Consider the following 55,399-nt stretch of genomic DNA (forward strand, 5'->3'; position numbering starts at 1 on the left):
GTGACCCGCTGCCCGGACGCGATGGTGTAACCGGCGAGACAGACGCGTAATGCCAGATCGGCATCCTCGCGGTAGGCCCGCGGGAATCGCTCGTCGAAACCGCCGACCGCGAGCAGCGCGGACCGGCGATAGGCCATATCCGCGGTGATCCACCGGGCGGTGGCCAGCCCGGCGGTGCCGCGTTCGTCGTCGGTCGGACGGCGGTGTGCCGGTAGCGGGACCTCGATGCGGGCGGTGCACGCGGCGGTATCGGGGGGCAGGTCGAGCAGGTCCGCGGCCAGTCGGTCCGGCCAGTCGGAAGCGACCAGGACGTCGTCGTCGAGGAAGGCGATCCAGGATCCCGTGGCGTGCCGCCAACCGGCGTTGCGGGCGGCCGCCGGTCCGCGGCCCCCCGAGCGGATGACGCGGACCGGCGCGCTGCCGCCCGGCAGCGGGAGTTCGCCGCCACGACCCGGTCGGTCGTCCACCACGATGATCTCCCGGGGCCGCGGCCCGGTCGCGGCCTCCAGCGCCGCCAGCAGCAGCCGGAGGCTGTCCCGGCCGGTGGTCGGTACGACGATGCTGTAGTCGAGGCGGTTCATCGGCGACGCACCAGGAACGGACCGAGGGCCAGCACATCGATCGGGGCGGAACCGAAACATTCCAGTGCGTCGCGCGGTGCGTCCACCATCGGCCGGCCCGCGGTGTTCAGGCTGGTGTTGACGACCACCGGCACGCCGGTGCGGCGGTCGAATTCGGTGAGCATGCGCGCGGTGAGGGGATCGTCCGCGGGGTCGACGGTCTGCACCCGCGCCGTGCCGTCCACATGGGTCACCGCCGGGATCCGGTCCTGCCAGTCGGGCGCCACATCGTGGACGAACAGCATGTACGGGCTGGGTAGCGGTCCACGGCCGAAGATCTCGGCCGCCCGGTCCGCCCGCACCATCGGCGCGACCGGCCGGAACTGCTCCCGGCCCTTCACATCGTTGAGGCGTTCCAGATTGGCCGCCCGGCCGGGATGCGCGAGCAGCGACCGGTGTCCGAGGGCGCGCGGACCGTATTCGGCCCGCCCCTGGAACCAGGCGACCACCTGGTCGGCCGCCAGTGCCGCCGCGACCTCGGCCGCCACATCCGCCGGCCTGGTGTATCGGAGGTCCGCCGTCCGCAGGACGGCTTCCAGTTCCGCATCGGTCCACTCGCGGCCCAGGTCGGCGCGCGACATCGGCGCGGCGCGCTCCCCGAACTCGGCCGCCAACTGCAATGCGGCCCCCAGCGCGGTGCCCGCGTCACCGGAGGCCGGCTGCACCCAGATCCGTTCGAACGGTCCTTCGGCGTACAACCGGGTGTTGGCGACGCAGTTGAGCGCGATACCGCCGGCCAGGGTGAGGTTGTGCTGCCCGGTCTGCTCGTGCAGCCATCCGGTCAGCTCCAGCAGCACCTCCTCGAGGCGTCGCTGCGCACTCGCGGTGAGATCGGCGTGGTCGGGGCCGAGCCGGCCACCGGTCACCGCCGGGGCGTACCGCGCCCAGTCCACCGGTTCGGTCCGGAATCCGCCGTCGCCGGTGGTGTACAGCAGTTCCCGGAACTCGTCGAGGAAGCGCGGCGTGCCGTAGGACGCCAGTGCCATCACCTTGTACTCGTCGCTCGAACGGGCGAAACCCAGGTGTTCGGTGAGGTCCTCGTACATCAGGCCGAGCGAATGCGGCAGGCGCTGGGCGGCGAGTTCGACGAATTTGCCGTCCCGGTACTCCCCGGCGAGATAAGAACTGCTCTCCCCGCGTCCGTCGGCCACCAGCACCGCGGTATCGCCGAGCGGCGCCGCGAGCGCCGCCGAGGCGGCATGGGCGATATGGTGCCGGACGAAGCGCACGATCGACGGGTCGAGGCCGGGGAGCGCGGCACGCAGGAACGCCGGTGCGCGGCGCGCGTAGTCGGTACGCAACTCCTCGCTCGACGGGTCGAGACCGCCGAGCGAATGGTCCACCAGCGCGGGGTCGTAGGAGTACCCCACCGCGTCGAGCTGATCGGGTCGCAGGCCCGCGCGTTCGAGGCACCAGGCCGCGGCCTGCTCCGGCATCTCCCAGGCCGCGAACGGCACCGGTCGCTTACCGTGCTTGCGGCGGGTGAACCGCTCCTCCTCCGCGGCGGCGACTATCTCACCGTCCACGAGGAGCGCGGCGGCGGGATCGTGGAATATCGCGTTGACACCGAGAATGCGCACCGGGCCGCCTTTCCACTGGGGATACGGGCTCGTACCGCGAGATCGTCTACGCGCTACCCGTGGAATGCACCGCCAAACCGGTCTGCCGTTTCGTTACCGGACGCGGTGTCGCGTCCGCCGCAGCCGTCCGTCCCGCGAACCAGTCGATCGTGCGGCGCAGTCCCTCGGCCAGATCGATCAGGGGCTGCCAGCCGAGGGCGTGGCGGGCCAGGGCGATATCCGGGCAGCGGCGCCGGGGGTCGTCGATCGCGCCGTCGATGAATTCAAGAGCGGAGTCGCTACCGGTCGCCGCGCGGATCTCCGCGGCCAGCGACCGCACCGAGAGTTCGCGGGGATTACCGATATTGACCGGTCCGGAATGATCGGTGCGTGCCAGCGCCAGCAGTCCGCGCACGGTGTCGTCGACGTAACACAGCGACCGGGTCTGCTCGCCCGTGCCGGCCACGGTCAACGGGACGCCGGCCAGCGCCTGGGCGATGAACGTGGGCACCATCCGTCCGTCGTCGGCCCGCATCCGCGGCCCGTAGGTGTTGAAGATCCGGGCGATTCCCGTATTCACGCCGTGTTCCCGGTGGTACGCCATGGTCAATGCCTCGGCATAGCGCTTCGCTTCGTCGTAGACGCTGCGCGGCCCCACCGGATTGACATGGCCCCAATACCCCTCGGGCTGGGGATGGACCCCCGGGTCGCCGTACACCTCGCTGGTGGACGCGAGCACGAACCGGGCGCCGCAATGCTCGGCCAGCTCGAGGGCGTGTGCGGTACCGAGGGAACCGGCTCGTAACGTTTCGATCGGAAGCCGCAGATAGTCCGGCGGCGAGGCGGCCGACGCGAGATGGAAGACGATATCGAACCAGCCGAGCCCGGTGAACGATTCGGTCACATCGTGCTGCATGACGGCGAACCCGGGCCGGTCCACCAGCCCGGCGATATTCTCCGGTGCCGAGGTGGCGAAGTTGTCGAGGGCGACCACGGACGCACCCGCGTCGAGCAGCTGTTCGCACAGGTGCGAGCCGACGAAGCCGGCGCCGCCGGTCACCAGCACCCGCCGGGGGCGCCCGGCCCGGCGGCCGTGCGGTGTGGGCACCGGATCCGGGGTCGACGCCGTCATCGGGCCTCCTCCCGGCCGGTTTCACCGCGTACCGCCGCGGCGGCCACCCGGCGGTAGGCCCGCAGGGTTTCCGCGGTGATCCGCTCCCACGAATAGCGCGCGCGGACCCGGTCGCGCCCGGCGCGCCCGAAATTCGCCCGGGTCTGCGGCGCGTCCAGCAGGCCTTCGATCGCGTCGGCCAGTTCACCGGGTTCGCGGGGTGTCACCAATCTGCCGGTGACACCGTCGACCACGGTGTCGGTGAGGCCGCCCACCGCGGCGGCCACCACGGGCACACCGCAGGCCATGGCTTCCAGCGGGGTGATGCCGAAGGGTTCGTACCAGGGCGTGCACACGGCCACATCCGCCGACCGCAGCAGCGGCGCCATCTCCGTTCTCGGTACCTGACCCAGCAGGTGCACGCGGTCGGCCACGCCGAGTTCGCCGGCCAGGGCCGAGAGTCGTTGCGCTTCGGGATCATCGGCGAGTTTGCCGTCATCGGGTCCGCCGACCAGGATCAGTTCGGTATCGCGCAGCCGCGCCAGAGCGGTGATCGCGATATCGAAACCCTTGCGTGGCACCAGCCTGCCCACACTGACGACCCGGTGGCGTGACGACCTCGCCGCCCGCGGACCGTCCGGTGTGAACCGGTCGAGGTCCACGCCGCAGGGAATCACCGAGGTCCGGGTCCGCGGTAGGCCCATGCGGACGAGTTCGAACACTTCGTCGGTGCAGGTGGCGATGACGCGGTCGGCCCGTTCGGCAATGCCGTGTTCCAGCTCCACCCGCCCAGGCGGACTGGTATCGGCCGCACCCTGATATCGGCGTTTGACGACCCCGAGCGCGTGAAAGGTCTGCAGTACCGGGATGCCCAGGGCCGGTGCGGCCGCGAGTGTGGCGAGACCCGACATCCAGAAGTGGGCGTGCGCCACATCGGGTGCCTCCCGCTGCCAGTCGCGCCGGAGGAACTCCCCGAATTCATCCATGAACGGGAGCAGTTCGTCCTTCGGCAGCACTTCCGGCGGCCCGGCCGGTACCCGGGTCACGCGGTAGCCCTGGTCGGTGCGCACCGTGGTGGGCGCGGCGGCCTCTTCGCGCCGGGTGTAGACGGTGACATCGTGTCCGCGCCGGGACATCCCGGCGGCGAGTTCGGCGACGTGGACATTCTGGCCACCGGCATCGACGCCGCCGAGCGCGGCCAGCGGGCTGGCGTGTTCGGACACCATCGCGATCTTCATTGTTCCGCCTTTCCGATCCCTATGCGGTGATCTCGGCGAGCAGACCGTCCCAGCGGCGCAGGAAGGTTTCGAGACCGTAGTGCTCCAGTGCGTACTGCCGTCCCGATTTCCCGGCGAGTACTGCCAGATCGGGTTCGTGGAGGAACTCGTGGAACCGCGCGGTGAGTACCGCGATATCGGTGGACAGGGCCCCCGCCTCGGGCGGGACCGCCCGGACCGCTTCGGTGGTCGCCAACGCGACCACCGGCATCCCCAGCTGCATGGCTTCGAGCAGGGACAGGCCGAGAGAGGTCCAGCGCGCGGTGTGCAGATAGACGCGCCGCCGCGCCATCTCCTGATGGAGCGCGGTCTGGTCGAGGTCGGCGATCCCCCGGACCGGGTGCACGGTAGGGCTTTCCGGGGTGAATCCGGCGGCGCCGATACCGTACAGATCGACCGGTCCGGCCCTGGCGAAGGCCGGCAGCAGATCGGTCCCGGTGATCCGCCCGCGCCGCAGCGGCTCGTTGATCAGGGCGACACCGTGCGGGATCTCCCCGGTGTAGCGCGCGCCCGGATCGACGATGCCGTGCGGTACGACCCGCGTCGGCGCGCGACCGTTGTCCCACATCAGATCGTTGAAATGGGTCACGTGCACCAGCGGGATATCGGCGCGCTCGGCCAGCGGATGCCGGGTGGTGGCCGCCTGCGGGCGCGGTGTGTTGTGCTCGACGTACACCGCCGGGATGTCGATACCCGGGCGCCGGCCGAGCCAGCGTTCGGCCAGCTCGATCTCCTCGGGTCGCTGGAGCACCACGACGTCGGGCCGGGCCGCGTGCAGTTCTGCTGCCGGGATCTCCTGGGCGGACGGCCAGTCGCGCCCGCAGCGCCCCCGCCCCCACGGCCCGCCGTCGTCCACCACCGGCAGCAGATAGCGATGTCTTCCCTGGACGAACGAACTGGTCCACGAGCCGTGCACGTGCCAGAGCAGTATGTCGAGCCGGTTCGCCGTCTCCACCATGCGCTAGCCCTAACCTGTTCGAGGCGGTTCAAACAGGGCGCCGGGTAAAGCGCCGATCTACCGGGGGCCTCGGCGTGGCGACTCGCCGAGGCGGGTTTGAATCGCCGGCGCCGGGCAAAGCGCGCCGGTATGAGCCGATCGAGCACAGTCACAGAACCCACGCGGCCGCCGGTGACCGAGACGATCGAGATCCTCGACCCGGCCACCGGCATCACTGTCGGAACGGTGCCCGTGACCGGCGCCGCCGAACTCGACCGGCGGGTGGCCTCGGCCCGCCGGGCGCAGCCCGGATGGGCGTGTACCCCGGTCACCGAACGTGCCGCGGCATTACGGGCCGGTGCCGGCCTGCTGCGCGAATACGTCGCGGAACTCGCCGCGACCGCCGAGGCCGAAACCGGTCGCCCGCGCGCCGAAGGTGCCGAGGGCATCGCGGCCGGCGCCGCGACGCTGGAGCAGTACGCCGAGCTGGGCCCCGTGCACCGCGGGAAGAGTTTGCAGGGCGATGCCGAGGCGGCCGACTTCATGGTGTGGGAGCCGCGCGGTGTCGTCGTCGCGCTGACGCCGTGGAACGATCCGGTCGCGGTCTCGTGCGGACTGATCGGCGCCGCCCTGGTCACCGGCAATACGGTGGTGTACAAACCGAGCGAGCGGGCCCCGCACACCGGTGCGCTGCTGGGCGAGCTGCTGGCGCGCGCGCTCCCGGAGGGAGTGCTGGAGACGGTCCAGGGTGACGGCGCCGTCGGTGCCGCGCTGGCCGCCCGCAGCGATGTGGATGTCGTCGCGCATGTCGGCAGTACCGCGACCGGCCGGTCGATCGCCCGGAGTACCGCCGCGACCGGCGTGAAGGCCTTGCTGGAGAACGGTGGTAACGACGCGCTGGTGATCGATGCGGGGGTGGACCCCGGCTGGGCCGCGGAGCAGGCCGCGCTCGGTGCCTTCGCGAACTCCGGCCAGATCTGTGTATCGGTCGAGCGGATCTTCGTGCACGAGGCGATCGCGGAGCCGTTCCTGGCCGCGCTGGTGGTGGCGGCCGATGCCCGGACCACGGCGCCGCTGGTCGACCGGCGCCATCGCGACCTGGTCCACGCGCAGGTGGACGAGGCGGTCGCTGCGGGAGCCGAGTGCCGGATCGGCGGTATCTTGCCCGGCGGCGCCGGGGCGCACTACCCGGCCACCGTGCTGTCCGGCTGTACCCCGGAGATGCGCATCATGCGCGAGGAAACATTCGGCCCGGTCGCGCCGGTGCGCGTGGTGGGATCGTTCGACCAGGGACTCGCCGAAGCGGCCCGGGACGACTACGGCCTGGCCGCGACGGTGCTCACCGCGTCGATGTCACATGCCCAGCGTGCCTGGCGGGAGCTCCCGGTGGGCACGGTGAAGATCAACGCGGTATTCGGTGGTGCGCCGGGCGGCGCGGCCCACCCCCGCGGCGCCAGCGGTACCGGCTACGGGTACGGACCCGAACTGCTGGACGAGATGACGCAGACCAAGGTCGTCCACCTGAACTCCGCGCCCCGGTGAATCCGGTGGCCGCCGCCGCGTGGGGTGTACCCACCGCGCCGCCCGCTCCGTCCGGCCGGGCCGAGCGCTTCCCGGCCACGCGGGTACTGGTGACCGGCTGGTCCAGTTTCGTGCACGGCGAGGCGACGGCCGGCGATGTGCTGAGCATGCGCCATGTGAGCGAGCGCCTCACCGCCGCCGGGATACCGCACGATACGGTGTGGAGTCCGCGGTTCCGGGCCGAGGCGTTGCACCTGGACGAGGCCGATGCGGGCCGCTACTCGCATCTCGTCTTCGTCTGCGGTCCCATCCACGGCGACCAGGTCCGCGCGTTGCACGAACGGTTCGCGCAGTGCCGGCGGATCGCGGTCGGCGTCACGGTCGTGGACCCGGCCGACGCGGCGGTCACCGGCTTCCACCGGGTGCTGGCCCGCGACGATGGCGGCACCGGCCGGCCCGATCTCTCCGTATCGGCGACCACCGCCCGTGTGGCGGTGGTGGGTGTGGTGCTCGCCCCCGGGCAGTCCGAATACGGTGCCGCGCGCCGGCATCGCCCGGTGCACGAGGCGCTCGGGCGCTGGCTGGCCGGCCTCGACTGCGCCCGGGTACCCCTCGATACCAGACTGGCCACCGACGACTGGCGGCACTGCGCCACCCCCGACCAGCTCGCCTCGGTCTTCTCGTGCCTGGATGCCGTGGTCACCACCCGGCTGCACGGCCTGGTGTTCGGGCTGCGCGCCGGGACCCCGGTGCTGGCGGTGGATCCCGTCGCTGGCGGCGGAAAGGTGACGGCCCAGGCGAAGGCGCTGGGCTGGCCCGCACTCGTGGCCGCGGACCGGGCCGCGGATCCGGACACCCTGGACCATTGGTGGACGTGGTGTCTGTCGCCGTCCGGGCGGGAGCGGGCGCGACGGCGGAATCTGCCCGCGGCGGATGCGCTGACCGGCGAGCTGCTGGGTGAACTGCTCGGGGAAGGATCGGTATGAGCGTGCCCGGCGACACCCCGAAGACCACGGTCGTCATCGCGACCCGCAATCGGGCCGGTGAACTGGCACGAACCCTCACCGAACTCAGCGCGTTGCGCCCGCGCCCGCCGATCGTGGTGCTGGACAACGCCTCCGACGACGACACCACCGGACGGGCCCGGAGCTTTCCGGGGGTGAAGGTCATCCGGTTGCATCGCAATCTCGGTGCGGCGGCGCGCAATCTCGGTGTCGCCGTCGCCCGCACCCCGTATATCGCGTTCAGCGACGACGATTCGTGGTGGGCCGGGGACGCGCTCACCGAAGCCGAACGGGTACTCGATCGCTGTCCGCGGCTCGGTCTCGTCGCCGGGCGCACGCTGGTGGGCGGCGATCACCGGGATGATCCGGTCAACGAGCGGATGGCGGCCAGCCCCCTGGGGCGGACCGCCGAACTGCCCGGCCCCTCGGTGCTCGGCTTCCTCGCCTGCGCCGCGATCGTGCGCCGGGAAGCGTACCGGGAGGTCGCCGGGTTCAGCAGGTTGCTGCATTTCGGCGCCGAGGAGCGTTTGCTGGCACTGGATCTGGCGACCCACGGCTGGCATCTGTGTTACGTGCCCGCGGTGCGGGCTCATCATCATCCCTCCACCCACCGTCCCCCGCCGGCGTGGCGCCGGCGGGCCGAACAGCGCAACAACGCGTTGATCACCTGGATGCGGCGGCCGATACGGCAGTGCGCGGCCGAAACCGCGCGGTTGCTCGGCCGGGCCGCCCATGACCCCGGGGCACTGCTGGCGGTGGCGGGGGTGGCCCGCCGGCTGCCGTGGGCACTGGCGCAGCGGCGCCGACTGCCGCCGGATGTGGAGAGCCGGGCCCGGATCCTCGAACTCGCCGACGGAAGGAAATGAGCCGATGGCCATCGATCGGATGACGGTCGTCATCATCACCCGCGACCGGCGTACCCAGTTGCTGGAAACGCTGGCGCATATGACCACCCTGCCCGACGCGGCGCCGATCGTCCTGGTCGACAACGCATCCTCCGACGGCACCGCGGACGCGGTGGCGGCCCGGTTCCCCTCGGTCGAACTCATCCGCGCTTCCGAGAATCTCGGCGCGGTGGCCCGCAATATCGCGGTCGGGCGGGCGCGTACACCCTACGTGGCGTTCTGCGACGACGATACGCAGTGGCAGCCGGGCGCACTGAGCCGTGCTGCGGACCTGCTCGACGAGTACCCGGGTCTGGGCTCGGTGACCGGCCGCTGCCTCGTCGAGCCCGACCTGCGCGAGGACCCGATCACTCCGGAACTGCGTGATTCTCCGGTCGACGGTCCGGAGTGGCTACCGGGACCGGCACTGCTCGGCGTCATGGCGGGGCTGTCCGCCTTCCGGGTCAGCGCGTTCACCGAGGTCGGTGGGTTCTCGCCGCGGCTGTGGTTCGGTGGCGAGGAGGAACTGCTCGCCCTGGATCTCGCGGCCCACGGCTGGTGGATGTGCTGGATCCCGGACATGGTGATCCACCACGCTCCGTCCGGAAAACGTGATTCGACGCGCCGCCGCGGGCTCGGGATCCGGAACACCCTGTGGACGCTGTGGTTACGCCGCCCGATCCGCAGCGCGGTCCGCCGGTCCGCGGTGGTTCTCCGCTCCGCCCCGGCCGACCGGGCGACCGCCGCGGCCGTTCTGGAGACATTGCGCGGATTGCCCTGGGTGCTGCGGGAGCGCAAGGTCGTCCCTCCACAGGTGGAGGAAGGCCTCGTCCGGCTGGAGGAGTCGCAACGCCGATCCCCGGCCCGCCGCTATGTGGGCTGAGACCCGGACGCCGGGAATCTCAACGACAGACGAGCCGCAGCGGCGCGAGGTGAGGCCCGGGCTTGCGACCGAGACCGCCCAGGATCAGGCGCTCCTCGGGCGCCGCGGCACGGACCGGCGGGCCCTGCGGCCACCACTCGTCCAGCGGGGTCAGTCCCGGCTCCACCAGGTCCAGTGAGCCGAACAGCGCGCGGATGCCCTCCGGGCTCCGGTATCGCCCCGAGCCGAATTCTTCGGCCATATGCGCACGTTCGAGCCGCCGCGCCAGCTCGTGGAGTTCGGGGCGGGCGGGGCCGGGATCGCAGTAGTGCGTGATCGCCACATACGAACCGGCCGGGAGCAGCTCGATGTACCGGGAGACGATGCCCACCGGGTCGTCCTCGTCGCCGAGGTGGTGCAATACCGCTCCCAGCAGGACCGCGACCGGCTGCCGCAGGTTCAGGAATCGGCCCGCCTTCTCCACGGTCGCGACGGGATCGGTGAGATCGCCGGGAAGGTAATGGGTGTGCTCATTGCGTTCCAGCATGGCCCGGCCGTGAGCGACGCAGAGCGGGTCGTTGTCGATGTACACGAATTCCGTGTCACCGCGCCCGCATTCCTGCGCGACGATATGGAGCGGATCGCGGGTGGGCAGTCCGGCGCCGAGATCCAGGAACTGCCGGACCTCGGCCCCCTCGGCCAGCGATCGGACGGCGCGGGTCAGCCAGCGCCGGTTCGTGACGTGGACATCGCCCTGCCGCGGCGCTATTCGCCGGATCCGCTCGAAGGCCGAACGGTCCACCTCGTAGTTGTCCTTCCCGCCCAGACTGTAGTCGTAGACGCGGGGGATGCTGGGCCGATCGGTGTCCGCGCCGACGGGCCGAACACCGAGCGAGAGGGCGGTATCGATCGTCATCGCGCCTCCATCACATACCGAACGGTCGCCCTCGAGGGGGCCCTTCGAATGTAACACGGCAACAGTATTTATGGTTGTGTTGCCAACGGGGGCCGAGGATTACACCGTTGCCCGCGTCTACGCGCGACCCCATATCGTGGGGCTTGTCGACCGTGGGCGCGGCCACGCATAGTCGGACACCATGGCAACGAAAACCATTGCGCCCAGGTTCCGCAGAACGCCGATTATTGTTCTCGTCGGCCTGGCCTTGGCGGTGGCCGGTGCTCCGGCCGCCTCCGCCGTTCCCGGCCATCTCGTTCCCGCCGGTGCCGCGGCGACCCCGATCGACTCGGGATCGTCTTCGGGTTCCGGCTATCTCCTGGAAGCGGCACTCAACGCCCTGTGCGCGCTGACCGGTTCGAAGCCGACCTGCTGGGGTGACGTCCCGACATTGTGACGCGTGTTCGCCGCGGATATCCGGCGGCGGCCGACCGCCGGATATCCTCCGCCGCATCGCGACCCGGCGCGGCGTGTCCGCGCACCGGTGGCCGCGGGCGCGCCGATCGCGGCGGCACCCGATGGTCCGCAGCGCGTAACACTGGAGAGGTGTCCATCAAAACGTTGTCGTCCAGAGTCGTCTACCGGAATCCGTGGTTGTCGCTGCGCGAGGACCGGATCGAGCGCGCGGACGGGTCGCCCGGGCTCTACTCCGTCATCGACAAACCCGATTTCGCACTCGTCATTCCGTGGGAGGACGGCGGTTTCCACCTCGTGGAGCAGTACCGCTACCCCGTGCGGGCCCGGTCGTGGGAGTTCCCGTCCGGGGCTTTCCCGGAGGGGAGGACCGGCAGTCCGGAGGAACTGGCCGCGGCCGAACTCGCCGAGGAGACCGGATTCACGGCGGGCCGGATGGAACGGCTCGGCCGGCTGCACTGTGCGAACGCGATGACCGGAGAGGGCTGTCACGTATTCCTCGCCACCGAGCTGACGCCCGGCGAACCGAACCGGGAGCCCACCGAGCAGGATATGCGCCAGCGGTGGTTCCCCGCGTCGGAAGTGGAGGCCATGCTGCGCGCCGGGGTGCTCACCGACGGCCCGTCCATGGCCGCCTACCTGCTGCTGAAACTTCGCGAGTAGCCACTGCGCGGTCCGGCACCGGCCGGACGACCCACCAGGCGACCGTGGTCCAGATCGATGCCAGCAGAGCCGCGCCGAGGAGGTCGGTGGGGTGGTGGGCGCCGGAATACAGTCGCTGCGCCGCCACCAGGGCGGGGATCACCATGAGTGCGGCCGCGAGGAGCCGGTACGGCGTCCTGTGCGTGGAACACCACAGCAGTGCGGCACTGCCGGCGTAAAGAGTCAGGGACGCGGCGAAGTGTCCGGAGGGAAAACTCGAGGTCGGTGGCAGTGCGGGGTCGAGCGGGGCGACCTCGGGGCGTGGGCGGCCGACGATCGTGGAGGTGGTGAGAAACAGCGTGATCTCACCCAGCAGGGCGACGCCGAGGAACAGCACCGGTCGCCGGCTGCGCAGGACGGCCACCGCGAGTACGGCGATGATCAGCGCGACGGTGACGACCGCGGTGGTGTTGCCCAGTTCGCCGAACACGTCGAGCACGGCGGTGAGAGCGGGACCGCGGTGCGCGGCCAGCGCGGCCACGACACTGTGATCCCACCGGGCGACCGGGCTGCCGGCTCCGGCGCCGCGTATCAGCGTGCCCGTGCCGATGAGCAGTCCCACCAGCAGAACCCAGGCGACCGCGAGTTCGCCGAGCCCGCGCCCGGGGTGGGGCATCGTGGGGGCGTGCCGATCCGGGACCGGCCGCAGGTCGTCTCGCTCGTCCGGCCCTACATCGCCGGGCAGCGGACCGGTCTCGCCGAGTCCGGCGTCACCACGCCAGCGGTGGAACGCGACGGTGATCGCCGCGAGCCACAGCGACCCGAGCAGCCAGCCCGCGAGGACATCGGTGAGGTAGTGCACGCCCAGCGCGATCCGGCTGAGCCCGACAGCCGCCACGAGCAGGACCGCGCAGACCGCGGCCACGTGCCGGGCCCGAGTGTGCAGGACGGGTGCGAAAACCAGGAGGAGAATGCCGTAACACACCAGGGAACTCATCGCGTGCCCGCTGGGAAAGCTCCACCCGTCGGTGCGGTGGACGGGCGTCTCCACCACCGGCCGTAACCGCGCGACCAGCTCTTTGACGACGGGGTTGAGGATCAATCCGCCCGCACCGGTGACCACCACGAGAACGGCCAGTCGCGGGAGACGACGTAGGAGCAGCCACAGCACACCCACGGCGAGGACTCCCACCAGGGTGATTGTCGCGCCGAGATCGGTGACGCCGAAGAGGATATCGCGCAGGACCGGGTGCCGGGCGACGACGGCGGTCACTCGGTCGGCGACCGCTTGGTCCGCGGTCTGCAGCGGTTGCCAGCGCAGGCGGACCAGCGCGGTGAGCACTCCGAATCCGAGACCGGCGCCCACCGTCGCCACCAACGCCGCGGCGCTCCGGACGGCGAACCGTTCGGCGGCGACCCGGGAGCGAGCCGGGTCACCGGTCCGCTCCACGCCTGTCACCGCATTTCCGTCGTGCCGGTCGACAGACAAGGCAACACCTCCTGCTGTGCGAGTGATATCCCGGTCGTGCGGCGGCATCGTAGGCCACACTGTGCGGATGTAGTCGGTTGTCCGAGAATGCCCCGAACCCGGCGCGGCAATCCGTTCACCGCGGCGTCGCGGGCGAGCCCGGGCGGATTCGTCCGGCGGCTCCCGCCGCGTATTCGGAAGACGCGTCCGAAACATCCGGCGTCCGGCCGGCCGATTTCGCCGGCGTGGAACGTCGCCGATATCGGCCGCCGGCGCAACAGGGTCACGCCCTTCGGCTCTGCGCACCGCGGGCCGCCCCCTTTCTCGGTGCCGGTGATTTCCGGGGCTGTCGGGAGGTCGCGTGCGGCGCTACGTTCTCCCGCAGGACCGGCGGCCGAACCGCCGGCCGGGAAGGAACATCATGCGCAACATCGTTCGCGGCGGAATTCTCGCCGTGGCCCTGCTGGCGGCGCCCGTCGCCACCGCGACCGCAGCTCCGGCGGGCGTACCGCTCGAGCTGCCCCGGGCGGCCGAGCGGGCGGGCGCCGACGATACCGGGCTGGTGTGCACCATGCAGTATCCGCCGACGCTGCCGTGCCTGCTCGCCTCGTTGTCGGCCGGATGACTCGGCGGACCGGCGGTTCGGCGGGTCGGCGGGGACGAGTCCGTCCCGGGCGACCGCCCGCTCAGGAGATGTCGATATCGGCATAGGTCGCCGCGATTCGAGTCGCAGGGGGCGCAGGCCATACGGCGATGGGTGCGACCTCATCGGTCCGGCGTCGCGCACCGGGTGTCACCGGCGCGTTGCGGCGCGGGCCGGTGGCGGCCGTACGGGCCGGCAAGCCCGGTGATGGTGGTCGAATCGGTATCCGGAGTCGTGAGCGCTGTGATGGGCCGGTGACGGGCGCGAATTATTCTCTTCTGCTATCACTAACGGACAGTGAGCTGAGGCCATGGACACTCTGAGCCGGCGGAGTGGCCCGGAAAGCGTCGCTTCGTACCTGCATTTGTTCGGCGGACCGTATGTCACGGTCGGCGGGGAACATCGTCAGATCGCCGAGGGCAGCAAACGACTCTTGGCGTTGCCGGCCTTGCGTCCGGGTCGGGTGGGGCGCTGCTACGCGGCCGGCTTGCTGTGGCCCGGGGTTCGCGAGCGGCGGGCCTCGGGAAACCTGCGGTCGGCGCTGTGGCGGTTGCGCGCGGCGGAGCTGGACCTGGTGGCCGCCGACCAGGTCTCGGTGATGCTGCGCGCCGAGGTCGGGGTCGATGTGGACGAGGTGAGTGCGTGGGCGCGCCGGCTGATCCAGGGCTCGGCAGTCGCCGCGGACCTGATAGTCGACCCGTGTATCGATGCCGCGCTCGATCTGCTCCCGGGCTGGTACGACGATTGGGCGCTCTTCGAACGCGAGCGTTTGCGGCACCGGGTGCTGCACGCCCTGGAGCAGCTCAGCAGGCAACTGTGCGCCCGGGGCCGGTGCGCCGAGGGCGTCGAGGCGGCACTACTCGCGGTCGGGGCCGACCCGATCCGCGAGAGCGCCCAGCGGGCGCTGATCGAGGCACACCTGTCCGAGGGCAATATCGGGGAGGCCCGGCACGCCTACAGCGTCTTCCGGCGGTTGATCCTGCGTGAGCTCGGCGTCCCGCCGTCACCCCAGCTGACCGGGCTGCTCACCCGGCCGCCGGTACCATCCGGCGCGGACCGCGCGCCCGGCCGCCGCGAGGCCGCCCCGGTATCGGGACGCTTCGCCGCCGGACCGGTCGAGACGAGACCGGACGCGGCCCCGCGTCGGCCGCGGTGACGGCAGCGTGACGCCCTCCTGCGCAGACTGCGGTGACAGCGGGTGCGACCGACTCCTCGGGCGGGTGGACGAGTCGCGCGAGATCCCGGTCGACAATCCCCGGAACGGGCACACAGCATCGCCGAACACCTCGCCCGTCCGGCCGTCGCGCAGGCCGTCCACAGCGGTATCGCGGCGACGTGGGCGGGCCGGAGCGGGCACGGGAGAGGAGGTGAGTCCGGCCGGCCGCATCGGTGGTCCGCATGCCCGGGCGGGCCGCTTCGCGTGAGACAACATCTTCGGAACATCTCTGGGAGGACCGATGAAATACGTGGTTTCGTGGACGTATCGTTGGAACGGCTCCGCAGCGGAGAACGAGGCGAGTATCCAGCGTGCCCTGCAAGTGTTCGGAAGCTGGAAACCGGCTGCCGGCGTGACCTACCACCAGATGGTCGGCAGGCTCGACGGCACCGGTGGATTCGCGGTGGTGGAGACCGACAACCCGATGGATCTTCTCGATGCTCCCGAGAAATTCGGCATGGTCGCCGAATATCAGATCCACCCGGTCGCCGAACTCGCCGAAGTCGCGCAGGCGTTCCAGGAAGGCGCGACCTTCCGGGAGTCGATCGGGTAGCGCCACGCCGCCCGCTGCCCGGGTGTGCTGATCGAACCACAGGCGACGACCTCGAAACCAGGAGGAAGTATGACCACAGTGCGTGACATCATGCATCCGGCGGTGGTGTGTATCGGCGTGCGGGACACCATGGCCACCGCTGCCGAGCAGATGCGGCAGCGCGATGTGGGCGCCCTGCCGATCTGTGACGGCGAGGGGCGGCCGGTCGGGATCGTCACCGACCGGGACATCGTGGTGAACTGCGTGGCGCTCGGTCACAACCCGGCGACCTCCACCGCCGGAGAATTCGCCCAGGCCGACGAACTGCATACGGCGGCCGCCGATATCGACGTGGCCGACGCGCTGTCGATGATGGAGCGGTACCAGTTGCGGCGGCTCCCGGTGACCGAGGAAGGCCGCCTGGTCGGGATTGTCACCGAGGCCGATATCGCGCGGCATCTGCCCGCGGCGACGACCGGCGAATTCGTCGGGCAGGTCTGCGAGCAGCAGCTGCCGATACCGGCACAGCCCCCGGCGAGCTGATCGGGCGCGTCCGCGCGCCGGGCCCGGCCGGGTTCAGTCCGCCGGGGCGACGGCATACAGGCGATAGGTGCCGCGGAATCCTTTGAGTTCGGCTTCGCGCGCGGCGGCGACGGCGATATCCGGGGTGGCGGCCACGGCATCGCGGACTTCCTCGCTGACCAGGATCTCGCCGCCGTGCGCCTGACCGGCCACCCGGGCGGCCATGGCCACGTTGCGTCCGAAGAGGTCGTCGCCGCGACGCACCGATCTGCCCATGTGGATACCGATTCGTACGCGCACCCCGCCCGTGGCCTTGGCGATGGTGCCGATCGACGCCTGGACTTCCAGACCGCACCGCACCGCCTGCTCGGCATCGCCGAAGGCGATCATGAAACCGTCACCCTGGCTCTTCACGATATGACCGCCGCGCGCGGCGACGGATCGGCGGATCAGCCGATCGTGCCGGCCGAGCAGCGCGACCCAGGCCCGGTCGCCCAGCCGCTCGTTGAGCGCGGTCGACCCCTCGATATCGGAGAAGGCGATCACGACATTGCCCTCCGCGGTCAGCCGCGCCAGATCGGGCCGTTCGACCTGCGCCCAGCCGGCCAGGTCCTCGATCGAGCTCAGGACCGCGGCGCGGAAACCTTTCGCCCGGACGAGGCTCGCGGTCTGCCAGACGGTCTTCACCGCTTCCCGCCCGCCGTTCATCAGCAGTTGGCGTGTATCCGGTTTGCGCTGCATTTCGGCCACTTCGTGGCGGCTGCGTACCAGCAGCCGCCATAGCACGATCAGGCCGGCGGTCTCCGCGACGACGGCCGCGGCGAGGAAGTATTCGATCACGGGCGGGGTCCGTCCGACGGGAGGCCGGCGCCGGCGGCCCGGCTCAGCTGCTGGGAGACCTCGGGCAGGTCCGCGTGGATGCGGCGGTCCATGGCGCGGGCCGGCAGTTCGTCCGCCACCAGGCGAACCGGCGGGCGGAGCCGGGTGAGGGCTTCGGCGAGTTGGTCGACCCGTTCCGGGGAGGGGTCTTCCAGCACCCGGCCGAGCAGGTGGGTCCGGAATTCCCGGACGAACGCGAAGGCCATGCGGTCGAAGGCCGCCTCCAGTTCCCAGCTCGGCGCGAGGATCGAGCGCAGTGGGGTACCCGTGGGCTGAGTCGTCATCGTCCTCCTGCGCACCGATCCGTCGGCCGAATCACGGCCAACTCAACCACACTGTCTCGGTAGATGCTGATTCGAATCGGCAGTGGGCCCGGAATTGCGCTCGTCCATCGCGGGACCACCGGCCTCGTCGTGGTGTAGCTCACCGTTGGTTACAGTTTTTACTGATATGAACGTGCGCTCGATCTCGCCCAGCGGCTGTGCCGGGCCGCCCGTTGTACCGGCCGGCCGACCTGGCCGTGGAATACCAGATCGTCCGGCCCGGACCCGCGCGTAGGCGTCTGGCGGCTGCGCTGGAACCGCTACTACCGCACGCCGACCTGCTGCACACCTCGACCACGCATCCGGCCGGCGATCGCAATCGCCGGCGCACCGCCCGCGCGCTCGGTATCCACGCCAACGCCCCGGACTACCGGTTACGGCGGATCGCCCGGTACACCGGCCTGGACCCGGCCGGCGCCGATGACCTCTGGCACCTACAGGCCGCGCTGGTCGCCAGTGCCTACGAAACGGTTCCCGCCGGCGCCGCGGTGCCGGGTGCGGACCACGAACGCCCGCAGCGCGCCGGCGACATCCCCGATATCCGGCGTGTGCCCGAGTGGCGGAGTCCGGGCATCGATCTCCGTCCCCGTCCCCGTGCCCGCGTCGGCCCGAGGCCGGTGACCGGCCCGATCGCGCGCAGATCCGGCGTGCCGCGCCTCCGGTAGGGGAGCGTCCGGGCTAGCGGCCCGCGAGTACCGGGACCAGACGGGCGAGCCCATCGGCCCCGTGGCCCGCCGCCAGCGCCCGCCGGAAGACCTCGCCCGTCGCGTCGAGCACCCCGGTGTCGATCCCGTGGCGCGCGATCACCCCGCGGAGTGCGGTGAAGGCGGTATAGGCCGACGCGATGGAGGTGTCGTCGCCGGGATAGTGCCCGGCCTCGACCTGGGCGGCGGTCTGCGCCGCCATATCGGGCAGCAGCGAGACCACCGCGGGGGTGAACGGGACCAGTTCGCTGCCCTTGATCCCCTCGGCCTCGGCGAGCGCGATGCCCAGGGACACCCCGAAGAGCGAGAGCCAGAACACCGACACCAGCGAGGCGTCGAAGGCGGCGGCGCGCCCGTGGTCCGCGCCCAGATAGGTGCCCTGTCCGGCGAGCGCCCGCAAGGCCGGTTCCGCTGTGCGGTAACCGCTTTCGGAACCCGAGTACAGCAGTAGCGCGTCCGGTGTGCCGATACCCTGTGGCACCGCCATGACGGCGCCGTCCACGTACTCGGCCCCGTGGCGGGTGACCCACTCGGCCCGCCTTCGCGACTGCTCGGGGGCCGAGGAGGTGAGGTTCACCAGCACCCGCCCGCGCAGCTGCGGGCCGGCGTCGCGTAACGCCGCGCTCACCGCCTCGTCGTCCAGCAACGACACGACGACCAGGGGGGACGCCGCGACCGCCGTGGCCGGCGAGATCGCGTGCGTCGCGCCCAGTTCGACCAGTGGCCCGGCTTTTGCTCCGGTGCGGTTCCACACGACCGTCGGATGCCCCGCCGCCAGGAACGTCTTCGCGATCGCCGAACCCATGAGCCCCAGCCCCAGGACTGTGACGGGTGTACGTGAGTCATCGAGCATGCTGCGCCCTCCGTATTGTTTGAAGATTGTCCAACAATAATTGTTGTATGATCATCAAACTGTCAAGAGCCGGAAGGAGGCGCGTCCGTGCCCGCCGAGTTGTCGCATCCGGATACCGCCGACCTCGAACTGGCAGCGGTCATGCACGCGCTGTCCGACCCCGTCCGGCTCCAATTGGTGGCCTGCCTGGCCGCCGACGAGGGCGAGAACTGCGGCGAACTCGGCCGCCACATCGAACTGCACAAGTCCACGCTCTCGCACCACTACCGGGTACTCCGCGAGGCGGGCATCACCCGCACGACGGTCACCGGGCGCACCCGGGTGATGCGCCTGCGCTACGAGGACCTGCAGGCCCGGTTCCCGGGGCTGCTCGACGTGGTGTTCCGCGCGCTGGCCGAAATCGTCGAAGACGACGCGAAGTGGACCGGTTCGGCCGAGGACCGCGCGAAATTGCTCTCGGTGCTGAAACGGCCGATGAGCGCGCACTGAGCGGGGCCGGCGCGCCACGGGGTGTCCAGTGCGTCGACTCAGGCGACCACGGCAAGCAGTGTTGTCGCCGACGCTGTCAGTTCCGGGTCGCCAACCAGTTCGGCGCGTCGACGCGCCTCCGCCACGGTGATTCCGCGACTGGCCAGCCGCCAGAACGCGTCCTGGTCGATACGTACGACCGCGGCCGGTTCCCCGGTCTGCGCCGCCGTCAGGTCCCAGCTCGTACCATCGGACACCACCGACCAGCAGCCGCCCGACGGTCCGGTGATCTCGAATCGCACCGCGGTCCCGCCGGGCCGGGCCCGATCGCGTAGCGCCCATGGCACCGCGTGCAGGAATGTGACGAGCACGGGCCGCATCAGCGCCACGTCGTCGGCGCCACGACGGGACACCGCATCACGGATCTGCTGCTGATGGACCCAGAACTCTGTGTACTCACGGGCGATATCGAGCCATGCCGGGCTGCCCCCCGGCCCCACCCACGACACGTTCAACTGTGCCGGTTCCGCGAGATCCGCCGTCGCGGCCCAGATCCGGTCCAACTCCGGACCCAGGTGGGCGAGCAGATCGATGAGCACCCGAGGACTGCACTGACGCATCGCGCGGACGAACTCCCCGTTCACGCGCTCCAGGTAGGTCGGCAGGGTCTCGTCATCGGCGAACACCGCCCCGCTGTGCTCGTCTCGGTCGCCGGATATCCGCCGCATGTAGTCGTTGAGGATATGCGCGGTCACGTCGGCCACATTCCAGCCCGGACACACCGTCGGCTTCGCCCAGTCGGCCGGGTCCAACGATTGGAGCATCTCGAGCAGCGCTTGCCTGTCGTGCCGGAACAGCGGCCGGGTGTCGAGTGGGATCATGGGTGCGCAGTCAACCGTTGTCGGCCGCCCCGGGCCACCGATTTTTCGAGCTACCGGGCCGGACCACTGTGACCGGGCCTCGATTCCCTTCCGATCGACCTCACCTGTGCCTCTTCGGTAGCAGGGCCCGCCGAGGCGCCGAAGCGGGGCACGCCCCTGCTCACTCGGTGGACAGCTGTTGCGCCAGATGCTCCAGACCACCCCTGATGAGCTGCCCGTACTCATCGTCGCCGAGTGCGCCGATCGTGTCCCGCGCCCGCTGGAGATGCTCGCGGGCGCGGTCGAGATCACCCAGCTTGCGGTAGCACTCGCCCACATTGAGGTGCAACGACGGATACAAGCCGGCCACCGAGAGCGTCACCCCCGCTTCGGCAACCCGCTCGTCGGTGATCAGATCGGCGGCCGCGAGCGCGCGGAGGTCCCAGGTGAGCTCCTGGCGCGCATCGTCCTGGACATCGGCCATCGCGTGGGCCAGGACGCACACATGCAAGGGGTCGCCCTCGTCACCGCCGATGTCGTCCCAGATCCGCGTGAAGATCTCGTGCGCGGCCGCGGGCTGCCCCTGGTGGTGATGCAGCGCCACTCCTTCGCCGATGCGGGTCATCGTCGGATCGGTGTTCATCGGCGGGTTCCTTCACCGGCTCGGCTCCTGACGGTCATCCCGGATCGTAGCGGTGCGGACCGTACCCGGCGACCGTCTCGCGATCACCGGACATATTCCGGCACAGCCGGATACGCGTCGGCGAAGCGCGAAGGGATACGGTCGGCGTCTCCGCGACGGCGCATCCCGACCCGGACGCCCCGGCCGCGCGAACCGGTCGCCGGTGGCGCGACCGCGGCGTGCCCTCCGGCGACCCGTCCGCCGCGTTCAGTGGGCCGCGGTGCGACGGAGCTTCGCGTTGACGAATTCGCCCATTCCCCAGCGGCCCAGCTCCCGCCCGTAACCGGAACGGTGCACACCGCCGAACGGCAGACCGGGAAGTGTCGTCCCGTGTTCGTTGATATAGGCCATCCCGACCTCGAGCCGATCGGCGACCTCCGCGGCCCGCGCGGGGTCGGTGCTCCACACCGAGCCGCTCAGGCCGAATTCGACATCGTTGGCCAGGCGCACCGCGTCGTCGGCCGAGGACGCCCGGTAGACCATCGCGGCCGGGCCGAAGATCTCCTCCGAGTACGCGTCCATCTCCGGGGTGATACCGGTGAGAACGGCGGGTGCGAGGAACGCGCCGTCGCCGTCCAACGGCTTGCCCCCGGTATGCAGGGTCGCGCCCTGGCGCACGGCGGTACTGATCTGATCGGCGACGGTGTCGCGCGCGGTGACCGAGGACAACGGCCCCACCTCTGTCCCGGGGTCCGCCGGATCGCCGACGACCGCGCGCTCGAACTCGGCCACCAGCCCGTGGACGAAATCGTCGTAGAGGTCGTCGAGGACGATGAAGCGTTTCGGCGAATTGCAGGCCTGGCCGGCATTGGACAGGCGCGCGCGGGCGGCGACGCGGACCGTTTCCGCCATATCGTCGGTGTCGAGCAGGATGAACGGGTCGGATCCACCGAGCTCGAGCACCGATTTCTTGAGGTTCTTCGCGGCCTCGGTCGCGACCGCGGCCCCTGCCCGTTCGCTGCCGGTCAGCGATACTCCGCGGATCGCCGGATGCGCCAGGAGTTCGGCGATCTGCCCGGAACTCGCGTACACGTTGATATACGCGTTCTCGGGCACCGATGCCTCGTGCAGCAGGTCGGCCATGAGTTTCGACGAGGCCGCGCAGATCGAGGCGTGTTTGAGAATGATCGAATTGCCCAGTAGCAGGTTCGGGGCGGCGAACCGCGCCACCTGGTAGTAGGGATAGTTCCACGGCATCACGCCGACGAGCGGCCCGATCGGCAGTGTCTGGACCACCGATTCCGCGGCGCCCTGGGGATCGAGTTGTTCGGTGGTCAGCAGATCGGGGCCGTGCTCGGCGTACCAGCGGTAGATATCGGCGGCGAGCTGTACTTCCGCGACCGCCTCCTGTGCCGGTTTACCCATTTCCTTCGTAATTGCCGCGGCCAGCTCGGTCGCGCGTTCCTCGTACAGATCAGCGGTGCGTGCCAGTGCCCGGGCGCGTTCGGCCACGGGGGTGTGGCGCCATTCGTCGAATCCCGCGGCCGCGCGCTCGGCGACGACGGAGATCTGGTCGTCGGGCAGGCCCGGGAATTCTCGTTCGGTAGTACCTGTGGTCGGGTTCGTCGTCACATAAGTACTCATGTCACGATGCTACGGATCTGTGGCGGTGGAGACAGGCCGGCCGAATTCGTTATATCGACCCTTTTCGTGCGACCTGAGTACGCGATATTTCCCCCGGGTCTTTACCGGGCACAGCCGGCCGGGGGTGCTCGACCCGCACCACCGGCGCCGGACGATCACCGCATGGGCACCGTCGCGACCGCGGTGCCGGTACCGGTCGCGCCGACTACGACCGGTACGCCGGCGGCCCCGGTGTGTTCCGTTCCCGCCGCCGATCCAGGGGGGGAAGAGTGTAGAAATCGCCACGATTCCGTCCATTGATTTCCCGGCGGCGATTTCTCCGCGCAGGTGAGAAGGTCGACGGACCTTTTTCGTCGCAATATGTAAGTTCTGTTCAGCAATTCTGTAGCCGAACTGTGTTGGTTGTCGTAGTCCGGCCGGGCAGGCTGGTGTGCGTGACCCCGGAACCACCGACGACCGCCGGCGCGCATCCGCGCGAGTGTCGTCGTGCGCGCCGTCGCTGTAGCGCCTGATTCTTCCGCCGGCGCGGCGCAATTCGTTTGTCACACCATTTCACGGGTTTCGGCGTGTTCTGTGCGCCGGAGACTGTACTTCGCCGACGCGCGTACCGAGTTCGGGTTGACGATCCGGCGAGGAGTGACATTCTCCAACGGCGAGCGGCTCGACGCGGCGGCGGTGGCCGCCAACCTGAATCTTCTGGGTAAGGGTGACAAAGGCCGAGGCATCCCGCGCGCTTCGTATCTCCCCACGAGTTACGGCGAGGCCGTGGCGGTCGGCGAGTACGAGGTGCGGGTCCGGCTCACCGCACCCTTCGGCGATTTCATCCAGAAACTGGGAGCCTGGACGACCGTCGGCATCCTGGCTCCGGCGACCATCGAGGCGGACCTGGACGCGCAGTCCGACCTCGGCAGGATCTACGGCACCGGCCCGTTCGTGGTCGAGTCGTGGCTGCCCGGCAAAGAGGTGGTGCTCCGGCGGCGCGAGGACTACGCGTGGCCGCGCGACGACGCGTCGCACGAGGGCCCGGCCTATCTCGAACGGGTGACCGTGCAGGGGCGCGCCCGCGACGACAGGCCCACCTGGATGTGCCGCGGGTGGCGTTACTTCGCCGGCCTGGGATTCTTGCGCTCGTTGGCCTTGAAGCGGGCCTTCTTCTGCCGATTCCCGCACGTGTTCATGTCACACCATTTGCGGGTGCGGCTCTGGCTGGTGTCGAAAAAGGCGGCTCGGCAGGTCGGTGACGCGCACAGGGCCAGTTTTCCGTCTCGTTCGCCGGCGAGGATGCCGATGGCGTCCGCGGCGATCACACCCAGGGCGTCTTCGACGCGGGAAGCCGAACCGAGTTGCCATCGCCGACTGCCGTCGGGCGTCAGGACCGCCGCGGCCCGGCCCTGGATGCTGCGGTCGTTGATGACCCGGACGGCGGCCGCGGGGAGCGGGTCCCCGGTCGCGGCCGCTGTCGCCGCGGCGTGGATGGATTCCCTCAGTTCCCGGGCGAGTTCCAGCTGGGCGGGCGTGCAGGACTGGACGGCGAGGCCGCTCACCGCCAGCCAGTCGACGAGTCGCTGCGGTGTGGGAATGCGCTCCACAGCGTCGCCACAACGTTCGGTCAGAGTGGCCGTGAAACTGGTCGCCAGCACGTTGCCGAGACGGAAGTCGGGAAACCGGGCAGGCATGGAACCACCTTAGACGGTTGCCCGGCGGCGCCGGAACATGTTAGAACCGTCTTAGCCGGTTCCAAGCAGGTCTCCGCCGGTTTCCCGATGTCCAGGAGGTTTCATGTCCACCCATCGGTTCGTCACCGGCGTCGCGCGCGGCGTCGATCGTGGCGTTGTCGCCACGGCAGCTCACGTCGGGGGCCTCGCATGAACCGCGCCACCGGCGATGTGCACGCGTTCGAAGCCCGCGCCACCGACGCCGACCTCGCCGATCTGCGCGCGCGATTGGCCGCGGCGCGGCTGCCGGAAGCCGAGACGGTCCATCCCGCCCCACCTGGCCCGCGCCGCTGGGACCAGGGCGTTCCGCTCGCCGACCTCATCGACGTGGTGAACTACTGGCGCACCGGGTACGACTGGCGGTCGTTCGAAGCCCGTCTCGATCGGATCGGCCAGTACCGCACGACCATCGACGGTCTGGGAATCCACTTCCTGCACCGTCGCTCCGCGCGGGCGGATGCCACTCCGCTGATTGTGACGCACGGCTGGCCGGGCAGTATCGCCGAGTTCATCGATGTCGTGGACGAGCTGGCAGACCCGGAAGAGACAGACGCGCCGGCGTTCCACGTCGTGGTTCCGTCGTTGCCGGGTTTCGGCTACAGCGACAAGCCGGCCACCACCGGATGGGGGACCGAAAAGATTGCGGCCGCATGGGTGGAACTGATGGGCAGGCTGGGCTACCGCAGGTTCGCCGCCCACGGCGGCGACTGGGGAGGCAATATCACCACAGTTCTCGGCGGCCGGTTCCCGGCGCACGTTCTGGGCATCCACACGACATTCGCGGAGGCCCCGCCCGGGGTGACAACCGACGGGCTGACAGCTGTCGAACGTGCCTGGACCGAGGAAACCCGCCATTTCTGGCGCCATCGCGCGGCGTACGCGAAGCAGCAGGCGACCCGGCCGCAGACCATCGGCTACTCGCTCGTCGACTCACCGGTCGGGCTTCTCGCCTGGATCCTCGACAAATTCGCCGAGTGGACCGATACCCGGGACAGCCCGTTCGAGACGATCTCCAGAGACCGCATTCTCGACGACGTCACCCTGTACTGGCTGACGCGGACCGGTGCCTCGGCCGCCCGCATCTACTACGAAAGCCACAACTCGCTCGACCCCGAACTCCGGGTCGACGTCCCGTCGGCGATCACCATGTATCCCCGCGATATCGAGAGGTGCCCGCGGCCCTGGGCCGAGAAGCGATACCGGCAGATCGTCCGATGGAGGTCGGCCGAAACCGGGGGCCATTTCCCCTCCCTGGAGGTTCCCGGGTATTTCGTCGAGGATCTGCGCGAAGGCCTCGCGGCAGTGCTGGCCGCCGGTCGGTGAACCCCGCCGCCGGCGGATATCGGCTCACCGGCCGCTCGCCCTGTTCAGGCGCTTTCGCGGGCGACGATGCGGTATCCGACATCCACCGTGGCCGACTCGACGGTGGTGCCGGCGAGCCGGGCGAGCAACAGGTCCGCGGCCCGGGTGCCGATGGCATCGATATCCACGCTGACAGTGGTCAGCGCTGGATTGAGATGCCGGGACATCTCGAAATCGCCGAATCCGGTGATGGCCAGTCGATCCGGAACCGCGATACCGCGACGCTGCGCGGCGAGTACGGCGGCAACGGCGAAGACGTCGGTGGCGAACATGACCGCGGACGCCTCCGGAAAGCGTTCGAGGGTGGTATCGAGCAGGGCGACACCGGTGTCCATGGAGATATCGCGATCGGGGAGTTCGACGATCCGGACCGGTTCCCCGGGGAGGAGTTCGCCGACGGCGCGGGTGAATCCGTCGCGCCGGCGCAGCGCGCGGGCGTCTCCGGAGCCGATCGTGCCCGCGAAGACCAGCTTGCGGTGGCCACGGGCGACGAGGTGGCGCACCAGGTCACCGGTGGCCGATTCGTTGGAGAAACCGACGAGGGTATCCATGGGGTCGTCGATCCAATCCCAGGTCTCCACGACGGGCGCGCCGTAATTGCGCAGCAGCCGCAACGTTTCCGGGGTGTGCAGCGTACCGACGATGAAGAACCCGTCGGGGCGGCGCTGGATGAACCCGCGCACCAGGTCTTCTTCGCGTTCGGGGTGATAGTCGGTGTAGCCGACGATCAATTGGTAGCCGGCGGGGGTGAGCCGGGTGGCGGCGGCGCGCAGGGTGTCGGAGAAGATCGAGGTGGAGATTACCGGCAGGATCGCGGCAATGGTGCGGCTGCGGTTGGAGGCCAGGCTGCTCGCGGCCAGATTCGGTAGGTAGCCGGTCTCGGCGATGGCGCGTTCGACCCGGTGGCGCGTCTCCTCGGAGACCTGATCCGGGAAACTCAGTGCCCGGGACACGGTCTGCGCCGAGACACCGGCGGCACGGCCGACATCCTGCATGGTGACCGACTTCGTGGACGATTTGGCGCGTACGCGCCGGCGCCGCTCCACTCCGGCCACGCCACCTCCCGAAACCCTGTCCCTCGCCGTGTGCGGAGCATACCTGTCCGGCCGGGCGCCGACCGGTCCGGCGCATTCACCGAATCGTAGCCACCGTGTCCGGAAGCTCGTCAGGCTCTTGCGTTACCGCTAACGTTACCGCTAACATTCGTGGCGCAGGACACTATGTGACCACCCGTACAGTGGTCCCGAGGCAGGGAGAAGCAGGATGAATGTGCTGGACGGTATCCGGGTACTGGATCTGTCGATCGCCATGGCCGGACCGTTCGCTGCGCAGAAACTGGCTGATCTCGGAGCCGATGTGATCAAGGTCGAGCCGGTGAGCGGCGAATGGCAGCGTCACGTCTCGGCCGGCGGTGCGCGGGGCAACGAGGTCAATGCCTCATTTCTCTCGCTCAACCGCAATAAGCGTTCGCTATCGATGAACCTGAAGGACCCGAAAGGCCGCGAACTGCTGTACGAGCTGGTGCGCGGCGCGGACGTCTTTCTGCAGAACTACCGTCCGGGCGTGGCGGACCGGCTCGGCGTGGACTACGAGACCCTGCGGTCGATCAAACCGGACCTGGTCTACGTCTCGATGTCGGGCTACGGGGCGACCGGCCCCTACGCCGACCGGCCCGGCCAGGATGTCCTGCTCCAGGCGATGAGTGGCGGACTGGCGAGCGGACGGCGCACCGGCGAAGCACCGCGTCCGGCGCCGTTCTTCCTGGCGGACGCCATCACCGCCTACTCGGCGTTCGAGGGCGCGCTGGCGGCATTGTTCCACCGGGAACGCACCGGCGAGGGCCAGCTCGTGGAGATCAATATGCTCGATTCGATCATCGCGGCCCAGATGCAGGAGATCAGCGTGGCCACGGTCGGCGGGATCCGGCAGGAGCCTGCCGATCAGATCCACGCGCATTCCTACATCCGGGCGCCCTACGGTGTCTTTCCCACCTCCGACGGCCATATCGCGCTGTCCTTCGCGGAGATGGACGCCTTGGCCGAGGTGTTCGACGACGACCGGTTCCGGCGCTACGACGCCGAACGCGACGGCTTCACCCATCGCGACGAGATCTCCGCTCTCGTCACCGAGAACCTGGCGGCGAACACCACCGCGCACTGGCTGGACGCGCTCGGCCGCGCCGGCGTCTGGGTGGGCCCCGTCTACGACTACACGCAGCTGCGCACGGACCCGCAGGTGCGCCACAACCAGTCCTTCGTCGAATACGACCATCCCACCGAGGGCACCGTGGTGACCCCCGGATTCGCGTTCCGGCTGAGCAACCAGACCCAGAAGGTCTACCGGCCGGCGCCGCTCAACGGCCAGCACACCCAGGAAGTCCTGCTGGAACTCGGCGTGAGCACCGAGCGGATCGACGAGCTCGAATCCGCCGGCACCGTCCATCGCTACCGGTCTCCGGCCGTCTCCCGGATCTCCTGACCACGCATCACCGAAAGATCTCTCCATGACTACAACCGCCCCACCGGTTCAGCAGGCGCGGCGCGCGGCCGCGGCCTCCGCCGTCGGCAGCCTCGTCGAATGGTACGACTTCGCGCTCTACGGCGCGGCCGCCGCTCTGGTCTTCAACACCTACTTCTTCGTCGACGCCAGCCCCACCACCGGCCTGCTGGCCTCGTTCGCCACCTTCGCGGTGGGCTATTTCGCCCGTCCGTTCGGTGGTGTGGTGTTCGGGCATCTCGGCGACAAGATCGGCCGCAAACCGGTCATGATCGTCACGCTCGGCATCATGGGCGTTTCCACCGCGCTCATCGGACTGTTGCCGAGTTATCACTCGATCGGCCTCGCCGCGCCGATCCTGCTGGTCCTGCTGCGAATCGTGCAGGGGCTCGGGGCGGGCGCGGAATACGCCGGTGCGGTCGTGCTGTCGTCGGAGGCAGCGCCGCGCGGTCACCGCGGGTTCTATGCCTCGTGGTCGGGTGGGGGCGTCTGGCTCGGTTCGGCGCTGGGCCTGGGCACTTTTCAGGTCGTACTGTGGCTGACCGGGGACAGTTTCGACCAGTGGGGCTGGCGGATCCCGTTCCTGCTGAGCCTGGTCATGCTGGTGATCAGCCTCTACATCCGGCGCCGGGTCACCGAGACCGAGAGCTTCGAACAGGCGAAGACCGACGGGACGAAGATCCCGCTGCTGGAACTGTTCCGCACGGCCAAGGGCCGGCTGGCCCTGAGTCTCGGCTCGAACTTCATGCTCTCCGGGTTCTCCTATATCCCGCAGGTCTGGGCGCTGAGCTACCTGACCAACGATATCGGTCTGGCGGCCATGGCCGGACTCGGTATCAATGCCGTGGTACTGGTGGCGGGGGCGGCGTTCATGCCGGTCTTCGGCCGGGTGGGGGACCGGTTCGGCCGGCGCAGGCTGTTCCTGTTCGGCGCCGGATTCGGCATCGTCTGGGCGTTCCCCATGTTCGCCCTGATCGACACCCGGGTCCCCGCGCTGATCATCCTCGCGCTGGTAGTGTGCTTCGTCGGCGCGGTGGCCACCTGTTATGCGGCCCAGGCCGCGTTCCTGGCCGAGATGTTCCCGCCGGCCATGCGCTATTCGGGGGTGGCCTTCGCCCGTGAGGTGAGCGGCGCCCTGCTCGGGGGCACCACTCCGCTCATCGCCACCGCCATGTTCGCCGGCTTCGGGCACTGGTGGCCGGTGGCGGTGTGGATGGTGTGCATGGCGACCGTCGCGTTCGTCTCCGTCTACCTGTCGAAGCGCTATCGCAGCGATGCCGACCAGAGCAGCGACGACCACTTCAACCATGTGACCGACCGCCCGAGCGGCACGGTGTTCCAAGGAGCGAACGTATGACCACCCCCGAATTCCGGGACCGGTATTTCGAGGAGTACGTACTGGGTGAAACGGCGAACGGGGGCACCCGCGTCATCGAAACCGCCGATATCGCCCGGTTCGCCGACCTCACCGGTGACCACCACCCGGCCCATACCGATCCCGGCTACGCCGAGCCGAAGTTCGGCAGCGTGATCGCCCACGGTGTACTCACCTTCGGGGTGGTCGTCGGGCTCACCGTCGAATACAACGGCCGCGCCGTCGCCTACGGCTACGACCGGATCCGATTTCCCCGGCCGGTCCTGCCCGGCGACACCGTGCGGGCGACCGCCGAGGTCGTCGACCTCGCCGAACACCGCAACCCGGGGATCGGCCTGGTCACCAAGCAGTACACCGGCGTCAACCAGCGCGGTGACACGGTGCTGGTCTGCAAACACGTACTCGCCGTCGACCGTATGCCGCACACCGAGGAGCCCAACGAATGACCGATATCGCGGAGGTCGAGAAGATCCTCGCCGCAGCGCATCTGGCCCGCCGTCCGGCCCGGCGCGCGGCGGCGGGCGAGCGCGCGGCCTGGCTGCGTTCGATCGCCCGGGGGCTCGACGCCGAGGCCGGCAACCTCGCCGACCTCGCCCACCGGGAGACCGCGCTGCCGCTGCCGCGACTGCGCAACGAACTGGTGCGCACCGCCTTCCAGGCCCGCCTCTTCGCCGACCGTCTCGAGCAGGGCACCCTGTTCGAGACGCGGGTCGATCCGGCCGACCCGGACTGGCCCATGGGCGCACGCCCCGATATCCGGCGCGGCTATGTGCCGATCGGCCCGGTGCTGGTCTTCGCGGCCAGTAACTTCCCGTTCGCCTTCTCCGTCGCCGGTGGCGATACCGTGAGTGCGCTGGCGGCGGGCTGCCCGGTCGTGGTCAAGGCCCATGAGGGTCATCCGGAACTGTCCCGGGTGACGGCCCGGCTGGTCACCGACCGGCTGCGCGACGCCGGCGCGCCCGAGGGACTCTTCGGCCTGATCGAAGGAAAACAGGCCGGGGTCGAGGCCGTCGGGGACCGGCGGATCCGCGCGGTCGGTTTCACCGGTTCCGAGGCCGGGGGACGCGCGCTCTTCGATCTGGCGGTCTCGCGTCCGGATCCCATTCCGTTCTACGGCGAACTCGGCAGCACCAACCCGGTCCTGGTGACCCGCGCGGGGTGGGCCGCCCGCGCCGACGAGATCGTCACCGGATTCGCCGATTCCGCCACCCTCGGCTCCGGACAGTTCTGTACCAAACCCGGCGTCGTACTGGTGCCTGACCTGGGCGGTTTCCTCGACCGGCTGACCCTGCCCGCCGTGGGCCCCATGCTCAACGCGCGGATCGCCGACGGATTCGGCGCGGCGCTCGCGGCGGTGGCGCGGCATCCGGAGGTCGAGACCGCGCGTACCGGGCCGCACACGCCCGATGCGCCCAGCGCCGAGATACTCACCACCACCGCGCCCGCCGTGCTGGCCGATCCGGCGCTCGTCACCACCGAGATCTTCGGGCCGGCCGCGGTGCTCGTCGAATACGCCGACGCGGCGCAGGCATTGGCGGTACTGGAACTGGTGGCGGGCACCCTCACCGCGACCGTGCAGGGCGCCGAGGAATCCGACGAGCAGGCCGCCGACGCCATCGATGTGCTCGCCGAACGCGCGGGCCGGATCATCTGGAACCAGTGGCCCACGGGGGTGACGGTGAGCGACGCCCAGCAACACGGCGGCCCGTGGCCCGCCACCACCGCGCCCGTCTCGACCTCGGTCGGCACCGCGGCCGCGCTGCGGTTCGCGCGGCCGGTCGCCTACCAGAACCTGCCCGCCGCGACGCTGCCCGCGGAGTTGCGCCGATGACGGAGTGGGCGGGTCTCACCTGGGATCATCCGCGCGGTTATCGGGCGCTGCGGGCGGCGACCGGGCATCCGGACGCCCCGGGCTGCGCGATCCGCTGGGACATCCAGCCGCTCGAAGGGTTCGAATCGGCGCCCATCGCGGAGACGGCGCAACGTTACGACCTGGTGGTCCTGGACCATCCGCACGTCGGCGAGGCGATCGAGACCGGCGCGCTGCAACCGCTCGACGGGCTCTTCACACCCGCCGAACTGGCCACCTGGCGAGCCGCGAGCGTCGGGCCGTCGCTGCGGTCCTACGAGATGGCGGGCCGGCTGTGGGCGGTGCCGCTGGACGCCGCCACCCAGGTCTGCGTGCGCCGGGACGGCGGGATCCCGGTACCCGACACCTGGTCGCAGGCCGTGGAACTGGCCGGGCAGGTGGAGGCCGCGGTCCCGACCTCCGGGCCGCATCTGTTCCTCACCCTGTGCGGCATAGCCGTGGCGCACGGCGCCCACCCCGGCGACAACGACATATTCCTCGACGAGTCCGAATTCGACGAGGCGATCGATACGCTGCGGCATTTCGTCGCGGACCGGCCCACCACGGGTAACGACAACCCCATCGCCCTGCTGGAGCGTATGGCCGCCGGCGACGGACCGGACTTCTGCCCACACGTCTACGGCTATGTGAACTACAGCCGTCGCCCGCGCCCCTTGCTTTTCGGAGACGCACCGCGCGGCCGGGCCGGGCGGCGCGGATCGGTCCTGGGCGGCACGGGTATCGCCTTCAGCAGCCGCTGCACCCCGGACGGCGCCCTGCTCGACCACGTGCGCTGGCTCATGTCCGCCGACGCCCAGCGCCGGTTCGTTCCCGCCGAAGAGGGACAGCCGGGGCTCGCCGCCGCCTGGGACGACGACGCCGTCAACGCCGGCAGCCGCGACTTCTACCGGGCGACCCGGGCGACCATCGAGGACGCCTGGGTCCGGCCCCGGCACGCGGGCGCCATCGCCTTCCAGGACGCGGGCGCCGCGGCAGTGCGGGCCTGCCTGTTCGACCACCGCGACATCGGCCGGCTCACCCGTGAGGTGAACGAGAGTTTCGAGCGCAGTCTCGGGCCGGCCCCGACCCCGAGGACCGTATCGTGACCATCGCCTGGCCGCCGGCCGCCGACACCCTGCTCCCGGCCGACCACGACCGCGCCGTTCTCGTCGGGCGGGTGATGTGCGCCGACGGACCCTGCGTGGTCACGGTGCGCGACGGCCGCCTGATCGACATCACGGCGCGGGTCGCCACCGTGCGCGATCTGGCCGAGCACGACGATCCCGCCGCGTTCGTCCGCGGCTGCGATGGACCGGACCTCGGATCGCTCGCCGAGATCGTCGCCCACACCCCGCCGGAATTCCGGCGGTCCGGGATTCCGCGACTGCTCTGCCCGATCGACCTGCAACCGATCAAAGCCGCGGGTGTCACCTTCGTGGTCTCCCTGATGGAACGTGTCATCGAGGAACGCTGCCGCGGTGACGCCACCCTGGCCGACCGGGTGCGCGAGCAGATCACCGAACATATCGGCACCGACCTGTCCGCGCTGACCCCCGGCTCCGCCGAAACCGCCCGGCTCAAAGAGCTTCTGGTCGCCGAGGGCTGGTGGAGTCAGTACCTCGAGGTCGGGCTCGGGCCCGACGCCGAGATCTTCACCAAATCCGCGCCGATGGCCGGTGTCGGGACGGCCACCGATATCGGTGTCCATCCGCGTTCCACCTGGAACAACCCGGAACCCGAAGTGGTGCTGCTGGTCTCCTCCGCCGGACGGGCCGTCGGCGCCTGCCTCGGCAACGATGTCAACCTGCGCGATTTCGAGGGCCGGTCGGCGCTGTTGCTCACCGCGGCCAAGGACAACAATGCCTCCGCCGCCGTCGGGCCGTTCGTCCGGTTGTTCGACGAGACCTTCGATCTCGACGCCGTGCGCAAGCTGACGGTGACGCTGCGGGTGCGGGGTGCCGACGGATTCACCCTGCGAGCCGAATCGTCCATGGCCGAGATCAGCCGCGACCCGCAGGACCTCATCCACCAGCTCATGGGCCGCCACCACCAGTACCCGGACGGCGTGGTCCTCTTCCTCGGCACCATGTTCGCCCCCGTGCAGGACCGTGCCGAACCGGGGCTCGGATTCACCCATCACCTCGACGATCTGGTCGCCATCAGTGCCCCGGCCCTGGGGAGCCTGATCAACCGGGTCCGCACCAGCGACGACTGCGAACCGTGGCAGTTCGGCACCGCCGACCTCTTCCGCAGTCTGGCCGCCCGGGGGCTGCTGTAGTCCGTGGATGGTGCGCGCCCCGGAACGGATCCCGGCACCGGAGACCTCGTGGTCGCGCCGGCCTTCAGCGGCGGCTGCGTTTTCGGGAGATGAGTGTTTGCGCCACCAGGTGGCCGGATCCAGCGCCCAGTCCGGGCCCCGGGTGCGTCGAGGCGCCGATATGCCAGAGATTCCGCACGCTGGTCCGGTGCGCTGCCGCGCCGGGAATCGGTCGCCAGAGGAGATTCTGATCGAGTTCGGCCGATCCACCGTAGGGATCGCCGGCAAGAGCCCGGCTTCTGCCTGAGCGCAGGCCATACCGGTACCGTTCGCGCCGGTTCCCACATGAACCAGCGGTACGGCGTCCAGGCGGGAGTCACTCCACCGCACCGGGCCATCGAGCGCCACGAACTGTTCCGCGGTGCGCACCGGATCGCGATAGGCGATGACGACCCGGCCGTCCGCCGCGGTCGCCGCGGTCACCATCTCGTCGGAGTTGCGGTAAACCAGTCCTCTGTCGTGCAGCGCACGACCGAGCGCCGAGTAAGCGCCCGACGCCACGAAGAGGGTGTGCCATGAGGAAAAGGTGTCGTGCACATACCCGGGCAGTGTCCGCTCCCCGGAGTCGATGAACCCTCCGATCCGCGCGGCAGCGTCCACGACCAGAACCGAGTGACCTGATTCAGCGAGTTCGGCGGCCGCGACAAGGCCATTGATGCCTGCCCCGACAACGACGACATCGACGGTTGTGGTCATTGTTCCCTCTCTGCTTCGAGCACGATGGAAACCGCAGGCCAACCGTAACGCCGGTAGGGCCGGGCGATCCGCCGAACGGCCGACGGCGAAGCAACCCGGACCACCTCGGCAGGCGCGCGTGTGGAGGCGCCGGGGCCGGACCAGCGCACGAATAACGGTGAGCGACATTGCCGCGATCCCCGAGCCGACCGGCGTGCCGGGGCACAGCACGAGAGTGGATCGGCTATCTCCCGGAGTCCGCCGGATGTGTAGGTGGCGATGACGCAGTGCCTCGGTGGTCTCCGTCCAGCAGGTCCTGGACGATATCGCCGAAGCGCAGCACCACCTGCTCGGAATGTGCGGCCGAGTTCGGGGCTTCGAAGATTCGCAGCGCGGCGGCGAGGCCCATCAGCGCACCGACTGCCAACTCGGACCTCAGCTCGGCGTCCGCACCGCCCCCGAGCCGTTCGGCCAGTGCATCGAAGTAGCCCCTGGTGAACTTTTCTTGAATCGTGTCGGGATCGGGCGCGGTGAGTCGCAACATGATCGCGCGTCCCAGCGGTTCCACCGCGTCGGCCCGCATGCGGTCGACGATATTTCCGACCAGGGCTCGGCCGAGTTCTTCATCGGGTATTCCGTCGAGTTCGAGTGGCCGCACCTCGGCCACCTCGTGGAAGAGTTTCTCCTTGCTTCCCACGGCTTTCATCACCATGGCCGGTGACAGTCCCGCGGCCAGCGCTATATCGCGGATGGTCACCTGTCGGTATCCGCGCTCCGCGAACAACTTCGATGCCGCGGCCAGCGCGGCATCCCTGGCTCGGGTCACCGCGCCGATACCGTGTCGGTGCGCACGTGTGCGGAGGGTTCGAGAAGTGAGATCGAACCGGCGAGCCGAGCCCCAGATCGTGATCGCGCGCGGTGGACGAGGAACGTGTGAACGCGGTGCGGCGCGACCGCACATTGTCGGCCACAGTATGGGCGGCGGAGTGACCGCCGCCGTGGGCGCGCGACACCGGGATTCCGTCGCGGGCCTGGTGATCATCGACTCACCGATGTTCCGGGAGCCGCCGGAAGAGGTCATTATCCGCCAGCTCGCCCGTAAGCCGAAGGCCTACCGGACCGAGGAAGAGATCTGTGGCCGGTTTCGTACCGAGCCGGCCCAGGCTACGGTGCTGCCTTACGTGGCCCGGCATGTGGCGGAACAATCGGTACGCCGCACCGACGACGGATGGGTCTGGAAATTCGATCCCGAGATGTTCCGGAAGCGACTCCGCGAGCAGAGCGTCGATCGCACCGGCATCGGTGCCACCACGCCCCGGCCCGGCGCAGGACCTAGTCGAACGGCGATCTGTCGACCGCGCAGCGGGTGTCCTCCGGCGGGAGGTCACCGGTGAACAGATACTCCCGTTTGACCTGTTCGGTGCAGGTGCTGGGCACGTACATACTGCTGTGGCCCGCGCCCTCGGTGACCAGCACGCGGGCCCGGGCCAGCTGTGCGGCGCCGTCGTAGGCGCCGGCCAGTGGCGTGGCCGGATCGAACCTGTTGTTGAGCACCAGAATCGGCGCGGCGGTGTGCCGGTTCCACGGGCCGGTGTACCGGTCGGCGGCGTGTCCGTGCCAGAACGCGCAGGCGATACTGCTGAACACCGCGACCCGCCCGAAATACGGCACCCGCTGGTCCTCCGATACCGCGGCGCGACTGTAGACGGCCGGATCGGTCGGCACGGTGCTGTCGGTGCACTGGATCGCGTGGTATGCCTCGGTGCGGTTGCCCATGGACGACGCACTGGCCGGCAGCAGACCCGGAAGGGCGGTGGCCGCGTCGAACAACCGCTGCAGCAGTGCGGCGAGGTCGGGGTAGGTGGACGGCTGCGACAGCCCGGCGGCCGCGTTGACGATCGTCGAATACGTCCACGCGCGGCCGTCCAGCTCGATGGGGGCCGCCCGGGCCCGCTCGATGAGTGCGATCCACTTCGGTTTCGGGTCGCCGGCGGAGAACGCGCAGCGCGGACCGGCCTGCGAACACTGGCGCAGGAAGGCGTCGAAGGTCGCGGAGATGCCGTCGGCCACACCCTGCCGGGTGTCCAGCGGCACCCTGCTGCCCTGCCCGTCGTGACCGTTGACATTGCCCTCGAAGTCCAGCGATCCATCGAACACCATGGCCCGGATCCGGCCGGGGAACATGTTCGCGTACACGGCGCCGACCTGGGTGCCGTAGGAGATGCCGTGATAGGTGAGTGCGGGGTCGCCGACCGCGCGGCGCAACAATTCGAGATCACGCGCGGTGTCGGCGGTCGAGGCGTGGTTCAGGATCGGCCCCGCCCGCTGAGCGCAGCGCTCGGCGAACCGGGCGGACCAGTCGTAGAACGGCGGCTCCTCGGCCGGGTTGGCCGGCATCGCCGGCATGGCGGCGAGGAAGGCCGTCTGTTCGTCCTCCGTCGGGAAGCAGTGCACCGGGGCGCTGCGTGATACCGCGCGGCTGTCCCACGAGACCACGTCGAATCGGGCCCGCAGCTCCTCGGAGAAGAGCCACGGCCACCGGGCCCGTTCGCGCAGCCGGTCGACCCCGGATGCTCCGGGCCCGCCGAAGTGCACGAACAGGGTGCCGATACGCCGGCCCGGATCGGTGGCGGGCAGTTTTATGACCGCCAGATCGATCCGCTCGTCCCGGGGGCGGTTGTAGTCGAGCGGTACCTGGGCCGTGGCGCACTGGAATCCGTCCTGGCACTCCGACCATTGCAGCGACGGGGTGTCCGCCGCTTCGGCGGGACGGTCGATATAGGGGTCGATACCCTCGTCGGCCCCGGCCGGTGCCGGTGCACCGAGAACGCCGGCACCGATTACGAGCGCCAGCACCGCACGCCGGAACCGGTGCGCCGGGTCGGCTCCGAAACGCAGATCCACTCCAGGGCCCTTTCCGGTACAGCGTCGGCGAACCGAACGATCCTGTCACACCGGCGAATTCCGTGCCGGGCGGCGCCTCATGGCCTCCCGCGCCCTCGGGCCGTGCACCGCTGCCCGGCCCGGCGATCGGCGGCGCGTCGCGGGCCCGTCATTCGTCCGTGTCACCGTGTTCCGCGGGCCGGTCGGCTTTATCGCGTCGTCCGGCGATGCCGTACAGCAACAGGTCTTCGAGCGAGGCGGCGAAGCCGTCCAGATCGTCGATATCGCGGATACACATGGCGAACAGGGCCGCGCCCGCGATGGTGTCCAGCAGGGTGTTCGCATCCGGTGCCGGGCCGGCGGTGGTGCCACCCGCCGACAGATAGTCCGCCAGTTCCTGCCGGGTAGGGGTGTCCAGCCGGGCCGAGAGCTTGTCGTAGAGGTTCGGATCCGCGCGCATATCCGACATGAGGCCGGGCATGGCCGCCCGGGCTTCGGCCGAGCCGAACAATTGGATCGTCCCGCGGATCACCTTGCGTACCTCGGTGACGAGATCTGGTGCGACCTCCGCCGTGCCGACGTCCGGGAACACGGCCTTGGCGATCAGGTGCGCCTTGGAAGGCCAGCGCCGGTAGATCGCCGGCCGGCTGACGCCCGCCCGCGTGGCGATCGCATCGATGGATGTCGCGGGGTAGCCCCGCTCGACCAAGAGCTCGCGGGCCGCCTCGAGTACCGCCCGGTCCACGGCGGGGTCGCGGTGCGGGCCCAGACGATGGCGTGCGGTCACAGAATCGGTCCTTGTTCACGGGAGCGGGAGTCGTTACAGTCTGTCACAACAAAGCCGTTACACGGTGTAACCGCTATGTACTGGGAGGAGCAGGCGTGTCCGCTGACCCCGCCATCGCCGATCGGACCTATCGGCCGGTGCCCCTGCTACCGGACAGAGTCGTCGTGATCTCCGGCGTCGGACCCGGTCTGGGCACCGCGCTCGCCGTGGAAGCCGCCGCCATGGGCGCCCATCTCGTGCTGGTGCGCCGCACCGAACGCAAGCTCGAGCGGCTGGCCGAGAAACTCCGGGCGGACGGCGCGACGGTGCTGCCGGTCCCGGCCGATATCACCGACGAGGAGCAGCGGGCCGGTCTGGTCGAGCGGGTGCAGGCCGAATTCGGCCGAGTCGACTGCCTGATCAACAATGCCTTCGCCATACCACCCATGGATCCGATCACCGCGATCGATCTCGCCGCGCTGCGCACCGCCAACGAGACGAGCGTCTTCGCGCCGCTGCGTCTCTCGGCGCTGTTCGCGGACGCGCTCGCGGCGACCCGGGGTTCGATCATCATGCTCAATTCGTGCGTGTCCTACAGTTCGCAGCCCGAATACTCCGGGTACAAACTGTCGAAAGGCGCACTGGCGCATCTGGCGTCGTCGCTGGCCACGGAACTGGGGCCGCGCGGCATCAGGGTCAACAGCGTCGCACCGTCGTATGTGTACGAGGACATCAACAAGGCATATTTCGACTGGCTGGCCGCGCAGGCCGGGGTGACCCACGACGACATCTACCGGGAGAAGGCCGCGCCCACGGACCTGTTGCGTCTCGCCGGGCCGGAAGAAGTCGCGCGCGCGACGCTTTTCCTCGCCAGCGATCTGGCCAGTGCGGTCACCGGGCAGATGCTGACGGTCGACTGCGGCGAATTCCATCGGTGAGCGGGTGAGGAGCAACTGTGACAGAGGACAGGAAGCGGATCGTGCTGTGGGGGACCGGGACCGTCGGATCGATGGTGCTGGCCGAGATCCTGCGCCACCCGCGCTTCGAACTGGCCGGGGTCGGGGTGAGCAATCCGGCCAAGGTCGGCCTCGACGCCGGCGACCTGTGCGGCGCGCCGAAAACCGGAGTGACGGCCACGGATTCGATCGCCGAACTCATCGCGCTGCGTCCCGACGCGGTGGTGCACTACGGACCCACCGCTCAGTTCGCCGACGAGAACATCCGGGTGATCGAGGCATTCCTGCGCGCCGGTATCGATGTGTGCTCCACCGCCATGACACCCTGGGTCTGGCCCGCGATGGACAAAACACCACGCGCCTGGCGGGACCCGATCACCGAAGCCTGCATGGCCGGCGGGGCATCCTGTTTTACCACGGGAATCGATCCCGGGTTCGCCAATGACCTGTTCCCGATGACCCTCATGGGTCTGTGCGGTGAGGTGCGGTCGGTGCGGGCCTCGGAATTGCTGGACTACACCGATTACGAGGGCGACTACGAAATCGAGATGGGTATCGGGAAACCGCCGGAATTCACCGCCCTGCTCGAACATCCCGATCTGCTGATCATGGCATGGGGACCGACCGTGCCGATGATCGCCGAGGCCGCGGGGATCCGGCTGGACAGCATCACCACCACGTGGGACAAATGGGTCACCCCGGTGGACCGCCCGTCGGCGAAGGGCACCGTCCGGGCGGGGACGGTCGCGGCTATCCGGTTCACCATCAACGGTATCCACCGCGGCCGCGAGGTGATCACCCTCGAACACGTCAACCGGATCGGTCACGATGCCGCGCCGGACTGGCCGGCGGGCACCCGCGACGACGTCTACCGCGTGGATATCGCCGGCAGCCCGTCGATTTCGCAGGAGACCTCGTTCCGCTTCACCGACGGTTCGGGCCGCACCCCGGCGATCGCGGGCTGCCTGGCCACCGGTATGCGCGCGCTCAACGCCGTCCCGGCCGTCAACAACCTGCCGCCCGGCTGGATCACTCCTCTCGATCTACCGCTTATCGCGGGGGCGGGCACGATCCGCTGAACCGGTCGGAACGTCGTCGGCGGCGACAATGCCCGCGGTCACGGGTGCTGCTGGTTCAGGAACCCGGTGACCACGCTGTAGTAGTCGTACGGGCGTTCCTCCTGCAAATGGTGCGAGGCCCGGTCCATGACATAGAGATGGCCGTGCGGGATCATCCGTGCCAGCATCAGCGGATAATCCGGGGTCAGGAACGCGTCGTGCATACCCCAGGCGAAGAGTACGGGCGCCTGGATCGATCCGAGCTCGGCCGTCAGGTCCTGCCAGTCACCGCGCGGGTTGTCCGAACGCGCCGCCAGCGCGATCTCCTCGGGGTCGAGACTCTGCCGATAGCGCATATCGAGTGTCTCCTCGGGCAGTTGCGCGCCGTCGAACCATTCCAGGCGGGTGATGAGCTCGCGCATCTTCTCCCGGGTGGGGCCTTCCCCGCCGTAATAGACATCGCGGGCGTTGCGTCCGCGGCGGCCACCTTCCGGTAGTGGCGCGAGCGGTCCGTAGAAGACCGGCATACTGCCGGTGATCACCAGCGAGCGCACCCGCTCGGGGTATTTGGCGGCGAGGTTCAGCGCGATCGTCCCGCCCCAGGAGTTGCAGACGAAATCCGCTCGGCCGATCGCCAGCTCGTCCAGCAGGGCCACCGTTTTCGCGGCGTGGAAATCCCACATCGGGCCGGTGATGGTGCATTTGTCCGAGCGTCCGTACTGCAACAGGTCGACCAGGATCGCGCGGCGATCGCGGGCGAACAGCGGGGCCACCGGGCCGAAGTCCGACCACGCGGTGCAGCCGGGGCCGCCACCGTGCAGGAAGAGGGTCGGGGATCCCGCGCCCAGATCGTGGTAGTGGAAGGTGACGCCGGACGCCGTGGCGTACAAGCTGTTCGGTGCAGATGCCATACGCCCACCTGACCGGAAACCGGCGCGGGGGCAAAGTACCGCGGTCCGCTGGCCGGTCCCGGCCTGTTGCCGGGTGGTGCCGGGCTTCCTAGCGTCGGCCCATGACAGACGAACTGGAGACGGTCCATGCCCGGGCCACGGCGCTGCTCGGCACCGTGGAACGCCGGGAACTGGGCCGGGTGCGCGCCGCGGAGACCATCGCCTTCGCGCGCGCCTGCGCGGAGGACGATCCGCGCTACCTCGACAGCGATCACCCCGCGTTCGCGATTCACCCGCTCTATCTGCCGAGTCTGCTGCGCGGGCCGTGGGGTGCGCGGGACGACGAATACCGCCCCGACGGCATGTTCGCCGGCGAAGTACCGGGCACGGCCGGCCTGGAGGTGCGTCTCCTGGCGGGTGGGCAGAGCATCGACTTCCACCGGCCGCCGCCGCTCGGGGAAGAGATCGAGGTCCGGCGGACGGTTGACCGGGTCGAGTGGAAGGGCCGGGCGGACGGCCGGTTCGTCGTGATCACGATCCGGAAAACCTACCGGGCGGACAGCGCCTGGCCGCTGGCCTCGGTGACCGAAGGGTTCATCGTCCGATGACGGGCGCACGCGTGGTGCGTACCGGGGACGCCGTCGCACCGGTCGCACTGCGCACCGACCCGGTGCGCGTCCAGCGTTTCGGCGCCGCCACCCACAACGCGCACCGTATCCACTACGACACCCTGGCCGCCCGTGCCGAAGGGCTCGACGGCGCCGTGGTCATGGCACAACTGCACGGCACGCTGTTCTTCCGCGCGGCCGCTCGCTTCGCGGGTGATCCCGCGGCGGTGCGGTCGGTGGAATGGCGGAACCGGGCGCCCGCCGGCGTGGGCGCCACGCTCACCGTCACCGGTGTGGTCGGCGACGTCTCCGGTGACACGGTGACCCTGCACCTCGAGGAACACGACGATACGGGGACCCTCTGCGCGGCGGGGCGGGCCGTGGTCCGGCTCGGCGCGGATCCGGTCTGCTGAGCGAACCCGATCCATTGGGCGGCGGCGCGCTCCGGCCGAAGATCGGTGCACCGGACGATCTCGCTTCGAGAGGAACGCATATGACTGGTGTGGAGGCACCGGAAACCCGGCCCACGCTCCCGGAGCGGGCGCGGGCGGCCGGGCGGCAGGATTGGACGGCCTGGCCGTACTACGACAAGGCGGGCAGCGGCTACCGCGGCTACTGGTATCCGGTGACGTGGTCGAACCACATCACCGGAAAGCCCCGCAGCTACACGATCTGCGGCGAGAAGCTGGCCCTGATCCGCGACGCGGGTACCGCCTATGCCCTGCACGACCGGTGCCCCCACCGCGGGGTACCACTGTCGGAGGGCGATCAGCAGTTCCCGGGCACGGTCAGCTGCCCGTACCACGGCTGGACCTTCCGGCTGACCGACGGAAAGCTCGCCGCGGTCATCACCGACGGGCCCGATTCGAAGGTGTGCGGCAAGCTGTCGGTGCAGACCTACCCGGTGGCCGAACGGCTGGGACTGGTGTGGGTGTACATCCCGATCGGTAACGAGCCGGCCCCGCCGATCGACGAACAGTTGCCCCGCGAACTGGTGGAGAACGCGGGCATCGTGGGCGGCCGGATCCAGCCGCGCCGCGGGAACTGGCGCTTCGCGTGCGAGAACGGTTTCGATGAGGGGCACGCGAAGTACCTGCACCGCACAGCGCTGTGGCGGTTGTTCAAGCCCATGCCCACCTGGAACATCACCCGGATAGTGCCCGAGGGCCGCTGGATCTTCCGGGTCCAGGACGAGGTGCACTGGGAAGCCGATTTCCCCGGCGTCGGGACGTGGACCAACAAACGCTGGTGGAAGAAGAACCCCGACGAGAGCCGTATCTCCCAGATCGGCAATGTCGGGGCCGGGCTGCGAACGAACCCGGTGATCGAGGCGCAGAACTTCCCGGGCTTCGCATCGCTGTCCATGCCCGGCGTGCTGCGCATCGCTTATCCGAATTTCATCCACTACGAGTTCTACGTTCCGGTGGATGACGAGCGGCACAACTATGTGGGGCTCATGGTCAACTTCGTGACCGGTGTCCGCAAGCTGGGTTTCTACGCGAAATACCTGGGGGCTGTCCGCTGGCTTTTCCACGGCCAGTTCTCCGGCCAGGACGAGTGGATGGTGAGCGTCACCGACGCGCCGCCGGAGAAGCTCTACCGGCCCGATATCTCGCTCACCGCGTGGCGCAATCTCGCCGAAGAGGAATACGCCGGCCGGATCGCCGAGGCCGTGACCCACGAGCCGGCGAAACCGGCCCGGCCGGTCCGGGAACGTCGTCCCCGGGCTTCGGCCGCGGAGAAACCCGCATCGACCACGTCGAACGGTGCCTCGGGTAACGGGACCGCCGGCTCCGCCGCGGCGGAATAGCGAAGGAGGACATCATGGGCAAGATCTGTGGCGGTGTGCTGGCCGGGGTACTGCTGGCCGTCGGCGCGCCGATCGGCTGGCGTTATCTCGCCGCGCGCAACAACACCCAGATCCACTCGGTCACCCCGAGATGACGGCCGACCCCCTGGCCGGGCTCGACGGGCAGCGCCGCGAATGGGTCGAAAAAGCCTGGGCGGCGGTTGATTACGACCGGTTGCGCGAGGTGACCACGGGCCTGGTCGATATCGCCGCACCGACCGGCGACGAGGCGCCGCTGGCCCGGCACATCACCGAAGTGTTCACCGGCGCCGGTATCGAAGCCCACACAATGGAACTCGACGACCGGCAGGCGAACTCGTGGGCCCGGCTGCCCGGCGCAGGAACCGGCCCCGACCTCATGCTCTATGCCCCGATCGACACTGTGACCAGTGGGAACGAAGCGGAGGATCTTCCGTGGGCCGGCGCCGGCCTGCGCCCGGATATGCGGCCGCACGCGGTACTGGACGGCGACTACGTGACGGGTCTCGGGGCCTCGAATCCCAAGGGACACGCCGCCTGTGTGATGGCGGCGGTCGAGGCCGTCCATACCGCCGGTATCCCGCTGACCGGTGATCTGATCGCCGCCTTCGGGGCGGGCGGTATGCCGACCGATGCCCGCCCGGGTGTGGGCAATCCGCGGCACAACACCGGCCAGGGCGTGGGCTGCTCGTTCCTCCTGGAACAGGGGGTGTGGGCGGATTTCGCGCTCATCGCCAAACCCGGATGGACAGTGTCGTGGGAAGAAGTGGGGCTGACGTGGTTCGAGATCACCGTCCACGGCACCCACACCTACGTGGGATCGCGGCACCGGCTGCCCTACCGGAATCCGGTGGCGCTCGCCGGGGTGGTGGCGGTGCGCCTCGAGGAGTGGTTTCCCGAATATTCCCGGGCGCACCGGGACGGGCTGGTGTTCCCGCAGGGGATGGTCGCCAATATCCGTGGTGGCTGGCAGCGCACCGCCTCGTTCACCCCGGAACAGGTCCGCATGATGGTGGATCTGCGGCTGAGCCCGCGCACCACCCCGACCGCCGCGAAACGGGAATTGCTCGCCGCGGTACGCGAGATCGCCGCCGACCTCGACGCGCGTATCGACGTGGCGCAGATCCTGGCGATACCCGGTGAATCGTCGGACCCCGGCATGTGGTTGTGCCGCAGTGCGATCGCGGCCTGGGAGGCGGCGGAAGGGCAACCGCACCGCGATATCCGCGACGCCAGTGGCGCGACCGACGCGAACATCCTGCGCGGTAGGGGAATCCCGACCGTGCGGGTGGGAATGCCGAAGGTCGCCGACGCGCCGTTCGAGGTGGATTTCGCCAGAGGAATGAACACGGTGGATCTGCGGGCCGCGCAGCGGTTCACCCGGTATCTCGTGCGGGTCGCGGTGGATACCGCGACCCGCACACTCGAGGAAGTAGGAATCGACTGATGGCGAAGATCGTGCTGGGGGTGGGCGCGTCGCACAGCACCCTGATGAACACCCACTGGGAGCAGACGACGCACAAGGCGGAGGCGGAGCGCTTCCGCGACGCCCTGTACACCGCGCGCGACCGGATCGCCGCCGCGCGCCCGGATGTGGTGATCCTGCTCGGCTCCAATCATTTCCGCGGATTCTGGCTGGATCTGATCCCGTCCTTCACCCTCGGTGTCGGCGAATGCCACGCCAGCGGCGAGTCGGGTACTCCCGCGGGCCCGCAACACGTCGATATCGGCTTCGCCCGGTATCTGGCCGACACGCTGGTCGAGGGCGGCCGGTTCGATCCGGCCTTCTCGGCGCGGTTGCAGATCGACCACGGGCAATCGCACGCCATCCAGTACCTGCTCGCCGGCCTCGAGGTACCCATCGTGCCCTTGGTGGTGAACGTTTTCGCGCCGCCACTGCCGACATTCGCCCGCTGCGCGGAACTCGCGGCGGCATTGCGTGACGCCGTCGCTGCCTATCCGGACGATCGGCGGGTGGTGGTGATCGCCTCCGGTGGTCTCTCGCATCGGCTGCCCTGGCCGGACTGGCGTGACCCGCACGGCGACGACGAGGACTTCATGGTGCGGGCCTGGCTCGACGGCCGGGAGAACTGGTCGGACTACGACGTCCGCCGGCGGCAGATCATCCGGGCCGCCGAGGCCGCGATCTCCCCGGAGTTCGACAACCGGGTCCTCGAATTGTTCACCCTCGGTAAAGCCGCCGAACTGGCCGGATACACAACCGGCGAGCTCGAGGACGCGGCGGGCAACGGCGCCCAGGAACTGCGCACCTGGCTGATGATGGCCGCAATGCTGGAGTACATCCCGGGGGAGCGGCTGGCCTACGAAGTGGTCCCGGAATGGCTCACCGGGATGGGCGTCGCCGTACTGGATCCGGCACGGCAACCGGCCGCCCGCTGACCGTCGCGCAGCACGGTGACCCCGCTCGACCCCCGACTTCACGAAAAGGATTGACAATGACGATCTGGCACGAATTGACCGGTGTGGACTTCGCCCTGAAAACCGTCGACGCCGCCGGTATCCCGACCCGGGCGCTACAGGCCGGCAGCGGTGCGGAGGCGGTGGTCTTCCTGCACGGCACCAGCGGTCACCTCGAGGCGTTCGCCCGCAATATCGTCGCGCACGCGGACCGGTACGAATGCCACGCCATCGATATGCTCGGCCACGGCTACACCGGCAAACCCGACTATCCGTACGAGATCCCCCGCTATGTGACCCATCTGCTCGACTACCTCGATGCCGCGGGCCTGGAGAAGGTGCATCTGGTCGGTGAATCGCTGGGCGGCTGGGTCGCGGCGTACCTGGCCAGTGACCATCCCGAGCGGGTGCTCTCGCTGCAGTTGCTCGCCGCGGGCGGCACGGTGGCCAACCCGGAGGTGATGGAGCGGATCCGCACCTCGACGATCAAAGCCGTGGAAACCGACGATATCGAGCTGACCCGGGCCCGCCTGCGCCTGCTGATGCACGATGCCGACGACGCCACCGAAGAGCTGGTGCGGGTCCGGCACCGGATCTACCATCAGCCCGATTTCGTGGCCAATATCGGCAACCTGCTGTCCCTGCAGGATATGGAGACGCGGCAGCGCAACCTGCTCCGGCCGGATCGGCTGGCGCGGATCTCGGCGCCCACCCTGGTGGTGTGGGGTCATGAGAACCCGTTCGGCGACGTCCCCGAGGCGGAGAAACTGGCCGCCGATATCCCGGGCGCCCGCTTGCAGCTCTACCCCGCGTGCGGGCACTGGCCGCAGCACGAGAAGGCCGCCGAGTACAACCCGCTCAGTCTCGAATTCCTGGCCGAGGCCTCGGCGCGGGCGAAGTCGGCCGCCTGATCGCTCGCCCCGGAACCGCCGGAAGCCGGTCGCGCCTCGTGCGCGGCCGGCTTCCGGCGGTCCCGGGGTACGGCTCGGCGGGTACCGCCCCGCGGCTCTCCGGCACCCACCGGCAGCGTCCGGGGCAGTTTCGGCTATTGAGCAACCGCGTGGCAAAGATCAGGAAACATGCTGGTCACACGCATGGAATAGATCCGTAGTGGGCTGCCGATTCCGGCGGGTTTGCGGGTTACCGCACCGCCGAAGTCCCGGTCCGTACGGCGGACCGCGTTCGTTCGTGTGCTCCCGGATAGCGGATAGGTTCCCTGTCCATGGCACCGCGAATGCGGTCCAGATCACAGAGCGAGGTACAGATATGGCGTGGCGATCCAGACCGGGCAAGGTGGTCCTGGCGGTACTCGCGGTGGCACTCGCGATCGCGCTCGGAGCCTGCACCAGGCCGGCGACCCGGGATACGGCGACGAACGGGAGCGGGCCGATCCGGGTCGCGGTGGGTATCGACGCCTCGTTCGCGGCGTTCTTCCTCGCGGACCGGGAGGGCATGTTCCAGGACGCGGGGCTGGACGTCGAACTCGTGCAGTTCGGCCGGGGCGGGGAAGCGGTCGACGCCCTGGCCAGTGGCCAGGTCCAGCTGGCGGGCAGTTCCGACACCACCACGATCTCCCAGCTCCGGCAGAACCCGTCACTACGGGCCATGTTCGCCTACGAGGCATCCGGTGACTACATCAAGGTGGTCCTGCGCAACGGTATCGCCGGCCCCGCCGATCTCCGGAAGGTCGGCGTGGTGCCCGGGCTGGGCCAGATCTCGACCGACAAGTACCTGCGGGCCAATGGGGTACCCGCCGGCTCGGTCGAAATGATCTCGGCCACGCCCAGTGATATGCCGGCGTTGCTCGCCCGCGGTGATATCGACGGCTATGTGCTGTGGGAGCCGTGGCCGAGCACCGCGGTGGCCCAGGGCACCGGGCGCGTGGTCGCGGTCACCGGCGATTACGACTGGTTCTATCACCACTGGGCGCTCTCGACGCAACCCTGGCTGACCGCCAACCCGGAGCAGGCCCAGCAGTTCGCGCAGGTGCTCGCGGCGGCCAGCGCGCGGGTGGAACAGGATCCCGCGCTCGCCGCGGCGGCCACCAAGGCGGCGGTCAATGTGGACGAGAAACAGACCGTGGCCGCAGTCGGTGAAATCGATTTCGAGGTCACGAACCTCGGCGCGGACGATATCGCCTCGGCGCAGACGATCGTCGATTTCTATCAGGACATCGGCGTCCTCTCCGAGCAGCCCGACCTGCGGTCGGCCATGCTGCTCGATTGGTACAAGGAGGAGAAGAAATGACCGTGACCACCTCTGCCGCCGAGCCCGCCACCGGCGCCCCGGACAAGGGTGTACCGGTGCGGATCCGGGACCTGGACATCAATTTCGGGTCCGCCGAGATCGTCGCCGGAATCGATCTCGCGGTGCGGCCCGGTGAATTCGTCTGCCTGCTCGGTCCGAGCGGATGCGGGAAATCGACGCTGCTGTCGGCCATGGCCGGGTTCGTCCGGCCGACCGCGGGCGGCATCGTCTGCGACGGCGACGAGGTGGGGGGAAGCAATCCGCACGCCGGGATGGTCTTCCAGAGTTCCGAGGCGCTGTTCGAATGGATGACCGTCGCGCAGAACGTCGCCTACGGGCCCCGGATGCACGGCGCGAAGAAGGCGGAGCAGGCGCGGATCGCGGCCGAATACCTCGGCATGGTCGGTCTCCCGCACGCGGGCTCGAAATTCCCCGCCCAGCTCTCCGGTGGTATGCGCCAGCGGGTACAGATCGCGCGCGTGCTGGCCAACCAGCCCTCGCTCGTCCTGATGGACGAACCGTTCGGCGCGCTGGACGCGCAGACCCGCCAGGTATTGCAGACCGAACTGGACAGGATCTGGCGGCACACCGGATGCACCGTCGTGTTCGTCACCCACGATATCGACGAGGCGCTCACCCTGGCCGATCGCGTGGTGGTGATGACGGCGGGCCCGCGGGCCCGTATCAAGAGCGTCTACGAGGTGGACGCGCCGCGGCCACGGGACCGGGCCAACCCCGAGGTCATCGCACTGTACGAGCGGTTGCGCGACGATATCCGCGCCGAGGTGGTGGCGTCGCTACGCAATCAAGGTCTGGAAGAAGAAGAGGACCTCGGCGGCGTCCGGGGTGTCGAGGAGGAGAAGGCATGACCGCGGTGGCGGAGATCCGGGCGCCGCGCGGCGCCCGCGCGGTACCGGCGCGGCGCGCCGGCGCCCGCAACGGCATCCTGCGCACCGGCGCGCTGTGGATCGCCTCGGCACTCATCGGGCTGGCCGTCTGGTCGTTCCTGGCCTGGTGGTACGGCCCGACCACGATCGCCTCCCCGGGCGAAGTATGGAAGGCCGCGGGGGAACTCGCCGACAGCGGTGTCCTGTGGACCTCGGTTGTCGCCTCGGGCCAGCGCATCCTGCTCGGCTGGAGCCTGGGTGTCGTGGTCGGTGCCCCGATCGGCATCCTGATGGGCCGGTTCAACCTGGTCCGGCAGTTGCTCGACCCCTATATCGAATTCTTCCGGTTCATTCCGCCCATCGCGTTCGTGACGCTGGCGGTGGTGTGGTTCGGGATCGGCGAGACCTCCAAGGTGGTGCTGATCTTCTACACCTCGGTCTTCATCGTCACCGTGAGCACGATCGCCGCCACCGTCTCCATCAGCGAGAACAAACTGCAGGCGGCGACAAATCTCGGCGCCGGGCGGTTGCAGATCATGCAGACCGTGGTGCTGCCGTCGTCGGTGCCGGGGATCGTCACCGGCGCCCGGCTGGCCATGGGCAACAGCTTCCTGACCATCGTGTCCGCCGAGATCGTGGCCTCCGAGCACGGCCTCGGCTCGATGATCTGGCAGGCCCGCAACTACGGGCGGATCGACTGGACGTTCGTGGGCATCATCGTGCTCGGCATCATGGGTTTCGCTTTCGATCGAGTGCTGCGCCTGGTCTCGGCCAGGTTCCTCGGGCGCTACGGCGTCAAGTAGCGGCGGGCGGCCGATATCGGTACGTGCCGTCCGGTTGCCGGTGGCACCGGAACCGATCGGCCGGGCCCGGCCCGGGTTCGACGAGGGTGCCCGGGTCGGCTGAACACCGGCCGCGCGCGGCGGGTTCTTCGGTAGTCACTACCGAAGAACCCGCCATTCGTCGTGCCCGAGGACGCCTCGCCCGCCCGGTGAACCGGGTCTGTTCACCGGACCGTTTTCATTCCTCCTGTGTCGCAACGCTCTTAGCGTGCACGGTATGAACGAATCGCCCCACGCGTCGACCGGCACCGCCCGCGAGGTCGACATCCTCGTCGTCGGTGCCGGACCGGCCGGACTGTTCGCCGCCTATTACGCGGGCTTCCGCGGACTGCGGGTCGCGGTGATGGACGCGCTGTCCGAACCCGGCGGACAGGTGAGCGCGATGTACCCGGAGAAGGAGATTCTCGATATCGCGGGGTTCCCGGCGGTGAAGGGCCGGGAGCTGATCGACCGGCTGCTGGCCCAGGCCGCGCCGTACGACCCGGTGTATCTGCTGGGGGAGCAGGCACAGACCCTGGTTCACGCGGCCGACAGCCGGGTGGTGGTCGGAACGAGTACCGGGCGCACCGTCACCGCCGGCGCTGTCGTCGTCACCGGGGGTATCGGGACGTTCACCCCGCGCCCGCTCGTCAAGGGGCTCGATTTCCTGGACCGTGGCCTCAGCTACTTCGTCCCCGACCTGTCCGTGCATGCCGGCCGCGATGTCGTCATCGTCGGCGGCGGCGACAGCGCCTTCGACTGGGCGGTCCACCTCGAACCCATCGCGGCTTCGGTGACCCTGGTGCACCGGCGCGACAAGTTCCGCGCCCACGCCGCCACGGTGGCCCGCGTCCGGGACAGCGGCGTGCGCATGCTGGTGAATGCCGATGTGGCCGCGGTGCGGGGCAACGGCTGGATCTCCGAGGTCGAGATCCACCACCGGGTCGACAAGACCACCACCACCGTGCCGGCCCAGTCCGTCATCGCCGCGCTCGGTTTCACCGCCGACCTCGGGCCCATGACCGAGTGGGGTATGCGCATCGAGTCCCGGCACATCATCGTCGACACCCGCATGCGGACCACCGTCCCGCGCGTCTACGCGGCCGGTGACATCACCGACTATCCGGGCAAGGTCCGGCTGATCGCGGTGGGTTTCGGTGAGGCGGCCACCGCCGTCAACAACGCCGCCGCCGCACTCGATCCCGACGCCGATATCTTCCCCGGCCACTCCACCGAACAGGAGAACTGATATGCCATTCGTCATCGGTGAAGCGTGCATCGACACCATGGACCGCTCCTGTATGGAGGAGTGCCCGGTCGACTGCATCTACGAAGGCGGCCGCAAGCTGTACATCAATCCGGTCGAATGCATCGACTGCGGGGCCTGTGAACTGGCCTGCCCGGTGGAGGCGATCACCGTGGACCGTAAGGCCGACCCCGAATTCAAACAGGACGCGCTGCGATTCTTCGCCGAGGTCCTGCCCGGTCGTGACGAGCCGGTCGGCAATCCCGGGGGCGCGGCGAAGATCGATGTGATCGGCGTGGACACCCCCATGATCGCGGAGTACTGATGGGCCTTCGCTTCGGGTACGCCGACACCGCGTTCGGGCAGCTGCACTATGCCGAGCAGGGCACCGGGCCCGCCCTGTTGCTGCTGCATCAGACGCCGCGCTCCTGGGACGAGTTCCGCGAACTGCTGCCCCTGCTCGCCACCGACCACCGGGTGATCGCGATGGATATGGTCGGGTTCGGGGCGAGCGCGGCACTGCCGGCGCCGCAGACCATCGAGGCGTTCGCCGCCGGCGCCCGGGCGCTGCTGGACGCGTTGGAGATCCCCGTGGCCGCGGTCCTGGGGCATCACACCGGCGCCGCCGTGGCACTGGAGATGGCCGTCGCCTACCGCGAGCGGGTCGCGGCGGCGATCCTGTCGTCCTGCCCGTGGGCGGATGCCGCATACCGTGCCGCGCATGGTGACGGCCCCGCGGTCGACCGGGCCGAGCGGACCCCGGACGGTGGACATCTGCGGGCACTGTGGGAGCTGCGCCGCCCCTACTATCCACAGCCCGGAACAGACCTGCTGGACCGCTTCCTGCACGATGCGCTCACCTTCGGGCTGGACCCGGCCGAGGGGCATCGGGCGTGCGCCCGCTACCGGATGGAGGACCGGATCGCCGCCGTCCGCGCGCCGGTACTGCTGCTGGGCGCGGGGGCCGACCCCTTCTCCATCCGCAATCTGCCGGTCCTGCGCGCCCGGCTGACCGGTGCCGCCGTGGTGGACGAGGTGGTCTTCGCGGACGGCACGGTGGCGCTGATCGAGCGCGAGGCGATCCCGGTCGCCGCCGCGGTGCGCCGCTTCCTCCGCGAGAACGTGACGATGAACCGGGTCCGCTGAGCGGACCCGGTGTGATGCAGGTCGCTGGTGTGCTGCGCTAGCGTTACGAGTCCGGCGAGTTTTCGCCGTCCGGGCCCTCGGCGGAGGGCGCCGGTAAGGCGCCAGGAGGTCAGCATGACGGCAGCCGCACCCCGACCGGCCGAGTTCGGCCCGGATCTATCCCTCCAACCGGCCGCGGCCCAGGGCACCGAGATGCCGTCGGTACTCAGCAAGGCGCGGATGATCCTGGACGCTTTCGACAACGAGCATCGTGACCTCGCGCTCACCGAATTGGCGCGGCGCAGCGGCGTGGCGAAGGCTTCCGTGCACCGGCTCGCCGGTGAGCTGGTCGAATGGGGGTTGCTGGAGCGGTCCGGTACCAAGTACCGGCTCGGCCTGCGCCTGTTCGAACTCGGTCAGCTGGTGCCCCGGCAGCGGATCCTGCGGGACGCGGCCCTGCCCTATATGGAGGATCTGCTGATCGCGACGCAGGAGACCGTGCATTTCGCGGTACGCGACGGGATCGACGTGCTCTACATCGAGAAGATCGTCGGACACCGCGGTCTGCAACAGCAGTCGCGGGTCGCGGGCCGGTTGCCGCTGTACTGCACGGCCACCGGCAAGATCATCCTGGCCTTCTCGCCGCAATCGGTGTTCGCCGAGGTGGTCGAACAGGGTTTCACCGCACTCACCTCGCGCACCACCATGTCGGTGTCGGTGCTGCGGCAGCAACTCGAGCGGATGCGCCGGGAACAGGTCGCGGTGGAGGTGGAGGAGACCCGGCTCGGCTACATGAGCGTCGCGGTGCCCGTGTTCACCGGTCCCCAGACCATCGCGGGCGCGCTGTCGGTCACCGGTCCCACCGCCCGGCTCAATGTCAGCCGGGTGACCGGTGCGTTGCGCACCGCGGGAGTGGGCATCAGCCGGGCCCTGCAGGCGATGCGATGTCACCACAGTTCACCGGACAGTGCGGCGATGTGTACCCCGGCGCTGTGCTCCCTCAACGGGTGCGGTAGGTGATCCCGCGGCACCGCACGGGACCGGACCGATCGGTGACCGATGCGTCGGTCAGTGGATGTTCGGTTCGGCCGTCCAGGTGTTCGCGCCCACTCCGCGGGTGCGCAGTTCGGCCTTGCGGACCTTGCCGGTCTCGGTGAGCGGTAGCTCGGCGACCACATCGATATAGCGCGGCAGGGCGAAGCCGGCCAGATGGGCCGAGGCGAACCGGCGCAGCGCCGCCGGGTCGACCGATTCTCCCGGCCGGGGGACCACGGCGGCCATGACCTCGTCCTCGGCCAGCTCCGACGGTACCGGGAACACGGCGACCTGAGCGATCCCCGGATGCCGTGCCAACACCTGCTCGACCTGCACCGACGAGATGTTCTCCCCGCGCCGGCGAATGACATCCTTGATGCGGTCGACGAAGCGGAACCACCCGTCGGGTTCCCGCACCACCCGGTCGCCCGTGCGCCGCCACGCCGCGGGCCCGGGAACGGGCTCCCCGAGATACCCCAGCGCGAAGGCGCCGGGGTGCTCGGTGCGTACGACGAGCTCGCCCGCGATTCCGTCGGCCACCGGTGTGCCCGCCTCGTCGACGACCGCCGCCTCGTAGCCGGGCATGACCGTGCCCAGGTAACCGGCCCGGCGCGCGCCGGGCAGACTGCCGAGTACGAGATTGGTCTCGGTGCTGCCGAATCCGTCGATGAGCTCGATCCCGAACCGTTCCCGGAACGGCTCGCAGAGGTGTGCCGGGGTGGCGGGGGCGAGTGCGCGGGTGGCCCGGTGCGCGCGATCGAGTTCACTCGGCGGCCGTCCGGCGAGCATGGCGACCATCGCGCCGAGCAGATAGATCACCGTCGCGTCGGCGTCGGCCACCCGCCGCCAGTGTTCCCGCACCGAGAAGTGCTCGCCGAGGACGAAGGTGGCCCCGGCGACGAATGCCTGGAAGACGGCGCCGATCGCATTGGTGTGGAAGAGGGGCAGACCGTTGTAGAGCACATCGTCGGGGCCGAGGTCCAGGGAGGCGCCGACGCCGTGACCCCACCACAGGAATTGCGCGTGCGGGCAGCGCACACCTTTGGGCAGGCCGGTGGTGCCGGAGGTGAACAGGACCGCCGCCGGGTCGAGCGCCGACACCGCGGCGGCCGGGCGGGGTCGGCCGTGCGGGCCGGGCGCCGTAGCGGTGCCGATCACGCGGGTGGTGCCGTCGTATCCGGTTTCGGCGACCCGGCCGGCGAATTCGGCCTCGAGCAGCAGATATCGGGCGCCGGAGGAGGTCAGCACATGGGCCAGGGAGTCACCGCGCAGCGCGATGTTCAGCGGTACGGCCACCGCACCCAGCCAGGCGCAGCCCAGCAGGAGATCGACGAGTTCGATGCGGTTGCGCGACAGCACGGCCACCGGGTCCCCAGCCCGGACACCCTGCTCTGCCAGCGACCCCGCCACGGCCGCGACCCGGCCCGCGAGCTCCCGGTAGGTCAGCGTGATCGGACCCGCCCGCAGCGCGAGGTGATCGCCGCGGCGATCGGCCCGGTCGCGTAGCAGCGCGGGGATGGTCGGGTCCGTCGGCAACGAACCGGGTGCGGAAGCTGTCATGGCACACACTCAGGGAGTAACGACCGCGCGCCCGGTGACCTTTCCTTCCCGCATGGCCCGCAGCGCGCCGGCGATCTCGTCGAGCGGGAAGGGCTGGACGGCCAGCCGGACCTCGCCGGCCACCAGCATGGCGATCAGCTCCGGGGCCAGCTCGACCTGCCGGGCGGCTTTGCGGATCATATTGACCGGCAGCAGCGCCACATCGGCGAGCAGCCAGTTCGGCAGGTCGATCGCGAGTTCGGTCCCCAGCGTGTAGCCGATGAGGGCGGCCCGGCCGCCGGGCGCGATACGCCGCAGCAGGACGGGCAGCAGATCGCCGCCGAGGGTATCGATGAGCACCTCGGCCACGGGCTCGGTGCCCAGCGCCGCCGCGACCTCCGCGCCCCGCCCGACCACCGGACGCACCCCGGGCGGAAGCAGCTCGGCCTGATCCGGCCGCGGCACCACTCCGATCACCTCGGCCGCCCCCGCCGCCAGCGCGAACTGCGCCGCCATCGCACCGACGGCTCCGGAGGCGCCGGAGACGATCACCCGCTCGCCCGCGGCCACCCGGGCGATATCGTGCACCGCGACGTATCCCGTGGTGCTCGGCAGGAAGAACGTGGCCGCCACCGTGGGGTCGAGCGCGGAGTCGTACGGGGTGAAGACCTTGTCGGCCGCGGCCAGATACTCGGCCCAGCAGCCGTTCTTGAACAATCCGATACCGCCGCCGCGGATCAGCACCCGGGTCCCGGGCGCGAAGGTATCCGATTCGACCACGGT

Annotated in this window: 56 protein-coding genes and 2 pseudogenes (1 of these 58 cut by a window edge); 36 read left to right on the forward strand and 22 right to left on the reverse strand. The window is 69.6% G+C overall.

Features of this window, described 5'->3' with window-relative positions:
* The 5 genes from ON38_RS29845 to ON38_RS29865 form a co-directional block, all read right to left on the reverse strand.
* On the reverse strand, positions 1 to 581 hold a 581-nt coding region (locus ON38_RS29845; RefSeq protein ID WP_039828432.1), incomplete at its 3' end, for a glycosyltransferase family 2 protein.
* Positions 578 to 2,200, reverse strand: a complete 1,623-nt coding sequence (locus ON38_RS29850; protein ID WP_039828433.1) for a carbamoyltransferase family protein — start codon at positions 2,198 to 2,200, stop codon at positions 578 to 580. The genes ON38_RS29850 and ON38_RS29845, both read right to left, overlap by 4 nt.
* A gap of 46 nt (positions 2,201 to 2,246) precedes the next feature.
* On the reverse strand, positions 2,247 to 3,311 hold the full coding sequence (locus ON38_RS29855) for a UDP-glucuronic acid decarboxylase family protein (protein WP_083873211.1): 1,065 nt from the start codon (positions 3,309 to 3,311) through the stop codon (positions 2,247 to 2,249).
* Positions 3,308 to 4,528: a glycosyltransferase gene (locus ON38_RS29860; RefSeq protein ID WP_039828434.1), complete on the reverse strand. Its 1,221-nt coding sequence runs from the start codon at positions 4,526 to 4,528 to the stop codon at positions 3,308 to 3,310. Before ON38_RS29860 ends, ON38_RS29855 begins: the two co-directional genes overlap by 4 nt.
* 19 nt (positions 4,529 to 4,547) lie before the next feature.
* Positions 4,548 to 5,525, reverse strand: a complete 978-nt coding sequence (locus ON38_RS29865) for a glycosyltransferase (protein WP_039828435.1) — start codon at positions 5,523 to 5,525, stop codon at positions 4,548 to 4,550.
* A 171-nt stretch (positions 5,526 to 5,696) separates the two neighbouring features.
* Here ON38_RS29865 and ON38_RS29870 point away from each other — a divergent pair, with 171 nt between their 5' ends.
* The 4 genes from ON38_RS29870 to ON38_RS29885 are packed head-to-tail and all read left to right on the forward strand — an operon-like array spanning position 5,697 to position 9,796.
* A complete protein-coding gene (locus tag ON38_RS29870; protein ID WP_039828436.1) occupies positions 5,697 to 7,046 on the forward strand; it encodes an aldehyde dehydrogenase family protein in 1,350 nt (449 codons plus the stop codon).
* A 5-nt stretch (positions 7,047 to 7,051) separates the two neighbouring features.
* Complete coding sequence (locus tag ON38_RS29875; RefSeq protein ID WP_218000867.1) at positions 7,052 to 8,011, forward strand: polysaccharide pyruvyl transferase family protein; 960 nt, start codon at positions 7,052 to 7,054, stop codon at positions 8,009 to 8,011.
* The gene (locus ON38_RS29880) at positions 8,008 to 8,895 is read left to right on the forward strand and encodes a glycosyltransferase family 2 protein (RefSeq protein ID WP_039828437.1); all 888 of its coding nucleotides are present in this window, start codon (positions 8,008 to 8,010) and stop codon (positions 8,893 to 8,895) included. The genes ON38_RS29875 and ON38_RS29880 overlap by 4 nt, the downstream gene beginning before the upstream one ends.
* Before the next feature lie 4 nt (positions 8,896 to 8,899).
* A complete protein-coding gene (locus ON38_RS29885; RefSeq protein ID WP_245564400.1) occupies positions 8,900 to 9,796 on the forward strand; it encodes a glycosyltransferase family 2 protein in 897 nt (298 codons plus the stop codon).
* 19 nt (positions 9,797 to 9,815) lie between these two features.
* Here ON38_RS29885 and ON38_RS29890 read toward each other — a convergent pair whose 3' ends face one another.
* Positions 9,816 to 10,691, reverse strand: a complete 876-nt coding sequence (locus ON38_RS29890) for an SAM-dependent methyltransferase (RefSeq protein WP_039828438.1) — start codon at positions 10,689 to 10,691, stop codon at positions 9,816 to 9,818.
* Between the two features lie 181 nt (positions 10,692 to 10,872).
* Here ON38_RS29890 and ON38_RS29895 point away from each other — a divergent pair, with 181 nt between their 5' ends.
* Both ON38_RS29895 and ON38_RS29900 read left to right on the forward strand, forming a co-directional pair.
* A complete protein-coding gene (locus tag ON38_RS29895) occupies positions 10,873 to 11,127 on the forward strand; it encodes a hypothetical protein (protein WP_157181998.1) in 255 nt (84 codons plus the stop codon).
* A 149-nt stretch (positions 11,128 to 11,276) separates the two neighbouring features.
* A complete protein-coding gene (locus ON38_RS29900; RefSeq protein ID WP_245564402.1) occupies positions 11,277 to 11,807 on the forward strand; it encodes an NUDIX domain-containing protein in 531 nt (176 codons plus the stop codon).
* Here the strand turns inward: ON38_RS29900 and ON38_RS29905 are convergent.
* The gene (locus ON38_RS29905) at positions 11,755 to 13,245 is read right to left on the reverse strand and encodes a phosphatase PAP2 family protein (protein ID WP_169333314.1); all 1,491 of its coding nucleotides are present in this window, start codon (positions 13,243 to 13,245) and stop codon (positions 11,755 to 11,757) included. The genes ON38_RS29900 and ON38_RS29905 overlap by 53 nt on opposite strands.
* A 430-nt stretch (positions 13,246 to 13,675) precedes the next feature.
* Here ON38_RS29905 and ON38_RS29910 point away from each other — a divergent pair, with 430 nt between their 5' ends.
* The 4 genes from ON38_RS29910 to ON38_RS29925 all read left to right on the forward strand — a co-directional run bounded on the left by ON38_RS29910 (position 13,676) and on the right by ON38_RS29925 (position 16,188).
* On the forward strand, positions 13,676 to 13,879 hold the full coding sequence (locus tag ON38_RS29910) for a hypothetical protein (protein ID WP_039828440.1): 204 nt from the start codon (positions 13,676 to 13,678) through the stop codon (positions 13,877 to 13,879).
* Positions 13,880 to 14,207: 328 nt separating this feature from the next.
* Positions 14,208 to 15,053: an AfsR/SARP family transcriptional regulator gene (locus ON38_RS29915; protein ID WP_051165472.1), complete on the forward strand. Its 846-nt coding sequence runs from the start codon at positions 14,208 to 14,210 to the stop codon at positions 15,051 to 15,053.
* Positions 15,054 to 15,354: 301 nt separating this feature from the next.
* The gene (locus tag ON38_RS29920; protein ID WP_039828441.1) at positions 15,355 to 15,666 is read left to right on the forward strand and encodes a DUF3303 domain-containing protein; all 312 of its coding nucleotides are present in this window, start codon (positions 15,355 to 15,357) and stop codon (positions 15,664 to 15,666) included.
* Positions 15,667 to 15,735: 69 nt separating this feature from the next.
* Positions 15,736 to 16,188: a CBS domain-containing protein gene (locus tag ON38_RS29925; RefSeq protein WP_039828442.1), complete on the forward strand. Its 453-nt coding sequence runs from the start codon at positions 15,736 to 15,738 to the stop codon at positions 16,186 to 16,188.
* A gap of 33 nt (positions 16,189 to 16,221) precedes the next feature.
* Here ON38_RS29925 and ON38_RS29930 read toward each other — a convergent pair whose 3' ends face one another.
* Positions 16,222 to 17,007, reverse strand: a complete 786-nt coding sequence (locus tag ON38_RS29930; protein ID WP_051165473.1) for an adenylate/guanylate cyclase domain-containing protein — start codon at positions 17,005 to 17,007, stop codon at positions 16,222 to 16,224.
* Complete coding sequence (locus ON38_RS29935) at positions 17,004 to 17,330, reverse strand: hypothetical protein (RefSeq protein ID WP_051165474.1); 327 nt, start codon at positions 17,328 to 17,330, stop codon at positions 17,004 to 17,006. Before ON38_RS29935 ends, ON38_RS29930 begins: the two co-directional genes overlap by 4 nt.
* Before the next feature lie 197 nt (positions 17,331 to 17,527).
* Between ON38_RS29935 and ON38_RS29940 the strand changes: the two genes are divergently transcribed.
* Positions 17,528 to 18,034, forward strand: coding sequence for a helix-turn-helix domain-containing protein (locus ON38_RS29940; protein ID WP_039828443.1), 507 nt, complete (start codon positions 17,528 to 17,530; stop codon positions 18,032 to 18,034).
* Between the two features lie 13 nt (positions 18,035 to 18,047).
* Here the strand turns inward: ON38_RS29940 and ON38_RS29945 are convergent, their stop codons facing one another.
* Complete coding sequence (locus ON38_RS29945; RefSeq protein ID WP_039828444.1) at positions 18,048 to 18,926, reverse strand: NAD(P)-dependent oxidoreductase; 879 nt, start codon at positions 18,924 to 18,926, stop codon at positions 18,048 to 18,050.
* A gap of 87 nt (positions 18,927 to 19,013) precedes the next feature.
* Here ON38_RS29945 and ON38_RS29950 point away from each other — a divergent pair, with 87 nt between their 5' ends.
* Positions 19,014 to 19,415: an ArsR/SmtB family transcription factor gene (locus tag ON38_RS29950; RefSeq protein WP_245564404.1), complete on the forward strand. Its 402-nt coding sequence runs from the start codon at positions 19,014 to 19,016 to the stop codon at positions 19,413 to 19,415.
* A 38-nt stretch (positions 19,416 to 19,453) separates the two neighbouring features.
* Here ON38_RS29950 and ON38_RS29955 read toward each other — a convergent pair whose 3' ends face one another.
* The 3 genes from ON38_RS29955 to ON38_RS29965 form a co-directional block, all read right to left on the reverse strand.
* Entirely contained in the window at positions 19,454 to 20,275 is an 822-nt protein-coding gene (locus ON38_RS29955; protein WP_039828445.1) for a maleylpyruvate isomerase family mycothiol-dependent enzyme, read from the reverse strand.
* A 160-nt stretch (positions 20,276 to 20,435) separates the two neighbouring features.
* A complete protein-coding gene (locus ON38_RS29960) occupies positions 20,436 to 20,897 on the reverse strand; it encodes a tetratricopeptide repeat protein (protein WP_039828446.1) in 462 nt (153 codons plus the stop codon).
* Positions 20,898 to 21,143: 246 nt separating this feature from the next.
* Complete coding sequence (locus tag ON38_RS29965) at positions 21,144 to 22,520, reverse strand: NAD-dependent succinate-semialdehyde dehydrogenase (RefSeq protein ID WP_039828447.1); 1,377 nt, start codon at positions 22,518 to 22,520, stop codon at positions 21,144 to 21,146.
* 573 nt (positions 22,521 to 23,093) lie between these two features.
* Here ON38_RS29965 and ON38_RS35380 point away from each other — a divergent pair.
* A pseudogene (locus ON38_RS35380) lies at positions 23,094 to 23,561 on the forward strand (ABC transporter substrate-binding protein); the annotation flags it as partial.
* Between the two features lie 59 nt (positions 23,562 to 23,620).
* Here the strand turns inward: ON38_RS35380 and ON38_RS35385 are convergent.
* On the reverse strand, positions 23,621 to 24,196 hold the full coding sequence (locus tag ON38_RS35385; RefSeq protein WP_083873213.1) for a CGNR zinc finger domain-containing protein: 576 nt from the start codon (positions 24,194 to 24,196) through the stop codon (positions 23,621 to 23,623).
* A 189-nt stretch (positions 24,197 to 24,385) separates the two neighbouring features.
* Between ON38_RS35385 and ON38_RS29975 the strand changes: the two genes are divergently transcribed.
* On the forward strand, positions 24,386 to 25,558 hold the full coding sequence (locus tag ON38_RS29975) for an epoxide hydrolase family protein (protein ID WP_039828449.1): 1,173 nt from the start codon (positions 24,386 to 24,388) through the stop codon (positions 25,556 to 25,558).
* Positions 25,559 to 25,602: 44 nt separating this feature from the next.
* Here ON38_RS29975 and ON38_RS29980 read toward each other — a convergent pair whose 3' ends face one another.
* Positions 25,603 to 26,652, reverse strand: a complete 1,050-nt coding sequence (locus ON38_RS29980; RefSeq protein WP_051165475.1) for a LacI family DNA-binding transcriptional regulator — start codon at positions 26,650 to 26,652, stop codon at positions 25,603 to 25,605.
* A gap of 208 nt (positions 26,653 to 26,860) precedes the next feature.
* Here ON38_RS29980 and ON38_RS29985 point away from each other — a divergent pair, with 208 nt between their 5' ends.
* From ON38_RS29985 to ON38_RS30010, 6 genes are read left to right on the forward strand one after another with little or no spacing between them, the layout of a single operon-like run.
* A complete protein-coding gene (locus ON38_RS29985; protein ID WP_051165476.1) occupies positions 26,861 to 28,075 on the forward strand; it encodes a CaiB/BaiF CoA transferase family protein in 1,215 nt (404 codons plus the stop codon).
* A 25-nt stretch (positions 28,076 to 28,100) separates the two neighbouring features.
* Entirely contained in the window at positions 28,101 to 29,450 is a 1,350-nt protein-coding gene (locus ON38_RS29990; RefSeq protein WP_051165477.1) for an MFS transporter, read from the forward strand.
* Complete coding sequence (locus ON38_RS29995; protein WP_039828451.1) at positions 29,447 to 29,914, forward strand: MaoC family dehydratase; 468 nt, start codon at positions 29,447 to 29,449, stop codon at positions 29,912 to 29,914. The genes ON38_RS29990 and ON38_RS29995 overlap by 4 nt, the downstream gene beginning before the upstream one ends.
* On the forward strand, positions 29,911 to 31,299 hold the full coding sequence (locus ON38_RS30000) for an aldehyde dehydrogenase (NADP(+)) (protein WP_039828452.1): 1,389 nt from the start codon (positions 29,911 to 29,913) through the stop codon (positions 31,297 to 31,299). Before ON38_RS29995 ends, ON38_RS30000 begins: the two co-directional genes overlap by 4 nt.
* Positions 31,296 to 32,423 (forward strand): type 2 periplasmic-binding domain-containing protein, encoded by a 1,128-nt coding sequence (locus ON38_RS30005; protein WP_051165478.1) that lies wholly within the window; start codon positions 31,296 to 31,298, stop codon positions 32,421 to 32,423. Before ON38_RS30000 ends, ON38_RS30005 begins: the two co-directional genes overlap by 4 nt.
* Entirely contained in the window at positions 32,420 to 33,595 is a 1,176-nt protein-coding gene (locus ON38_RS30010) for a fumarylacetoacetate hydrolase family protein (RefSeq protein ID WP_039828453.1), read from the forward strand. Before ON38_RS30005 ends, ON38_RS30010 begins: the two co-directional genes overlap by 4 nt.
* A 498-nt stretch (positions 33,596 to 34,093) precedes the next feature.
* Here the strand turns inward: ON38_RS30010 and ON38_RS38115 are convergent.
* Both ON38_RS38115 and ON38_RS36505 read right to left on the reverse strand, forming a co-directional pair.
* Positions 34,094 to 34,498 (reverse strand): annotated as a pseudogene (locus ON38_RS38115) (FAD-dependent oxidoreductase); the annotation flags it as partial.
* Between the two features lie 55 nt (positions 34,499 to 34,553).
* On the reverse strand, positions 34,554 to 35,135 hold the full coding sequence (locus ON38_RS36505) for a TetR/AcrR family transcriptional regulator (protein ID WP_051165479.1): 582 nt from the start codon (positions 35,133 to 35,135) through the stop codon (positions 34,554 to 34,556).
* Here ON38_RS36505 and ON38_RS37985 point away from each other — a divergent pair.
* Complete coding sequence (locus ON38_RS37985; RefSeq protein WP_281004650.1) at positions 35,059 to 35,703, forward strand: alpha/beta fold hydrolase; 645 nt, start codon at positions 35,059 to 35,061, stop codon at positions 35,701 to 35,703. The genes ON38_RS36505 and ON38_RS37985 overlap by 77 nt on opposite strands.
* Here the strand turns inward: ON38_RS37985 and ON38_RS30025 are convergent.
* Together ON38_RS30025 and ON38_RS30030 are read right to left on the reverse strand one after the other, a co-directional pair.
* Complete coding sequence (locus ON38_RS30025) at positions 35,642 to 37,213, reverse strand: alpha/beta hydrolase (protein ID WP_051165480.1); 1,572 nt, start codon at positions 37,211 to 37,213, stop codon at positions 35,642 to 35,644. The genes ON38_RS37985 and ON38_RS30025 overlap by 62 nt on opposite strands.
* A 148-nt stretch (positions 37,214 to 37,361) precedes the next feature.
* Complete coding sequence (locus ON38_RS30030) at positions 37,362 to 37,979, reverse strand: TetR/AcrR family transcriptional regulator (protein ID WP_051165481.1); 618 nt, start codon at positions 37,977 to 37,979, stop codon at positions 37,362 to 37,364.
* Positions 37,980 to 38,074: 95 nt separating this feature from the next.
* On the opposite strand from ON38_RS30030, the gene ON38_RS30035 reads away from it, so the two are divergent.
* Positions 38,075 to 38,896: an SDR family oxidoreductase gene (locus ON38_RS30035; RefSeq protein WP_245564407.1), complete on the forward strand. Its 822-nt coding sequence runs from the start codon at positions 38,075 to 38,077 to the stop codon at positions 38,894 to 38,896.
* A 71-nt stretch (positions 38,897 to 38,967) separates the two neighbouring features.
* On the forward strand, positions 38,968 to 39,993 hold the full coding sequence (locus ON38_RS30040; protein WP_051165484.1) for an NAD(P)H-dependent amine dehydrogenase family protein: 1,026 nt from the start codon (positions 38,968 to 38,970) through the stop codon (positions 39,991 to 39,993).
* Between the two features lie 38 nt (positions 39,994 to 40,031).
* Here the strand turns inward: ON38_RS30040 and ON38_RS30045 are convergent, their stop codons facing one another.
* Positions 40,032 to 40,883: an alpha/beta fold hydrolase gene (locus ON38_RS30045; RefSeq protein WP_039828456.1), complete on the reverse strand. Its 852-nt coding sequence runs from the start codon at positions 40,881 to 40,883 to the stop codon at positions 40,032 to 40,034.
* Between the two features lie 101 nt (positions 40,884 to 40,984).
* On the opposite strand from ON38_RS30045, the gene ON38_RS30050 reads away from it, so the two are divergent.
* From ON38_RS30050 to ON38_RS30110, 13 genes are all read left to right on the forward strand, one after another.
* Positions 40,985 to 41,470: an FAS1-like dehydratase domain-containing protein gene (locus ON38_RS30050; protein ID WP_039828457.1), complete on the forward strand. Its 486-nt coding sequence runs from the start codon at positions 40,985 to 40,987 to the stop codon at positions 41,468 to 41,470.
* A complete protein-coding gene (locus ON38_RS30055; RefSeq protein WP_039828458.1) occupies positions 41,467 to 41,883 on the forward strand; it encodes a hotdog family protein in 417 nt (138 codons plus the stop codon). The genes ON38_RS30050 and ON38_RS30055 overlap by 4 nt, the downstream gene beginning before the upstream one ends.
* An 80-nt stretch (positions 41,884 to 41,963) precedes the next feature.
* Positions 41,964 to 43,280, forward strand: coding sequence for an aromatic ring-hydroxylating oxygenase subunit alpha (locus ON38_RS30060; RefSeq protein WP_039828459.1), 1,317 nt, complete (start codon positions 41,964 to 41,966; stop codon positions 43,278 to 43,280).
* Between the two features lie 130 nt (positions 43,281 to 43,410).
* Complete coding sequence (locus ON38_RS30065; protein WP_039828460.1) at positions 43,411 to 44,745, forward strand: M20 family metallopeptidase; 1,335 nt, start codon at positions 43,411 to 43,413, stop codon at positions 44,743 to 44,745.
* Positions 44,745 to 45,698, forward strand: a complete 954-nt coding sequence (locus ON38_RS30070; protein WP_039828461.1) for a DODA-type extradiol aromatic ring-opening family dioxygenase — start codon at positions 44,745 to 44,747, stop codon at positions 45,696 to 45,698. Before ON38_RS30065 ends, ON38_RS30070 begins: the two co-directional genes overlap by 1 nt.
* A 56-nt stretch (positions 45,699 to 45,754) precedes the next feature.
* Entirely contained in the window at positions 45,755 to 46,627 is an 873-nt protein-coding gene (locus ON38_RS30075; RefSeq protein ID WP_039828462.1) for an alpha/beta fold hydrolase, read from the forward strand.
* Positions 46,628 to 46,982: 355 nt separating this feature from the next.
* A complete protein-coding gene (locus ON38_RS30080) occupies positions 46,983 to 47,963 on the forward strand; it encodes an ABC transporter substrate-binding protein (protein ID WP_039828463.1) in 981 nt (326 codons plus the stop codon).
* The gene (locus ON38_RS30085; RefSeq protein WP_051165482.1) at positions 47,960 to 48,832 is read left to right on the forward strand and encodes an ABC transporter ATP-binding protein; all 873 of its coding nucleotides are present in this window, start codon (positions 47,960 to 47,962) and stop codon (positions 48,830 to 48,832) included. The genes ON38_RS30080 and ON38_RS30085 overlap by 4 nt, the downstream gene beginning before the upstream one ends.
* A complete protein-coding gene (locus ON38_RS30090; RefSeq protein ID WP_039828464.1) occupies positions 48,829 to 49,653 on the forward strand; it encodes an ABC transporter permease in 825 nt (274 codons plus the stop codon). The genes ON38_RS30085 and ON38_RS30090 overlap by 4 nt, the downstream gene beginning before the upstream one ends.
* Positions 49,654 to 49,909: 256 nt before the next feature.
* Complete coding sequence (locus ON38_RS30095) at positions 49,910 to 50,920, forward strand: NAD(P)/FAD-dependent oxidoreductase (RefSeq protein ID WP_039828493.1); 1,011 nt, start codon at positions 49,910 to 49,912, stop codon at positions 50,918 to 50,920.
* Between the two features lies 1 nt (position 50,921).
* A complete protein-coding gene (locus tag ON38_RS30100) occupies positions 50,922 to 51,242 on the forward strand; it encodes a 4Fe-4S dicluster domain-containing protein (RefSeq protein ID WP_039828465.1) in 321 nt (106 codons plus the stop codon).
* Complete coding sequence (locus tag ON38_RS30105) at positions 51,242 to 52,063, forward strand: alpha/beta fold hydrolase (RefSeq protein WP_039828466.1); 822 nt, start codon at positions 51,242 to 51,244, stop codon at positions 52,061 to 52,063. Before ON38_RS30100 ends, ON38_RS30105 begins: the two co-directional genes overlap by 1 nt.
* Positions 52,064 to 52,177: 114 nt before the next feature.
* A complete protein-coding gene (locus ON38_RS30110; RefSeq protein WP_039828467.1) occupies positions 52,178 to 53,062 on the forward strand; it encodes an IclR family transcriptional regulator in 885 nt (294 codons plus the stop codon).
* Positions 53,063 to 53,110: 48 nt separating this feature from the next.
* Here the strand turns inward: ON38_RS30110 and ON38_RS30115 are convergent, their stop codons facing one another.
* On the reverse strand, positions 53,111 to 54,637 hold the full coding sequence (locus ON38_RS30115) for a crotonobetainyl-CoA--carnitine CoA-transferase (protein WP_039828468.1): 1,527 nt from the start codon (positions 54,635 to 54,637) through the stop codon (positions 53,111 to 53,113).
* Positions 54,638 to 54,646: 9 nt separating this feature from the next.
* A protein-coding gene (locus ON38_RS30120; protein WP_039828469.1) for a quinone oxidoreductase family protein crosses the window boundary here: on the reverse strand, positions 54,647 to 55,399 show its 3' portion. It continues 195 nt past the right edge of the window; 753 of the gene's 948 nt are visible here — the last part of the coding sequence; the start codon falls outside the window, past its right edge — the gene reads right to left on this strand; its stop codon occupies positions 54,647 to 54,649.

The organism is Nocardia testacea NBRC 100365 (assembly GCF_000308775.1).
Lineage (GTDB): Bacteria > Actinomycetota > Actinomycetes > Mycobacteriales > Mycobacteriaceae > Nocardia > Nocardia testacea.

Excerpts from the sequence above, each read along its gene's own strand:
- ON38_RS29855 (WP_083873211.1), bottom strand. The coding sequence starts at position 3,311 with ATGACGGCGTCGACCCCGGATCCGGTGCCCACACCGCACGGCCGCCGG.
- ON38_RS29860 (WP_039828434.1), bottom strand. The coding sequence starts at position 4,528 with ATGAAGATCGCGATGGTGTCCGAACACGCCAGCCCGCTGGCCGCGCTC.
- ON38_RS29865 (WP_039828435.1), bottom strand. The coding sequence starts at position 5,525 with ATGGTGGAGACGGCGAACCGGCTCGACATACTGCTCTGGCACGTGCAC.
- ON38_RS29880 (WP_039828437.1), top strand. The coding sequence starts at position 8,008 with ATGAGCGTGCCCGGCGACACCCCGAAGACCACGGTCGTCATCGCGACC.
- ON38_RS29885 (WP_245564400.1), top strand. The coding sequence starts at position 8,900 with ATGGCCATCGATCGGATGACGGTCGTCATCATCACCCGCGACCGGCGT.
- ON38_RS29890 (WP_039828438.1), bottom strand. The coding sequence starts at position 10,691 with ATGACGATCGATACCGCCCTCTCGCTCGGTGTTCGGCCCGTCGGCGCG.
- ON38_RS29895 (WP_157181998.1), top strand. The coding sequence starts at position 10,873 with ATGGCAACGAAAACCATTGCGCCCAGGTTCCGCAGAACGCCGATTATT.
- ON38_RS29910 (WP_039828440.1), top strand. The coding sequence starts at position 13,676 with ATGCGCAACATCGTTCGCGGCGGAATTCTCGCCGTGGCCCTGCTGGCG.
- ON38_RS29915 (WP_051165472.1), top strand. The coding sequence starts at position 14,208 with ATGGACACTCTGAGCCGGCGGAGTGGCCCGGAAAGCGTCGCTTCGTAC.
- ON38_RS29920 (WP_039828441.1), top strand. The coding sequence starts at position 15,355 with ATGAAATACGTGGTTTCGTGGACGTATCGTTGGAACGGCTCCGCAGCG.
- ON38_RS29925 (WP_039828442.1), top strand. The coding sequence starts at position 15,736 with ATGACCACAGTGCGTGACATCATGCATCCGGCGGTGGTGTGTATCGGC.
- ON38_RS29935 (WP_051165474.1), bottom strand. The coding sequence starts at position 17,330 with ATGACGACTCAGCCCACGGGTACCCCACTGCGCTCGATCCTCGCGCCG.
- ON38_RS29945 (WP_039828444.1), bottom strand. The coding sequence starts at position 18,926 with ATGCTCGATGACTCACGTACACCCGTCACAGTCCTGGGGCTGGGGCTC.
- ON38_RS29955 (WP_039828445.1), bottom strand. The coding sequence starts at position 20,275 with ATGATCCCACTCGACACCCGGCCGCTGTTCCGGCACGACAGGCAAGCG.
- ON38_RS29960 (WP_039828446.1), bottom strand. The coding sequence starts at position 20,897 with ATGAACACCGATCCGACGATGACCCGCATCGGCGAAGGAGTGGCGCTG.
- ON38_RS29965 (WP_039828447.1), bottom strand. The coding sequence starts at position 22,520 with ATGAGTACTTATGTGACGACGAACCCGACCACAGGTACTACCGAACGA.
- ON38_RS35385 (WP_083873213.1), bottom strand. The coding sequence starts at position 24,196 with ATGCCTGCCCGGTTTCCCGACTTCCGTCTCGGCAACGTGCTGGCGACC.
- ON38_RS29975 (WP_039828449.1), top strand. The coding sequence starts at position 24,386 with ATGAACCGCGCCACCGGCGATGTGCACGCGTTCGAAGCCCGCGCCACC.
- ON38_RS29985 (WP_051165476.1), top strand. The coding sequence starts at position 26,861 with ATGAATGTGCTGGACGGTATCCGGGTACTGGATCTGTCGATCGCCATG.
- ON38_RS29990 (WP_051165477.1), top strand. The coding sequence starts at position 28,101 with ATGACTACAACCGCCCCACCGGTTCAGCAGGCGCGGCGCGCGGCCGCG.
- ON38_RS29995 (WP_039828451.1), top strand. The coding sequence starts at position 29,447 with ATGACCACCCCCGAATTCCGGGACCGGTATTTCGAGGAGTACGTACTG.
- ON38_RS30000 (WP_039828452.1), top strand. The coding sequence starts at position 29,911 with ATGACCGATATCGCGGAGGTCGAGAAGATCCTCGCCGCAGCGCATCTG.
- ON38_RS30005 (WP_051165478.1), top strand. The coding sequence starts at position 31,296 with ATGACGGAGTGGGCGGGTCTCACCTGGGATCATCCGCGCGGTTATCGG.
- ON38_RS37985 (WP_281004650.1), top strand. The coding sequence starts at position 35,059 with ATGGTCACCTGTCGGTATCCGCGCTCCGCGAACAACTTCGATGCCGCG.
- ON38_RS30040 (WP_051165484.1), top strand. The coding sequence starts at position 38,968 with ATGGTGCTGGCCGAGATCCTGCGCCACCCGCGCTTCGAACTGGCCGGG.
- ON38_RS30045 (WP_039828456.1), bottom strand. The coding sequence starts at position 40,883 with ATGGCATCTGCACCGAACAGCTTGTACGCCACGGCGTCCGGCGTCACC.
- ON38_RS30050 (WP_039828457.1), top strand. The coding sequence starts at position 40,985 with ATGACAGACGAACTGGAGACGGTCCATGCCCGGGCCACGGCGCTGCTC.
- ON38_RS30055 (WP_039828458.1), top strand. The coding sequence starts at position 41,467 with ATGACGGGCGCACGCGTGGTGCGTACCGGGGACGCCGTCGCACCGGTC.
- ON38_RS30060 (WP_039828459.1), top strand. The coding sequence starts at position 41,964 with ATGACTGGTGTGGAGGCACCGGAAACCCGGCCCACGCTCCCGGAGCGG.
- ON38_RS30065 (WP_039828460.1), top strand. The coding sequence starts at position 43,411 with ATGACGGCCGACCCCCTGGCCGGGCTCGACGGGCAGCGCCGCGAATGG.
- ON38_RS30070 (WP_039828461.1), top strand. The coding sequence starts at position 44,745 with ATGGCGAAGATCGTGCTGGGGGTGGGCGCGTCGCACAGCACCCTGATG.
- ON38_RS30075 (WP_039828462.1), top strand. The coding sequence starts at position 45,755 with ATGACGATCTGGCACGAATTGACCGGTGTGGACTTCGCCCTGAAAACC.
- ON38_RS30080 (WP_039828463.1), top strand. The coding sequence starts at position 46,983 with ATGGCGTGGCGATCCAGACCGGGCAAGGTGGTCCTGGCGGTACTCGCG.
- ON38_RS30085 (WP_051165482.1), top strand. The coding sequence starts at position 47,960 with ATGACCGTGACCACCTCTGCCGCCGAGCCCGCCACCGGCGCCCCGGAC.
- ON38_RS30090 (WP_039828464.1), top strand. The coding sequence starts at position 48,829 with ATGACCGCGGTGGCGGAGATCCGGGCGCCGCGCGGCGCCCGCGCGGTA.
- ON38_RS30095 (WP_039828493.1), top strand. The coding sequence starts at position 49,910 with ATGAACGAATCGCCCCACGCGTCGACCGGCACCGCCCGCGAGGTCGAC.
- ON38_RS30100 (WP_039828465.1), top strand. The coding sequence starts at position 50,922 with ATGCCATTCGTCATCGGTGAAGCGTGCATCGACACCATGGACCGCTCC.
- ON38_RS30105 (WP_039828466.1), top strand. The coding sequence starts at position 51,242 with ATGGGCCTTCGCTTCGGGTACGCCGACACCGCGTTCGGGCAGCTGCAC.
- ON38_RS30110 (WP_039828467.1), top strand. The coding sequence starts at position 52,178 with ATGACGGCAGCCGCACCCCGACCGGCCGAGTTCGGCCCGGATCTATCC.
- ON38_RS30115 (WP_039828468.1), bottom strand. The coding sequence starts at position 54,637 with ATGACAGCTTCCGCACCCGGTTCGTTGCCGACGGACCCGACCATCCCC.